Source organism: Rhodococcus sp. IEGM 1241, assembly GCF_033142365.1.
GTDB classification, from domain to species: domain Bacteria; phylum Actinomycetota; class Actinomycetes; order Mycobacteriales; family Mycobacteriaceae; genus Rhodococcus_F; species Rhodococcus_F erythropolis.
On the sequence record NZ_JAWLSE010000005.1, the window covers coordinates 113,962 to 171,632 of the forward strand.

Genomic DNA, 57,671 nt, shown 5'->3' on the forward strand with positions numbered 1-57,671 from the left:
GACTGTGACGGCCGAACGTGCTGGATCGAGAGGGTTTGTCACCGTCAGCGGGTCGGACGGTTTCGACTGGAGTGTCGAGGTTGTGACCGGCGCTTTTTGGTATGAGTCCATTCTGCATCAAACCGTTCAAAAGGTAAAGGTGATGGGTGGCACTACACTGATAGGCATGTCTGATCAGACTTATCAACCTTCCTTGTCACAGCTGCGTGCCTTTGTGTCGGTGGCCGAGTACCGGCACTTCGGTACTGCCGCAGCACGTTCCGGTGTGAGCCAACCCACACTGTCGCAGGCGCTGGCGGCTCTCGAGGCGGGACTAGGGGTCAAACTGATCGAACGTAGTACGCGGCGCGTGCTCGTGACCGCGGACGGACAGCGCTTGCTCGGTCAGGCGAAGCAAATCCTCGAGGCTGCCGACGGTTTCGTCGCGAGCGCGGCCGGCTCCGGCGACTCTCTGACCGGACCGCTACGCATCGGGTTGATCCCGACCGTTGCGCCGTACATTCTTCCGGGGTTGTTGCCGGAGCTGCGCGAGAAGCTACCGTCGTTGGCGCCGCAAATAGTCGAGGATCAAACGGCGCGCTTGCTTGATGCCCTGCGATCGGGAGCGCTCGACGTCGCGGTGTTGGCGCTTCCTGCCGGAACACCTGGCCTGGTGGAAGTTCCTGTGTACGAAGAGGATTTCGTGATGGTCGTGCCGAACGATCATTCCTTGGCCGGACGTGTCGATCTCACGGCGGACGTGCTCGACGCGCTGCCGTTGCTCTTGCTCGACGACGGCCACTGCCTGCGCGACCAGACGTTGGATCTGTGCCGTTCGGTAGACGCCCATCCGCTTGCCGGCGACACGCGGGCTACCTCTCTCGCGACAGTCGTGCAATGTGTGGCCGGGGGACTCGGGGTGACTTTGGTCCCGGAATCGGCTGTTGCCGTGGAGGTTCGACGCGGGGACTTGTCGACGGCGCATTTCGCCTCGCCGGCTCCAGGTCGCACGATCGGCGTCGTGTTCCGCTCGTCGAGTGGCCGAGCAGAAGGATTCCGTCAGCTGGCCGAGCTGGTCCGTTCGGTCAGCCCGACGGTTCCTCGATGACGTAACTCGTTCGACGTCGACGTGAAAGCTAGTCGAGAGAGCCTTCTTTCGCGGCAATGACGGCTCCGGGATTGAGAATTCCCAGCGGGTCGAGCGCATCCTTGACCTTGCGATTGAGGGCCATGACGTCTTCACCCAACTGTGACGGCAGCCAGTCGCGCTTGAGTCGACCGACCCCGTGTTCGCCGGTGATCGTGCCGCCGAGCGCGATGGCGAGATCCATCACCCGTCCGAATGCGATCTGTGCGCGTTCGGACATGTCCGGGTCTGCGGGGTCGAAGACGATGAGCGGGTGTGTGTTTCCGTCTCCGGCGTGCGCCACCGTGCAGATCAGGACGTCGAGGTCGTCGGCGATGGCTTCGACCCCGGTTACCAGCTGCGGGAGTGCGCGCATGGGAACGCCCACGTCTTCGAGAAGCAGACTTCCCATCGCGAGCACTGCCGGGAACACTGCCCGCCGTGCCGCCGCAAAAGCGTCACCTTCGGCCTGGTCATCGGTGGCGAATACTTCGGTGGCTCCGTTGTTTTCGCACGCCTGAACAATCGTCTCGATTTCCAGCACGCCTGCCGCGCCGGGTGCGTCGGACTGCGCGAGCAGCAGTGCGTGAGCCTTGCGGTTCAGACCCATGCGTACCGAATCCTCGACGGCATTGATGCTGGCATGATCCATGAACTCGAGCATCGCCGGACGCATGTTGCTGGTGATCGCCAAGACCGCGTCCGCAGCTTCTTGTACCGAGTCGAACGACGCGACGACGGTTGATGCGGGCGGCTGCGCGGGAATCAAACGCAACGTGATTTCCGTGATGATGCCGAGAGTTCCCTCACTGCCCACGAACAGTTTGGTGAGGGAGAGTCCGGCGACGTCCTTGAGAAGTGGACCTCCGAGGCTGACCGCTGTCCCGTCTGCCAGCACGACCCGGAGTCCGAGAACGTAGTCGGTGGTAACTCCGTACTTGACGCAGCAGAGTCCGCCGGCGTTGGTGGCTGCATTGCCGCCGATGGAACAGATCTCGAAGGACGACGGGTCAGGTGGGTACCAGAGTCCGTGCTCTGCGGCTGCTTTCTTGACCTCGGCATTCATCAAACCGGGCTGCGTAACCGCCACACGGGCGACCGGGTCGATCGTGATCTGTCGCATTCGCTCGGTGCTGACCACTATGCAACCGTCGACGGCGCTGGATCCACCGGAAAGGCCCGAGCCTGCACCTCTGGGAACCACCGGTACGCGGTTGGCGGTTGCCCAGCGCATCACTGTTTGGATGTCTTCGGTGCACGTTGCGCGAACCACGGCAGCGGGATGGCCGGCGGTCGGGTCGGCGGCCCAGTCCTGGCGGTAGCCCGCGGTCACATCCGGATCCAGCAGGACGGCTCCCTCGGGGAGTGCCGCTACAAGTTCGTCCAAGGCATACGAATTTTCGACCGTCATCACTCCATCATGCGTCCGGCAGCGCCGCTGAGGTCCTGACTTGGTCAGATTTGGGCGCGGCACCGTTGCCCTGGCCCCTACCGGGCCGCATCTTCTGGCCAGCCGGGGTAGTTGGGGAGGACGAGGGGTGGGGCGAAGTCGGTGCTCATCCGGAGTCGATTCCCGTCGTGACGCGATTTGAACCAGTCAGAGCAAGTCTCCTGTTGCACACGGTCGCTGGTGGAGCTGGTGAATTTGTCGACGATCCAGCCGCCGAAGACGTCCCCTTCCGGTGCATTGCGGGGCCCTTCGAATCGAGGGTAGGGGGTAGCCGTAGAAGCGGTGTTGTGCATCCAGATCTCGTAACTACTGCTCGGGAGTCGCGACGAATCCGGTTTGCGGCCGTCGTAATCGGTATCGTAGGCGTCGGAGCAGGCGTAAGCGACGACGGTCGAATCGCCAGGGTATCCGGCGGGAATTGTTTGAATACTCAAGATCCGGTTGATGCTGGTACCTCGGTAGACGCGTGGTGGTGTGTCTGCGGGTTCTCCGTAGCGGCGATCGCTCGAGACCGTTCCACGAGTGTTCGCAGTGATTCTCGAGAACCCGTGGTAGGCGTCGCTGCGATCGCCACTACTGTCAACGATGTAGTCGGATTCTATGAATGCTCGGATTATGGTGGCCTCTTCGCTGAAGAGGTCGATGCCGGGGTCTGCGAGCCATTGGTTGTGATAGTCGGTCATGTAGCTCGGTAGTACATAGACGTTTGACGCGGCGGGCGTGGTTGTGGCGCTGACGTTTTCGATTGAGTTGGGTGCCGCGCAACCCGCGATACATGATCCCATGCTGAATGCCAGTGCAAGAGCGGTTGCGGTGCGGTGGTTTCGCCTTGTAAACGCAGGAAATCTATCCGACATCGTCGAGTCCGTCTCTCATGTTGGTCATGAACGTATCGCGATTGAATCCCCGAAACGTCAAATAGTCCTGCAGCGTGCTGTCGAATTTGCCGTTTAGACCCAGGGTCTCCAGATCGACTGGTCTGAGGGATTCGCTCGGATCGCCATTGACTCGAAAACCGTTCAGTTGCTCGAAGTGTTCTCTTCCGTAGGCGTTGTCGAGTGCCTGAACCAATCGGTAATCGAGAAGGGTCGTCGAAGCCGAACGCTGGTCTGTGAAGTTGAGTTGTGCCGGAGGAACTTCGACCGGGGAGCCCAGGACGTGATCTTTGAGTTCGACTCCCAGCATGCTGACTGCAACGCTGGTCGGTGGTCCGAAGCCTGGGATCATGGCGGCACCACCGGAAAGCAGCCAACCGAGTTCGTCGTATGTTTTCCCACGTCTGCTGATGATGTCCTGTTGCGCCGCCGCAGCGTCACCGGTTCGGTTGAGGGCTTCTTCCTCCAGAGCGCCGTCCATCAGTGCCTGGACGCGTCCCGCATATATTGCATATTGCGAAGAACCCGCGGCGATGTCTCCGCTCATGCTGGTTTCGACGAAGGTCCCTTGGAGTTGGCCCGCGGCTCCGAGCATGTTCGCATTGAAACTTGCGGCTGCGTGGGGGTCGCTGTCGATGATCGCGATCACCGATTTTGCATTGGCGAATCTGTCGTCGTAGGCATCGAGATTTTCGAAACCGAGGGTACCGGTTTGATCGGGTTCCAATCCGACGAGATTCCCGATGTACGGGGTCACCGCACAACCAATGGATTGTGTCAACGCGGGATTCATTTCTCCGATGGATCTGTTGTCCAGGCCGGCGATGTCGAGGTAGGCACCTTTGTTGTCGGCGAGATTGTGGGCGAGCGCAAGGGCAGAGGCGCCGGCCCGTTCGGCAACAGCTGGGTTGGAGTTGGTGGCGTCGGGTCCGATCCAATCGGTGAGGCCGCTGACGGCTCGTCCGTCATCGTTCCATTCGCGGGTGAACAGATTCACCACGTCGTCCTGATGAGCAGGGGTGGTGAGGAAGTCGGCGTTCGAAGGTATGTCCCGAGTGGCAACGTCGAGGGCTTTGGTGAGGCTGGAGTCGAGCTCATCGTTGCTGACGGGCTGGCCGTCGTCGTCGAAGACCAATCGCATCGGGGCGCTCGATGAAGTTTGCGATTGGAGAGGGGCGAGATCTGCGCTGCGATCGAGCAGTGCAGAACTCAGAGCGCTGCCGGATTGTGTCGCCGGGTCTGCATTTCGAAGTATGTCCGTGAGTGCATTCGAATCGTCGAAATGGTTGACGTTCACGGTGGTGGAGTACCCACCGGGTTGGAGTTGCGAGCTGTACGCGGGGTCGCTGAAGATTCTGCGGACGTCTGGCGGAAGGTTGTCGAGGCTGCCCGCGTTGCCGTTGCCGTCGGTGACGTTGGGATTGGAGACGGTGAACATGCCCGAGGCGAGGGCGCTGGGGATTCGCGCGTCGGCGGGGACATTCGCATCGGGGAAGTTGACCGTGCGGAATCCTTCGGCTCCTGCACCGATATTCTTCAGCTCGTCGAGGTTGGTATCGGCGTAGAACTCACGTAGGTAGGCGAGTTGTTCCGGGTCGACGACCACGGGCCCGCCGGCAGCAAGTTGCGCTTGTTGTTCCGGAGTGAAAGTCGTCACGGCGATCAACCGTTGCTTGGCCGCCTCGCTCTCGGGTGTTTCGCCCGGGGACTGCGCGAGAATGTCGGAGTCGTGGGCTCCCTGACCATCGAACCGAACGTGATGTGAAGGGGTGGTCGACGCTGCATCGGGGATCCCGAAATCGGCCTTGCGGTCGATGAGCGAGGTGCCTGCGGCGGTGATCTCCGTGAGGATTCTGGCGGCGCTCGCGTCAGTCTCGTCGACGTCCGTGAGTGCCGTGCCGATGCGCCACGAGTGATATTCGAGGCGGGCTTCTACCCCGCGCGGATCTGTGCTCGCCAGAGTTGCGGGCGTCGCGGTGACGGAGCCGTCGTCAGAGACGGTGAAACCGTCGGCGCTCGCGTCGTCGACGCGGCTGACCAGTGTTTCGCGGGTGTACCGGAGGTTTGCCGATTGCGCTGCGACACAGCGCCCGGCGTCTCCGACTATCGCGACGGCGTCTCGCCCGAAGGCATGCTGCTGGGTTGCCGAATCCCATGCTGCGGTCGCCGCGCTGCCGCTCCAATCGCTGGTTGCGGTGTCCATGATGCGGTGCGCGATGTCGACGTTGCTGTCGAATACGTCATGTCCGCGGCCCAGGGAGCCGGCATAGTTGTCGAGGGCGTCCAGATTCCAGGATCGGATCTGCGAGATCGACAGTGTCATCGCACGTCTCCCGAATCCTCGATCCGTGCGCCGTTGGCGATGTCGACCCGGGCGAACACTCGTGCGGAGTTTTCCAGTTTCGTGCGGGTAGCAGTGATCCCCGCACCGATCGCGCGGCCGAGTTCGTCGACGGTGACGACGTTGTCGGCTATGGCTGCAGCGAACGCCGACCCGGCGGCTCCGGCCGATGCGGCGGTAGCGGCCTCCGAAGCCGAGAATCCACCGAGTTCCTCGGCAGATGCCGTCAGCCCCTCCGCAGCACTTGCCAATTCGGCTGGATCAGCTGAAAAAGTATCCACACCCATGAACGAATCCCCCCGAATTCATCTGCGAGATCACAGTGAATCGAGGATAGAGCATGCCAGATGACCCGACCTCGAGGGGTGCGTCATCGTCCTCGCGGTCGAGGGGGTTGTGTGAAAGCCCTAGCGGCCCTTCTGCTTTCCGGAGAACCGGCCACCCGAACTCTTGGTCCCACCGGACTTGCCGCTGCCTGATTTGCCGCCCGCCTTGGCCTTACCGGAACCGGCGTTGCGTCCGGATATGTTCTTTGCGGTGCCGGCGCCCTTAGCTTTCTGCCCGTTCTTGGCAGCTTCTGCGCGACGCTCGCGGGCCGCGATCTTGGCCTTGACGGAGCCCTTGATCTTCTCCGCCGGCTCACCGTTTCGGCCGCGGGAACTCTGCGCCGTTCGGCCCCGCACGATGCCGATAAGTTCCTCGACCAGATCTGTGGTCTTGGACTCCATCCATGCCAAAGCCACAGGAGCCTCGGGCGCACCGTCCACCGGACGGAAGGTCAGGTCCTTGCGATGGTGGAACCGCGCCAGCGAATGGGGAACCACGACAAGTCCGACGCCGGCGGCCACCAACTCGATGGCGTCGGCGATGGTCGCGGGTCGCTCGGCGGCGGTCTTTCCGGGACGGGTCGGCCAGTCGAGTCTGTCGTCGAGCGGATCGAGCACTATCTCGTCGGCCAGATCGTCGACGGAAATCTGATCGACAGTAGTGAACACGTGATCTTTCGGTACCACCACCACCGGGGTTTCCGCATACAGCGAGATGGCGCTGATGCCGGTCCGGTCGATCGGCAGGCGAACCAACCCTGCATCTGCTTCACCTGCGCGAAGTGCAGCTTCGAGTTCGAGAACCGGGAACTGAACAAGTTCCAGACGCACCTCGGGGAGCCGCTCGTGCCACACCCGGACCCACTTGGTGGGCGTCACCCCCGGGGCGTACGCGAGTCGAAAAATTGCCTGACTATCCGCGTCTGTCACCAGGCAAGGCTACCGCCTTGGTAAAAGCACCCGTATCGGCTGGTTACTCTTGTTGCATGACGTCGAACAAAACTCCCCAGACGATGAAGCCGACGACGGCTGCCAAGAAGCTGGGTGTGTACCTGGAAGCAACACCTGCGCAGTTCCAGGAAGGCGACGTGACTCGTGACGAGCTGACCGCTCTGCAGACCGATCCGCCGGAGTGGCTGCTGGAGCTGCGACGCACCGGACCGCACCCTCGCCCGGTCATCGCCGCCAAGCTGGGCGTATCGATCGCCGGCCTGGCCCGCGGTGGCGTCGAAGAAGCACTCACCACGGATCAGATCGCCGCACTCCTCGAAGAGAAGCCTGATTGGCTCGAAAAGGAACGCGCTGTTCAGGCCGACGTGCGGGCCGAAAACGTTCGCATCAAGGAAAAGCGCGCTGCGCGTCGTAACCAGCCGCGGAAGGCTCGAAGGGGCTGACGCCCCCTGTGCGCCTTTCCGGTAGCGATGACTACCGGAAAGGCGCACAGGCGCTAGCCTTCTACGACGCTCAGTTCGTCGAACACGATTTCACCCGCGGCATCCGATTCCGGGATGTCGACGACGGCAAGCAGCGCCCATCCGTGATCGCCCTCCGGATCCTCGAGCACCTGCCGCACCCGCCAGAACTCTCCGTCCTCAGTGACCTGGAAGAGCGCCGGACCGCGCGCCGACGGCCCGGTTCCGATGGTTGCGTACTCCTCGAAGTACGGCAGTAGTTGCTCTTCCCACTCGGCGGCCTCGATACCGTCCTCGAGGTTTTCCAGCTCGTTCCACTGTCGACGCGACGCGAGATCGATGCGTCGGAACATCGCATTGCGCACCATGACGCGGAATGCGCGCGGGTTCGCCGAGATGGGACGGGGAATGTCGGCGCCGAACGCAACCTCTTCCGTGTCTGCCTCGGCTCCGGGGTCGGTGAGTGACTCCCACTCGTCGAGCAGGCTCGAGTCGACCTGACGGATCAGCTCGCCCAACCACTCGATGATGTCTTCGAGTTCCTCGGTGCGCGCTTCGGTCGGGACGGTTTGCCTCAGCGCGCGGTAGGCGTCGGCGAGGTAGCGCAGGACGAGGCCCTCGGACCGGGTGAGTCCGTAATGGCTGATCAATTCGGCAAACGTCATGGCGCGTTCGATCATGTCGCGCACCACGGACTTGGGGGAGAGGGCGAACTCGGTGATCCACGGGTGGCCACCCCGGTACATTTCGAAAGCCGGGAACAGCAAGTCCGACAACGGTTTCGGCCAGGTGACCTCTTCGAGAAGCTCCATGCGCTCCTCGTACTCGATGCCGTCCGCCTTCATCTGCGCCACCGCTTCGCCGCGCGCGAAGTGCTGCTGCGCCATCAGAACCTGACGCGGATCGTCGAGCGTCGACTCGATGATCGAGACGACATCGAGTGCGTAACTGTCGGATTCGACGTCGAGAAGTTCGAATGCCGCCAAGGCGAACGGTGAGAGTGGCTGGTTCAAGGCGAAGTCGCGTTGCAGGTCCATCGTCAACCGAGCCATGCGGCCGTACTCGTCGGGTTCGTCGAGGCGTTCCACGATGCCGGCGCTGAGCAATCCGCGATACAGCGAGATCGCTTTGAGGATGTGCTTGCGTTGCGCCGGACGCGATTCGTGGTTGTCCTCCAACAGATGCCGCATCGCGTCGAAGCAGTTGCCCGGTCGGGCAATGACATTGAGCAGCATCGAGTTGCTGACCGAGAATCGCGATACCAACGGTTCGGGCGATGCCGCGACCAAGCGGTCGAACGTCGCTTCGCTCCAGGACACAAACCCCTCGGGAGCCTTCTTGCGTTGAATCTTCTTGATCTTCTTCGGATCGTCGCCGGCCTTGGCGACTGCCCGCAGATTCTCCACTTCGTGTTCCGGTGCCTGGACGACAACGGTGCCCATCGTGTCGTAGCCTGCGCGACCCGCGCGGCCGGCGATCTGATGGAACTCGCGGGCTTTCAGGTGCCGTGTGCGGACGCCGTCGTACTTGGCGAGACCGGTCAGCAGCACCGTGCGGATCGGGACGTTGATTCCGACGCCCAGAGTGTCGGTACCGCAGATCACCTTGAGAAGCCCGTCCTGCGCGAGAACTTCGATGAGCCGTCGGTACTTGGGCAACATGCCAGCATGGTGAACGCCAATGCCGTGCCGGACCAGGCGCGAGAGTGTCTTTCCGAACCCCGTGGTGAAGCGGAAACCGCCCAGCGCTTCGGCGATCGCTTCCTTCTCGGCCTTGGAACAGAAGTTGACGCTCGTCAGTGCCTGGGCGCGCTCGAGCGCGGCCGCCTGCGTGAAATGCACGATGTAGACAGGGGACTGGTTGGTGGTCACCAGATCTTCGATGGTTTCGCCGACCGGCGTGGTCGCGTACGAGAACATCAAAGGCACAGGGCGTTCCGTGCCGGAGACGACGGTGGTCGGCCTCCCGGTGCGACGCGTCAGATCCTCGGAGAAGAAGTCGACCTCACCGAGAGTTGCCGACATCAAGAGGAACTGCGCGTGCGGCAACTCGATGAGCGGAACCTGCCACGCCCAACCTCGATCGGGTTCGGAGTAGAAATGGAACTCGTCCATCACGACTTGGCCGATATCGGAGTTCGGGCCCTCTCGCAGTGCGAGATTCGCGACGATCTCTGCCGTCGCACAAATGATCGGCGCCGACGAGTTCACGGCGGCGTCGCCGGTCATCATGCCGACGTTCTCGGCACCGAAGACCTCACACAGCGCAAAGAACTTCTCACTCACCAAGGCCTTGATCGGCGCTGTGTAATAGGTGCGCTTGCCGAGCGACATCGCATAGAAATGCGCGCCGATCGCTACCATCGATTTGCCGGACCCGGTCGGCGTCGCAAGGATCACGTTTGCACCCGAGACCAACTCCATGACGGCCTCTTCCTGGGCAGGATAGAGCGTCAAACCTCGTTCGAGGGTCCACGAAGAGAAGGCGTCGAAAACGGAATCAGGATCCGCGTTGTCGGGGAGAAGTTCCGTCAGCAGCACTCGTACAGGCTAGCCGCAACCGCGGATCAGGTTGCGCTTCGCTCGTCCGAGCCCATGGCGTCGAGCACTGCCATGCGGGTGGACGACGTTCCGGTGATGGTGTTCTCGCCGACGCCGGAGATCAGCATGTGACGCCAGCGGGCCTCGTCGAAGACGAGTGGTGCGGTGCTGGAAAGAAAATCTTCGACGATCTGCAGGAAACGCATCGGATCGTCGCGGAACGGGAAGTGGCCCGAGCCGCGGAAGATTTCGAGACGTGAGTTCGGCATCGCCGCGTGCGCGAGGTGAGCGTGGGAGACGGGAATGACGGAGTCGTCGTCGCCCCAGATCAGTTGAACCGGCAGATTCTCGGTCAGATAACAGCGGTCGAGCATCGTGACGACCTGTCCGCGCCAGTCCACGACTGCCCGCAGCGTACGAAGGTAAGCCTCGTAGGCAGTGGGGTCGGGGAGATCAGCGAGCACTCGAATCAGGTCTGGCGTGTCGTGCAGCATGGTGCCGGGGCGCAGATTCGAACCGTGAACGACACCGGCAAGGTTTCCGGCCATCCGGACGAGCGGCATCGCGCCAGGTATCCGGAGCAGTTTGACGACCTCGTTGACCACCGGAACGGACATGAGGCGCAGCAGCGGGTGGACGTCCTTGGTGACGCCACCGGCCGAGACCAGCACGAGGCGATCCACCATGTGTGGGAATTGGTAGGAGAACTGCATCGCGACGCCGCCGCCGAGAGAATGCCCGATGACGGTGACGTGCTCGATGCCGAGTGTCGACAGGAGATCACGCATGCCGTTGGCGTACGCGGCTACCGAATAATCGGCGCGCGGCTTGTCGGAGCGGCCGTGACCCAACAGGTCAGGTGCGATGACCGTGTACTTCTTGGCGAGGTGGGGAATGATCTCGGTCCACGTCGACGAGTTGTCGCCGATTCCGTGCAGGAGCAGTACTGCCGGACCCTCGCCGGCTATCCGAAATGCGCGTCGGTAGCCGTGAATCGTCCGGAACATCATCCGCGGTTCCTCGTCGGGGACCGGTCGGAGCTGACGGTTCCGTGGTCTGCTCATGTCGCCTCCTGGCTCGGCGTGTGACTACGTTGACTGTCTGCTCCAGTTGTTGAGCCGTCAACGAAAATCACACAGAGTTTGAGGCTATCCGACGGATGTGTCCTGAACAACAGCCCAGGTAACGGAGGGGTTGCGGAATGCGCGCAATGTCGAATTATGCGCCCCGCCCGTCACATTTTCGTCAGTTGTCGCCTCGATCGAGGTCTCCAGCTGAGCCGAAGTCGTCATTTCCTGCCTGTTCGGCCAGGAACTTTTCGAACTCTGCGCCGATCTCGTCCCCGCTGGGAAGGTCGGCCTCGCCGGCCAGAAGGGACGACTGTTGTTCCTGAGCGGCGACAAAAGTGTCGTATTGACGCTCCAAAGCGTGGACTACAGTCTGAACTTCTTCGTTCCCGGCTATGTGCTCGTTAACCTGTTCCCGAACGCGCGCCGCGGCCTCACCCAGTGCAACCAAGGGCAATTCCAGATCCGAAACCTCGGAAACGTTTTCGAGCAAAGTTTCTGCGGCGCCCGGGTAGTCCGTTTGCGCGAGGTAGTGGGGGACATGCACCGAAAAGCCCATCGCCTCGTGCCCGTGCTGAGACATACGAAGCTCGAGGAGTGACGATGCGCTGCCGGGAACCTGCAATTCACCTGACCAACGCTGATGGTCCTGGATCAGGTCCTTGTTGGTCGAATGTGCTGTCACACCCAGCGGTCGGGTGTGCGGGATTGCCATCGGAATCGCGTTGAGCCCGATGGTTCGACGCACTCCCAGCTGTTCGGACAACAGACGAACGGCCGTGGTGAACCGCTCCCACTTGAGGTCCGGTTCCATCCCTGCGAGCAGCAGGAACGGCGTGCCGGCCGTATCGCGCAGTGCGTACAGATTGAGCGCCGGAGCGTCGTAATCGGAGAAATGATCGGCCTTGAACGTCATCGTTGGTCGACGTGAGCGGTAGTCGATCAGCTCGTCGACAGCAAACGACGCGACAAGCTCGGTTTCCAGGCTTTCGCGCAGATGCGTCGTCGCCAACTTCACGGCGTGACCGGCGTCGGAGTAACCCTCGAGTCCGTGAATCAGGATCGGTCCCTGGCCGTCGGCAGCCGCCAACTGGGGCGCCGGAAATTCCAGCTCGTACATCCTCGACTGTTCGTCCATCGCAGTCCCCTTCGCTCTTCGGTCTTGATCTCAAGTGTCCACTATCGGCGCACGCTCGACAGCATCGGAGTCAGGTGCCCGACAGCACTGGATCAGACGTTCATCGGTAAGAACACCGAGTCGGTGACCGATCATTCCCGATCCGACGAGACGGACGTTCGCCGAGAGCGAAGCCGAGCGGTATCTTTCGACACTTGGCCTGGGCGTTCGCTAGATGTCGGGTGCGCGGCTTCGGACATGGCAGAGTGGAAGACAAGGTCGGCACGGCCGATTTGTCCGAAATGCATTGGTCGATTGTCGGGATCGGTCGAGGTCGAGTGCGGAGGCTTACATGCGGGTGTGTCCACGATCGTCCAGGCGAGTGGCCGCATGCTCCCTTGCTGCGGTGGCCGCCGTTGCACTACTCGCGGGCTGCTCCGGGTCGGTCCAAGGTGCACCCGTTCCGGACTCCGCGCCGGCGACTGCCGGTGCGACCGACAGCGGCTCAGCGGCGCCGAGTACGACGACTGCACCCAAATCCTCGACGCCGAAATCCACCTCTCCGAAAACGGCGGCACCGTTGTCCGAACTGCTGCTGACTCCCGAGGAATTTCCCGAGCCCTTCGGCGCTGTTGTGCTGCCCCCGCAGGCCGTTCCGATGGCAGCGCCGGATCTAGTCGGCGTCCCACGCGGTGCCACCGTCGATCCATCCGAATGTGAGCCACCGGAACAGGATTACGGTCCGAACGGGACCGTGATGGCGGTCGGGACCGACAATGCGACGAGGGCAACGATTTCGGTCGAACTCACGAAGGTCGATGCACCACTGGACGAGTTGGAAGCGCAAACGCGCCAGTGCCCATCCATGACGGTCACTGCGAACGGCGTCACCACTACAGTGACGACGGAAATTCTTCCGCCGTCGCCGATCGATGCCGACAAGACGATGTCACTTCGCCGCACCGTCGTGTCCCCCAAAGCCGCAGCCGGCGATCAGACGATGCTGACATTGATCGCGCAGGTCGGCGACGTACGGGTAGCAACAACACTGATGACGTTCGGTTCTGCGACGCCCTCGACGGCACCTCTGGATCAAGCGTTCACCGCAGCCGTACAGAAGGTCAAAGCAGGCAAGTGATTTCGCAGCACACGGGTCCGACACAGAGCGGACCTTTTCGGTGCGGCGCGATCATTCGTCCCCAACTGACTCGATAATCCACAGACGAATTCGACGTCGCTGTTTTCCCTGGTCGAGCGGATGGCGGCATCGGGGCGATCGGCGAGGGTCTGTGCATGACCACATCACCTCTTCCAGGAGAATTCGAATTCTCCGACGACGACCTGGCCCTTTTCGGACGCGTTGAACGTGTTTCCGATCCAGGCGAATTAATCGCGGCAATACCCGCCCTCCTGGGATTCCATCCGTCCAACTCCGTCGTTGCGCTGTCTCTGATGGGCGCCTCCGCCTCGACGCTCGGCCCGGTAATGCGACACGACTACTTTCCCAGCGTCAAGGGAAAGCCTGCGAGGCAGATGAGCGCGGCGCTGCGCCAGTTCGCCGCCGTGTGTGACGGGGAACGAGCGCGTGCGGTCGTTCTCGTGGTGATCACCAATTGCTCGACAGCTGAAACTCTCATCGACGAAACCATCGAGCTGGCCGAGGTATTCGAAGACATGCTCGGCGGAACCTGCGTCGAGCTGGCTGACGTATTGTGCACGGCCGCAATAGAATCTGACCAGCCGTGGACGAGCGTCACGCGTTCGATTCACCGCGGCGCCCTGCCAGACCCGGCATCTTCGTCGGTCGCGGCGGCGCAGGTGTTGGGCGGGAGGGTCATTCGCCGTTCGCGCGAGGAACTGGTCCGGTGGGTACACGGTGCCGCTCGCAATCACGATGCTATTGCCCGACTGATCGCGAGCCGCCGAGAATCGAGTGAGTACAGCGGAGGATCAAGCCGTGATGCAGCAGTTCAGCGCCGGGTCGATCTGGTATTGGAACAAGTCCGCCGTGTGGAGGCGGGCACTTACTACCCTGACCCGCAGGAATGCGCCGATCTGGTGGTCGCTTTGACGGACGTTCACGTGCGCGACGTGGTGTTGGGTCTGGCGATCACGTCGGTTGCCGCACATGCCGAGCAATTGTGGCTCGTACTTACCCATGAAGTACCGTCTCCCGAACGAGCTTGGCCGGCAACACTTCTCGGGTTCTTTGCATACGTGCGCGGCGACGGGCCCCTGGCAGGTGTTGCGCTGTCTGCCGCTCTGTCGGCCGATTCGGAACATACCTTGGCCGGATTGCTGGATTTATCGCTCCAATCCGGTGTGCACCCCGATGGGATCCGTGACCTTGCGGCCGTCGGATTGTCCATCGGGGAATCGCTCGGAATTGCCGGCTTGCCGCCGGCGCTGCCGAGTGGAAGCTAGCGAGCAGCGTGTGAGCGGTCGCCCAGATCCTGGAGGAACTGCCATGCATCGGCGACTATGACGTCGAGATCGGTACGCGTGGGCGTCCAACCCAACTCGGCAATCGCCTTGTCGCTCGATGCGATCAGTACGGCCGGATCACCCAGCCGTCGTGACGCGTCTTCGACGTTGATCGGCAGGCCGGTGACCCGCGCACAGGCAGCGATCACCTCGCGCACGCTGAAGCCGGCACCACTTCCGAGGTTGTAGATGCGGTGCTCGCCGGGAACCGAGGATTCGAGCGCCAGCAGATGCGCTTCGGCGAGGTCAAGCACGTGGATGTAGTCGCGTACCGCGGTGCCGTCCGGCGTGGGCCAGTCGGTTCCGAATACCGAGATCTTGTCTCGCTGCTCGAGTGCGACCTGAAGGACGAGCGGAATCAGGTGGGTTTCGATCACCCGGTTCTCACCGGCGGACTTGTACGCACCTGCGACGTTGAAGTAGCGCAAGCTGGTCGCACCGAGGCCGTGAGCGATCGAGTACGAGGTGATCGCATGATCGATCGCGAGCTTGGTCGCGCCGTACGGATTCGTAGGGCGGGTCGGAGCGGTTTCCACGATGGGGGACTGCTCCGGCTCGCCGTACGTTGCGGCGGTGGAAGAGAACACGAGCCGGGGAGTGCCGGAGACACGAATCGCCTCGAGCAGCTCGATGGTCGTGACGACGTTTCCGCGCCAGTACTTTTCGGGGTGCAGCACGGATTCGCCGACCAGCGACTGCGCAGCGAAGTGAAGTACGCCGTCGAAAACCGGAGAACCCGCATTGCCGAGGATGTCGGCGGCCAGCGCCCCCACATCCCCTTCGATGAACTCGGCACCGGCAGGCACCGCGTCGGCATTTCCGGTGGAGAGGTCGTCGATGACGACAACTTCGTGTCCACGCTCGAGCAACACAGTGCTGCACACACTGCCGACGTAACCGGCGCCGCCGGTGACCAGGAGTTTCATCTAGTTCCTCAGACCTGCTTGACCTGAACGGCGTGAGCCATTTCCTCGGACAGGTCGAACCCGCTGTGACCCGGCACGATGATAGTCACCGAGCCCGGACGGGTTTCGACCGTCACCCTGGCGTCGGGAACGACGCCGGCGTCACGCAGCTGCGCGATCACCTCGGGATCGGACTGCACGTGCTCGGCGAGTCGCCGAACGACCACAGCTGTCTGTGCGCCGTGCGGAATATCGGTCAGGCGCACCAACGTTTCGGTGGTGGCAACCGGGCCGTCGAGTCCCAACTGGTCCAAGCCCGGAATCGGGTTGCCGTATGGCGACGTCGTGGGGTTGTTCAGAACGACGACGAGCCGACGCTCGACCTCCTCGCTCATCACGTGCTCCCAACGGCATGCCTCGGCATGTACGTCTTCCCATTTGAGACCGATGACGTCCACCAGTAGGCGCTCTGCCAACCGGTGCTTACGCATGACAGAGATCGCGAGATCGCGACCCTTGTCGGTGAGTTCCAGATGTCGATCGCCGGCGACCATCAGCAAGCCGTCGCGCTCCATACGCGCAACTGTCTGGCTGACGGTGGGTCCGCTCTGTTCGAGCCGTTCGGCGATCCGCGCCCGGAGTGGGACTACGCCCTCTTCTTCCAAGTCGTAGATCGTCCGGAGATACATCTCCGTGGTGTCGACTAGATCCTTCACACTCAACCCCTTCGTCAGTTGATCATTCTACCGTTCAGTTCGTGGTTCCGGTGCCGCCTCCACTGCGGCGAGTCCAGCGCGTGTCCGAATTGGATTCGTGTCACTCGATCTCGGTCTCCGAAGCGGGCCGCGAGTGTGGTGTGCGGCACGAAACGAGAAGGAAGTAGCGTGATCCCATGACCGCGTCGATCAGATCTGACGGGGACCCCGCGGCGTCTCGAGCGAATCGAGTCGTGGTGTGGAGTCCGGAGTACCTGAGCTATCGGTGGAGCGCCGATCACCCGATGAATCCCACTCGCCTCGATCTCACGATGGCACTCTCGCGAAGCCTCGGACTTCTCGAGGGCATCGAATTTCTCGAACCGAGCGCCGCGTCCGATGCCGACCTCCTCAGAATCCACACACCGGCATATCTTGCAGCGGTCAAAGACGCGGGTAACTCTGCGAACAACGGTGTGAGCGGCCAGGATGTTCCCCACGGGCTCGGTACCGAGGACAACCCGGTCTTCCCGCACATGCACGAAGCAAGTGCGATCCTCGCCGGCGGCTCGCTGGCCGCAGCGCAGGAAATCGCTTCGGGACGTACGCGACGCGCGGTCAGCATCGGCGGCGGCATGCACCACGCGATGGCGGATTGGGCTTCGGGATTCTGCGTCTACAACGATGCGGCTGTGGCGATTTCGTGGCTGCTCGACAACGGCTACGACCGCATCGCCTACATCGACGTCGACGCTCATCACGGCGACGGAGTGCAACATGCGTTCCTCGGGGACCCCCGGGTGCTCACGGTCTCGCTGCATCAGCACCCGGCAACCTTGTGGCCGAACACCGGATGGTCGAGCGAGGTCGGCGACGGGGCCGCTGAAGGCACTGCAGTGAACATCCCGGTGCTTCCCGGGACCGTCGACGCGTTGTGGCTGCGCGCATTTCACGCCGTCGTCCCGGGAGCCATTGCAGCCTTCCGCCCGCAGATCATCATCAGCCAGTGCGGAGTCGACTCGCACCGCGAGGACCCGCTCGCGGACCTCGCTCTGACCGTCGACGGCCAGCGAGCAGCGTTCCTGGCAATGCGCGATCTTGCCGACCGCTACTCCGAGGGCCGGTGGCTGGCAGTCGGCGGCGGCGGATACGGACTGGTTCGCGTCGTGCCGAGGGCATGGACTCACCTGATCGCTGCCGCGCTCGATCGCGAGGTCGACGTCGACACAGCTGTGCCTGACGAGTGGAAGGAATCGACGAAGCTGCGAGCGCCGAGCGTCGACCTCCCGCCGACCATGGGCGACGGCGGAGATGTCGCCTACACCCCGTGGGACGGCCCGGGTGGTACACCGGAGACAGGTGTCGCCTCGGTAGATCGTGCACTCACCCGAATCGACTCGGCGATCATCGCCACACGCCGCGCTTCGTTCCCGCTACTCGGACTCGACCCGGAGGATCCCCGTGACTGAACAGTCCGATACCGATGCCGGCGGCGCGAGCGACCAGGCGCCGAAGACCGACCCGGCTCACACCTATCCCCATTCGTGGGTAGTCGATGTTCTCGCCTCCGACGGCGGCGCGGTGGCGTTGCGACCCATCGTTCCCGAGGACGCGGACAAGCTCGTCGAATTCCACGGCAAACTCTCCGAGCGCACTCGGTACCTGCGCTACTTCGGCCCGTACCCCACGATGTCGGCGCGCGACGTGAAGAATTTCACGACGGTCGACCACCACAACCGCGTCGCCTTCGTGATGATGCTCGGCGACGAGATCATCGCGGTGGGTCGCTACGAGCGACTCCTCGACGTCGGTGACGGAAAGTCTGCCGAGGTCGCCTTCGTCGTTGCCGACGCACACCAGGGGCGCGGCCTCGGCCCGATCCTGCTCGAATACCTGGCAGCAGCAGCGGCCGAGAACGGCCTGACGATGTTCGTCGCCGAGGTCCTGTCCGAGAACCGCAACATGGTGACGGTGTTCCGTGAGGCGGGGTATCAGGTGAGCCGCTCGTTCGACGGTGGCGTGCTGCGCCTCGAATTCGCGATCGACCCGACGGAAGCGCTTGTTTCAGTACGTAATTCGCGTGAGCGGGCAGCTGAGGCCCGCAGCATGGGAAACGTGCTGAGTCCACGATCGGTGGCAGTGATCGGCGCATCAGCGGACCCCGCCAAGGTGGGTAACGCGGTGTTGACCAACCTGCTGCGCGGCGGATTCACCGGACCGGTCTACCCCGTCAACGCGGAGCATCGTTCGGTTCACGGGGTGCGGGCGTACCCAACTGTTCGCGACATTCCTGACGACGTCGATCTCGCCGTCGTGGCTGTACCTGCAGAATCGATCAATTCGGTACTCGACGACTGCCTCGACAAGGGCGTCAAAGCGCTGGTGGTGGTCTCGTCGGGCTTCAGCGAGAGCGGTCCGGACGGACGCTCGTCCGAACGCAAACTGGTCCATGCAGCACGCGCTCACGGAATGCGCCTCATCGGTCCGAATGCGCTGGGTGTCGCGAACAACGACCCCGCGATCTCGTTGAATGCGACTCTCGCGCCGGTCTTGCCGGTGGCAGGCAACGTGGGTTTCTTCTGTCAGTCCGGCGCGCTCGGTATCGCCATTCTCGACGAAGCCGCGCGCAGCCGAATCGGGTTGTCCGCCTTCGTTTCTGCCGGCAACCGTGCGGACGTCTCGGGCAACGACCTTCTGCAGTACTGGGATTCCGACCAGTCCACCGAAGTGGTCCTTCTCTACCTGGAGAGCTTCGGCAACCCGCGAAAGTTCTCCCGGATCGCCCGCCGAGTTGCGCGGAAGAAGCCGATCGTCGCGGTCAAGAGCGGTCGGCACGCGGTTCCGCCGGTTCTCGCCGCCACCGGAGTCGAGATCGACGATTCGATCGTCCGCGCCCTCTTCGAACAGGCGGGCGTCATCCAGGTCGGCTCCATTTCACAATTGTTCGACTGTGCCTTGCTCTTCGGATACCAGCCGTTGCCGGCGGGTCCGCGGCTTGCTGTCATCGGCAACTCGACCGCGCTCGGTGTCCTTGCCGCGGACGCCGCCCGCAGTGAAGGTTTGCAGGTCAGCGACCCGGTCGACCTTGGTGCCCAGGCGAGTCCGGAACTGTTCGCCGCTGCCGTGCGCGACGCGTTGGCGTCGTTCGACGTCGATGCCGTCATCGCCGTCTTCGTTCCTCCGGTTGCCATTCCGGTCGAGCCGTTCGCGAAAGCACTCAAAGACGCCGTCGCCGGCTCGGACAAGCCGATTCTCACGACGTTCCTCGCAGCCGAGGGTGTGCCGGACGTCCTGGCGGTCCGCGACGAAGTCGGAAACCCGACCCGCGGTTCGGTGCCGTCCTACCCAGGGCCGGAGCGCGCCGCACTGGCGTTGGCGAGGGCCTGGCGTTACGCGGAGTGGCGCAGCAAGCCTGCGTCGAAGGTTGTTCGCCCCGCGGGGATCGACTCCGAACGAGCCCAGAAGATGGTGGCCGCCTGGCTTGAAAACTCGCCTGGCCGTTGGCTTTCGGACGTCGAAGCAGCAGCTCTTCTCGAGTGCTACGGGGTTGCAGTCGTCGAATTCCGTTCGGTCCTGAGCGAAGACGAAGCTGTAGAGGCAGCGGATGCTGTCGGCTACCCGGTCGCGGTCAAGGCAACCGGCGAAATGTGGCGCCACCGACCGGATCTGGGCGGCGTCAGGCTGGATCTGAGTGGACCTGAATCGGTGCGCCTCGCTTACCGAGATCTTGCGGCCGCGTCGGGTGAACCGCTGCTGCACGTGCAGAAAATGGCAACCAAGGGCATCGGGTGTGTGGTTGGTGTCCAAGACGACCCGTCGTTCGGTTCGCTGATCTCATTCGGTCTCGCCGGTGTGATCTCCGATCTCCTCGGGGACCGTGCCTATCGCGTACTGCCGCTCACGGAAGACGCTGCTACGGAGTTGATCGACGCACCCAAGGCAGCGCCGCTGCTCTCCGGATATCGCAACGCCGTCCCGGTCAACAAGGGTGCCTTGGTCGATCTGGTCCAGCGGATCTCGGCGCTGGCCGACGACATTCCGGAAGTCCGCGAACTGGCCTGTGAGCCGGTACTTGCTTCGGCTACCGGCGCGGAGATCACCGATTCGCGAGTACGCATCGGGCCCGAGCCGAGCGCAATCGACCTGGGCCCCAGGCGTCTGCGGTAGATACAGCGTCTGCGGTAGGCGCTGCGGTTGCGGTAGACACAGCGAACAACACCGGCCATCGCACATTCCCGAGGGGGAGGGAATAAGCGGTGGCCGGTGCTTTGTGCGGTGCGTCAGCGCGAGTGGTGTGGCGCGCTGACGCACGTGCTGTGTTGTTTGATCAGCTCGCGTAGGAACGCAGTTTCTCGGCGCGATCGCCGACGCGGAGCTTGCCCATGACCTCACGCTCGATCTGACGAACCCGCTCACGCGAGAGGCCGAAGAGCTTGCCGATCTGATCGAGGGTGCGAGGCTGGCCGTCGTCGAGACCGTAGCGAAGTCGGATGACCTGCTGCTCGCGCTCGTCGAGCGTCCCGAGCACGCTGCGCACATCGCTGTGCAGCAGACCGGCGATGACGGCGTTCTCCGCCGAAGTCGCCTCGGAATCTTCGATGAAGTCGCCCAAGGGAGCTTCTTCGTCGTTGCCGACTGGCATGTCCAGGCTTACCGGGTCGCGACTGTGGTCGAGCAGGTCCGCGATCTTGTGGGCGGGAATGCCCGACTCTTCGGCCAACTCGTCGTCCGTCGCTTCGCGCCCGAGCTGCTGGTGCAGTTCGCGCTTGATGCGGGCGAGCTTGTTGACCTGCTCCACGAGGTGGACTGGGAGCCGGATGGTGCGGCTCTGATCAGCCATTCCGCGGGTGATCGCCTGACGGATCCACCAGGTGGCGTACGTCGAGAACTTGAAGCCCTTGGCGTAGTCGAACTTCTCCATGGCACGGATGAGTCCGAGGTTGCCTTCTTGAATGAGATCGAGGAGCGGCATTCCGCGGCCGGTGTAGCGCTTGGCCAGCGACACGACGAGTCGCAGGTTCGCTTCCAGGAGGTGGCTACGCGCCGACTGTCCCTCGCGAACGATCGTTGCGAGATCCCTCTTCTTGGCGACTGTCAGGCGCTTTCCCGTGGCAAGGACGTGGCTGGCGTACAGCCCCGCTTCGATTCGCTTCGCCAGTTCGACCTCGTCTGCTGCTGTCAGCAGTGCAGTACGACCGATCCCGTTCAGGTAGACGCGGACCAGGTCTGCGGCCGGGCTCTGGGCGTCCAGATCTGCGGCGCTCGGACGAATGCGAGTAGTGGTGCTGGGGCTTGTCATGACTTGCCTCCCTATCGGCGGTCTCTCACACAGTTCAACGTGTGAGAGTTCCGGGAAAGTTCCCGCGCCGATTTCCGCTAAAACGCCGTGACCTGCAGTTATTTCCCAGTCGTCCTGAGAAGTTGCTGAGAACACAAAAATCTGCAACTCACCGGGAACTCAGTTCGTGACGGGAAGCACCAACCCGTGCCGGACAAGCGAGACCAGCAATGTGACGACGGCCTCACGTAGCTGGTCCGGGTCTTCGCCGTTCGCCGCGGCAAGAAGTTCGACCAGTTCGTCGACCACCAGTCCGTCCGCTCGGAGCCCGGCCAGCAGCGCAGCACCGAGCTCGTCGATCTCGTGCTGCCAGTGCGGTCCGTTGCCGCGGTGCACACGCGTGACCACTTGCTGCCATCCCTCGTCGCCGGGGAGGTAGACGCGTTCGAGAGCCGTGTCCGGATCGAGGACGAATCGCTCCTCGAGGACGTCGTGTTCACGCAACCAGGCAAGACGGTCGAAGTAAGCAAGCGCCTCGGCCCCGAGCGGGTCCGAGAAGCCGTGCATGAGGTCCTCGGCCATCAGGTCGGTGGGGGAGTCGGTGCGGCGAAGGAACACGAAACCGAAGCCGACGCCCTCGACATCGGCTTCTTCGAGGTGATCCAGCCAGGCGTTTGCTCTCGATGCCGATTCCGGATCTCGCGGATCCTGCCCGCCGTCCTTGAGCCACGTGCCGACGTACAGAGCTGGGTCCGCCACGTCGCGCTGCACCACCCAGGCGTCGACGCCGTGCGCCGGCAGCCACGACGCGATCCGCGAACGCCAGTCCTGTCCTTCGATGTGCACCCACGAGGCCAACAGTGCTGCCGTGCCGCCGGGGTTCAGATAGTCGATCGAGCGCGAGATCATCAATTCGCTCGCACCGTCGAGATCGAGGCCGGAATCGCGGTACGTGTGATGGACGCGTGCCTCGCCGACGACAAACGGGGGATTGGCGACCACCTGGTCGAAGGTTCGACCCTCGACGGGTTCGAACCAGGACCCTTGAAGCAGTTCGACGTCCAGTCCGTTGAGCGCCATGGTTGCGGCCGTGAGGTCGACGGCGCGTTGGTTGATGTCGGTTGCGGTGACCGAATCGGCGTACGTGTTTGCGTGCAGGGCTTGGATGCCGCATCCCGTACCGAGGTCGAGCACGCTGCCGACCTTCGCGGTGGGCGTGGCCTGCAGCAAGGACAGTGACGCATGTCCGACGCCCAGCACGTGATCGGCCGTGGCCTTCTTGGGACGGATTCCGCCGTCGAGATCCGAGATCACCCAACGGTCGCCGTCGCCGACGTCTATGGGGCGAAGATCGACCGCGGCCCGCACGAGCGGATTCTCACTGTCGAAGTTTTCACCTTCGAGCAGGCCGGCGTCGACGCACTGCGCAATTGTCAGCGGAGTCAACGCCGCGGCGACGTCGCCTGCCGGGCAATCATCGGCGAGAAGGAACAGTCTGATGAGAACGCCCAGGTCCCCGAGTTCTCGGGTGGCGCGGCGCACGGGCACCGGCTCACTTCGGCCGAGAGCGGCGTGAACTTCGGGACCCAATGCCTCGAGCATGGTTCCCGTGTCGAATCGATTGCGAAGCAGAGCCTCACGCAGCGCAGGGGTGATGGACAGGAGCGTTTCGCTTCTCACCCCGTCATTCTCGCAGGCGGAACTTGTCAGCCTTCGATGGTGTGGTGCGTCGCGGATTCGATCTCGCCTGCGGTCTTCTTTCGTCCGTCGTATCGGCTCGGTTCGTCCTTGGTGCGCGGTGGTCGGTCGTTGGCGATCAGGACGGCGATCCAGGGAAGCGGAATGGATGCACCGATGATGAGCATCGAGATCCAGGCGTTGGCCCAGATGCCGTACGCGATCGCCGCGAGGATCAACGCCGGGAACCGGAAGGACATGATGATCATGTACTTGCGCACTCGGGCTTTGTGCTGTTCTTCGACGGACTTCTGCGCTTCGGTGATCAGTACGGGATTATCGGGAGTCCCGGCCTCGTCGGACCTGCCGAACGCGCCATTTCGTGCCATGACTCCACTGTTCCACTCTCGGCCGACAATTGCACACGACCCGTGGGTCGCACCGCTGTGACGGAGACGGCATTATTGGAGGGGTGAGCACTCAAACCAAGGAACGTCCCGACGTCTCCACCGACGAAACGACCGACGACGACACCCCGAAGTTCTTCCACTACGTGAAGAAGAACAAGATCGCCGAGAGCGCCGTCATGGGAACCCATGTCGTCGCGCTGTGCGGCGAGGTGTTTCCCGTGACGAAGTCCGCCAAGCCGGGATCACCGGTGTGCCCGGACTGCAAGAAGATTTACGAAGGGCTCCGCAAGGGCGACTGACCTCGGGTCACGCGCGCGGGAGTACTTCCGGAGCTCGGCGGATCGACAGCCTCGACGCAGTCGGCCGCCGGGCTCTTCGCGTCTGCCTGCGGTTCATCGCAGGGATCTTGGTCGGCGCACGAGTTCTGGCGCGACTCCGTTTGTCTGCTGCGGGGCCGCCCGTACGACGGGACCGTGGCCGGATCCGCTTTGTCGCCCGAGATGCGGATCGGGCTGGTGGCCAGGTGCCAGGTCAGGTTGGTGACCGGACCGGTCTCGTCGTCGGTGTTCTGAGCCGCAAGCCACTCTCGCATCTGCTCCATCCGAGTGGCACGAGCCGGCCAGAACTCCTGAACCGTCGCGTTGAACTCGGCGCCGAGGACGACGGCGAAACCGAGGAAGAACGTGAAGAGCAGAAATGCGATCGGCGTTGCCAGTGCGCCGTACGTGTAGCCGGTGCTGGTGACGAATCCCAGGTACCAGCGCAATCCGGTGCTGGCGGCCATGAAGAACACACCGGCGACCAGCGCGCCCGCGAGCAGCCGATGCCACGGCAGCGACTTCGGCAGAGCGACCTTGTAGAGCGTCGTGAGGCCGATGATCACCAGCAGACCGACAGCGGGGTAGTAGAACGTGTCGACCAGATTCGATCCGACCACGTACCAGGAGGCCGGCAGTGCTCGCCCGACGAGAGTCGGTCCGAGAGCTACCAGCGGCAGGATGAATACCGCCATCACCAGGAACATCACGTAGAGCAGCAGGGCGAAGATGCGCTGCCAGATGGGATTGCGCGCATCCTGCTGACCGTGTGCTTCCACGATCGAGTCGACGAACGTACTGATCGCCGATGATCCCGCCCACAGGGAGAGCAGGAAGCCCACCGAGATTATCTCCGGTCGTCCGCGCTGAAGGACGTCCGTCACCGTCGGGCGGATGATCTGGTCGACGACGCTTTCGCTGAAGATCGTTCCGCTGAACGTGACGATCTTGGATTCGATGATCTCGACGGTGTTGGGTCCGAACCACCCACCGATGTATCCGATCATTCCGAGAAGGCCCAGCAGCAGGGGAGCCAGTGACAGCGTTTGCCAGAACGCGGCCGTAGCCGCCTTTCCGAAGATGGAATCGTCCCAGGCCTTGCTCAGTGTGCGACCGATCAACTGCCCGGTGCGGCGTAGCGGATGCCATCTGCGGTGGTGCAGATCACTTCCGCTCGACTTCTCGCCTCGCGCTTCACTCATGATGTCTCCAGCATCCCTGACGACACACCCGGTTGCCCAACCATGGCGCCGACGTGTCGCACATTTCTGAGACAATTCGCGTGCAGGTCGGCAGGATGCGAGAGCAGCGAAACCTCGCCGGCCGAAGTGAGAACGGCCATGAGTACGCGCTTCGAGTGCGGCTTTCGTCGGTGGCGGCGGCTAGGCTCGTCGCCGGACATTGATGAAAATTCGAGGAGCGCGAGACAACAGTGCGATTCCAGTGGAGGCGCGGCCTATGACGTCTGAGACCGTGGCAGCCGAGTTCGGCAATTCGCCCGAACCCGCCGGAGCTCAATCCGCGGGAACCCAACCTGGCGCCCCTACCGGTTCCCTTCGTGCATGGCAGCGCCGTGCACTGACCAAGTACCTTTCCAGCAGTCCGCGTGACTTTCTGGCGGTCGCAACGCCGGGAGCAGGTAAGACCACCTTCGCTTTGCGGGTAGCTTCGGAATTGCTCCGTGACCGGACGGTCGACCAGATAACCGTCGTGGCGCCGACCGAGCACCTCAAGCACCAGTGGGCGGAGTCCGCTCAGCGATCCGGCCTGGCATTGGACTCGCGGTTCTCCAACTCGACCGGCCAGACCTCGAGTGACTATCACGGCGTCGTGCTGACCTACGCCCAGGTTGCCTCGCACCCGTCGAAGCACCGTGTGCGCACCGAGGGCCGCAAGACGCTGGTCATCCTCGACGAGATCCACCACGGCGGCGACGCCAAGAGCTGGGGCGACGCCATTCGTGAGGCGTTCGGCGACGCGACCAGGCGTCTCGCACTGACCGGAACTCCGTTCCGCAGTGACGACAGTGCCATTCCTTTTGTCGAGTACGAGCCGGACAAGGAAGGTCTGCTCCGCTCGAAAGCCGATCACTCCTACGGATACTCGGATGCCCTCAAGGACGGCGTGGTTCGCCCCGTCGTGTTTCTCGCCTACTCGGGCGAGGCGCGGTGGCGAAACAACGCCGGCGAGGAATTCACCGCTCGGCTCGGCGAGCCGCTGAGCGCCGAGCAGACGACTCGGGCATGGCGTACGGCCTTGGACCCTGCCGGCGACTGGATTCCTGCCGTGCTGCAAGCAGCAGACACCCGTTTGGCGCAGCTGCGCAGTACGGGTATGCCCGATGCCGGCGGACTTGTCATCGCGACGGACCAGACGGTGGCCCGCGAGTACGCGAAGGCGTTGACAGCGATCACCGGCGAACAGCCGGCCGTCGTGCTGTCCGACGACCCCACCGCGTCCAAGCGAATCGCCGAATTCGGTGCGAGCGACCAGAAATGGATGGTCGCGGTGCGCATGGTGTCCGAGGGCGTCGACGTTCCCCGTCTGGCGGTCGGTGTGTACGCGACAAGCGCGTCGACCCCGCTGTACTTCGCTCAGGCGATCGGGCGCTTCGTGCGTTCGCGTCGTAAGGGCGAAACTGCCAGCGTCTTCCTGCCGTCGGTGCCGGTGCTTCTCGACCTTGCTGCACAGCTCGAGGCTCAGCGTGACCACGTACTCGGCAAGCCGCATCGTGAGAAGGACGGCCTCGAAGACGACCTGCTCGCCGATGCGAACAAGCAGAAGGACGAGCTGGGCGAGGAGGAGAAGGCGTTCACGTCCCTGGGCGCCGATGCCGAACTCGACCAGGTGATCTACGACGGATCGTCCTTCGGTACCGCGACATTCGCCGGAAGTGACGAGGAAGCCGACTACCTCGGTCTGCCAGGCCTACTCGACGCCGATCAGATGCGGGCATTGCTGCGTCAACGCCAGCAGACACAGGTCGAGGCCAACTCGGCCAAGGCCGCCGCACCGCAACCCACGGCGGCAGTGGTATCCGATCGAGCGGCCACGGCAGATCAGCTCGGAGCGCTCCGCAAGGAGCTGAACGGGTTGGTGGCGATGAACGTTCACCGCACCGGCAAACCACACGGCATCATTCACGCGGAACTTCGCCGAGTGTGCGGAGGCCCGCCGACGGCCATCGCGACTGTCGATCAGCTGACCGAGCGCATCGCGATCCTACGCAGCTGGTAGCAGCCGATACCGGTCCCGCACGCTTCGCGTGTTTGCGGCCCCGGAACGGCAGAACGGGCGATCACAGTGAATGTGATCGCCCGTTCTGGCGTTCATGGCGCGCCTCGTGAAGAGGCCACCCCCGGCTGACAGGTCAGATTGCGGGTTCGCTTTCGGAGACGACGGCATTCATCTCGCGAAGTCGATCCGCGTGTTCGGTTGCGTGGTGTCCGCAGAAGAGAAGCTCGCCGCCGGTGGGAAGCACGGCGCGTACGCGTGCTCCGGCACCGCACCGGTCGCACCGGTCGGCAGCGGTCAACTGTGGGCTGGTCAGTGTTCCGGGCATGACTCCTCCGTACTGGCTTTGCGGCATTCGGGCCGCGTGCCTGGGGCCTGGTCCGCCGCGTCGGAATGGCGCGGTAGATCCACTCTTACAGACGTTTGGGGTTTACGGGTTGTTCCCGAAGGCGTTTCTTAGTGTTGTGTCTCACTGGAAATGCGCTGGGCAGGCATTCTCGGGTGAAGATTGTTCGCTGACAGCTGATTCGAATCGCCGACCTCAGCCCGATATTCTGGGCGGATGAACCCGGGACGCGAACCACTTGTCGACGAGAGCGTCGAGTTGCTCCACATGTGCACGCGCGAGGAATGGGCGCGGGCACAACAGCACGGCGAACGTATCCCCGACGGATTCGAGGCGGAGGGATTTGTTCACATGTCGACTCCGGCGCAAGTTCATCTCCCGGCGAATCGGATCTTCGCCGGCCGCGAAGACATAGTCCTTCTCGCCATCGATCCGGCCCTGCTCGGTGGTCAGGTCAAGTACGAACCGGGTGTCCCTTCTGACCCGGAATCGATGCGATTCCCGCATCTGTACGCCCCGATTCCGGTCGCAGCCGTCACCGCTGTCGTCGAGTATCTTCCGGACGAGAACGGCGTGTTTTCGCCGGTTCGGTAGGTCGCCGGTTCGCTCGCCGCGAAGTGCTCCCGGCGGATTGTGGCCCTCACGCGATGCAGGTCGCCGATCGGCGCTACCGTTGGTATATGAACGTAGAAGTCACCCCACTACCGGGGATCGGGACGCGCAAGGATTTTGTTCTGTCTTCCGGTCGTCGCGTGGGTGTCGTCACCCATCGGGACGGTCATACCGACCTCATCGTGTCCAAGGCAGACGACCCTGACGCGTGTGCTGCCTCGCTGCCTCTGACCACAGAGGAAGCGGCAGCGCTCAGCAATCTCCTGGGTGCCCCACAGCTCGTTGCGCAGCTCGAAGAAGAGCACCGTGACCTTCCGGGCATTCGAACCAAACAGCTCTACATCAAGGACGGTTCGCGCTACGACGGGCAGACCCTCGGGGACACAGGCATGCGCACGCGTACCGGAGTCTCCATCGTCGCCGTCATGCGTGCCGGACAGGTCAGCCCGTCCCCGAACCCCGACTTCACCTTCACCGGGGGAGATCTTCTCGTAGCAGTCGGAACGCCGGACGGTTTGGCCGCAGCGGCAAAAATCTTGGCCAACGGCTGACTGGCGCGTGGACACAACCACCCTCGCACTGATCGAACTCGGCGCGGTCTTCTTCGCGCTCGGACTGCTCGGACGACTCGCTGCTCGCGTGGGGATGTCGCCGATCCCGTTCTACCTGATCGGCGGCCTGTGCTTCGGACAGGGCGGTTTCATCCAACTCGGAGACATCGGCGAGTTCTCCCATCTGGCAAGTGAGATCGGGATCGTCCTGCTCTTGTTGCTGTTGGGGCTCGAATACACCGCGGCCGAGCTCGTGACCGGTCTCAAACGCTCACGCGTAGCGGGCATCGTCGACATCGTCCTCAACGCGACTCCCGGCGCGGTGGTCGGCTTGATTCTCGGCTGGGGCGTCGTGGGGGCGACGGTCATGGCCGGCGTCACCTACATCTCGTCTTCGGGAATCATCGCCAAGGTGCTCAGCGACCTGGGGCGCCTCGGTAACCGCGAAACACCGGTCGTGCTGTCGATTCTGGTGTTCGAAGACCTGGCGATGGCGCTGTATCTGCCGATTCTGACCGCGATGCTTGCGGGCGTCAGCTTCATGGGCGGGCTCGAAGCGGTCGGGATCTCGTTGTTGGTCATCACCGTGGTTCTTGTTGTGGCCCTGCGATACGGGCGGTACGTCTCCGCGCTCCTCGACAGTCCCGACAGCGAGACGCTCCTGCTCAAGCTGCTCGGTGCCGCACTGTTGGTTGCCGGCATCAGTTCGGCGATGCAGGTGTCGGCGGCTGTGGGCGCGTTCCTCCTCGGGATCGCGATCTCGGGGTCGACGGCGCACAATGCCAGTCGCGTGCTCGAGCCCCTTCGAGATCTGTTCGCTGCAATGTTCTTCGTGGTCTTCGGTCTCAACACCGATCCCAGTTCCATTCCGCCCGTCCTCGGGTGGGCTGCGATCCTGGCCGTCGTCACCGCGATCACGAAGCTGATCACCGGCGCCTGGGCGGCCAGACGTCAGGGTGTCGCGCGAATGGGTCAAGCGCGCGCCGGTGCCGCCCTGATCGCCCGCGGTGAGTTCTCCATCATCATCGCCGGGCTGGCGGTGTCCGCGGGTGCGGTCGACGCCGAACTGGCGGCATTGGCAACGGCTTACGTGCTCCTGATGGCGGTCATCGGTCCAGTGGCGGCAAGAGTTATCGAACCGGTTGCCTCGTTGTACATCAAGGTTCGTACGAAGTCCTGATTGCGGCCCTATTCTGTCCGGATGTCGAACAGAATCGCCCGTCCCGCCGCGACAGTCCTGTGCGCGGTGATCCTCTCGTGCGGTCCGGTGCCGGCGCTCGCCGGGGGAATACCCGCGCTCGAACAAGCCGGACCTGCAGCTGCGCAGGTTGCCGCAGACCGATCGCTGCATCTCGAGGGTGCGTCGAACGCGCGTGACATCGGCGGTTACGTCACCGAGGAGGGGCGGACCGTTCGGTGGGGGAAGGTGTTTCGCTCGAATGCCCTCGACAAGCTGACGCCGTCGGATCTCGCGTCGTTGAGCGAACGCGGAGTGGAATCGGTGGACGACTTCCGCACGGTCGTCGAACGGACGCTCTCGCAGGACCGCATTCCGAACGGGGCACGAACCAACTGGTTCGACGTCATCGGAACCAACCCCGCCAACCTCCCGGCTCTGGTGGACATGCCCACGATGTACGCGTTGATGGCGACCGATCCGGGGGCGAGCCGCGCATTCCACGATGCTCTGGTGAACGTCGCGAACACCGAGGGTGCAGTCCTCTACCACTGCTCGGCGGGCAAGGACCGTACCGGCTGGATGACTGCGGTTCTTCTGACCCTCCTCGGCGTGAGCCGCGCCGACGTGAACGCCGACTACATGCTCAGCAACCAGTACCTCACCGGACCTCGCACCGGGAGTGCGTTCATCGACGGCGTCGAACAGTCGTGGCTGGACACGTCTTTCGCCACGGTGGATCGGGTGTACGGCAACTTCGACAACTACGTCCGGGACGGCCTGCAGTTGAGCGACGGGGACATCGCACAACTCCGGGACACACTCTTGGCCTGAGGCGGCAAACGAAGAAGAGCCGCTCTCCGGAAATCCGGAGAGCGGCTCTTCTTCGCGTAGCTGGTGTGACTAGTCGAGGTAGTCGCGCAGAACCTGCGAACGCGACGGGTGGCGCAGCTTCGACATCGTCTTCGATTCGATCTGACGGATACGCTCACGCGTGACGCCGTAGACCTGTCCGATTTCGTCTAAAGTCCTCGGCTGGCCGTCGGTGAGGCCGAAGCGGAGGCGAACCACGCCGGCTTCGCGCTCGGACAGCGTCTCGAGTACCGACTGCAGCTGATCCTGCAGCAAAGTGAACGAGACGGCGTCGACTGCGACAACAGCTTCGGAGTCCTCGATGAAGTCACCGAGTTGGCTGTCGCCCTCGTCGCCGATGGTCTGGTCGAGAGAGATCGGCTCACGCGCGTACTGCTGGATTTCCAGCACCTTCTCCGGCGTGATGTCCATTTCCTTGGCAAGCTCTTCCGGCGTGGGCTCACGGCCCAGGTCCTGGAGCAGCTCACGCTGGATACGGCCGAGCTTGTTGATGACCTCGACCATGTGCACCGGGATGCGGATGGTGCGAGCCTGGTCGGCCATTGCGCGGGTGATGGCCTGACGGATCCACCACGTGGCGTAGGTCGAGAACTTGTAACCCTTGGTGTAGTCGAACTTCTCGACTGCACGGATCAGACCGAGGTTGCCTTCCTGGATGAGGTCCAGGAACGCCATGCCGCGGCCCGTGTAGCGCTTGGCCAGCGAGACGACCAGGCGAAGGTTGGCCTCGAGGAGGTGGTTCTTGGCGCGGTTGCCGTCGCGGCAGATCCAGCTCATGTCGCGTCGCTGAGCTGCAGGCAACTTCTCGCCCTTGTCAGCAAGATCCTGCATGATCTGCACGGCGTAGAGGCCGGCCTCGATGCGCTTGGCCAGTTCGACTTCCTCTTCGGCGTTGAGGAGTGCGACCTTGCCGATCTGCTTGAGGTAAGCGCGAACCGAGTCGGCGGACGCCGTCAGTTCGGCGTCCTTGCGTGCCTGGCGAAGAGCCTCGGACTCTTCCTCGTCCCAGACGAAGTCGCCGGAAGCCTTGTCCTTTTCGGACGGCTCTGCAGCGGTCTCTTCGTCTTCGCCGACTGCTACGACCTCGACGACATCGGACTCGACCTCGGCAAGGTCGCCGTCCGTGATGTCGATGTCTTCCAACTCGACATCGCCGTCTTCGGCATCAGGATCGCCGGCCTTCTTGGGGCTGGCCTTCTTAGCTGCTGCCTTCTTGGCCGGAGCTTTCTTGGCCGGAGCCTTCTTTGCTGCTGCCTTCTTGGCGGGAGCCTTTTTCGCCGGAGCCTTCTTGGCTGCCGGAGCGGTGACGGTGGCCGCCTCCACGGCTGGAGATTGTGGCTCTGACTCTGATGGAGAATCAGCAGTCTGACGTGTATCGGTGGCTGCCACGTACGCCCTTTCGTGACGGTGTCGTGCGGCGTCACGCCAGAGTGGTGATCCGGCGGAGAGGTCAATGGTTGTTGGCCGGCGCGCAGCCGGACTTCACCATTGTAACGACTCTCAGGAAACTCTTACGTCACGGCGGGCCGTAACAGGTAGATTTTCCGCTTTTCACGTGCAGGTTTTCTCATCCGGCGACGGGGGCCGGCCTGGTCAGTCCGACCGACGCGAGCGCAGCTCCGGCGATTCCCGCGGTGTTGAGGAGGGTGGCGGGGACGACCTTCGTGCGGTTGGTCAGGTGCGGAATCCACTTCTCGTGCTTGCGGCTGATTCCGCCTCCGGCGATGAAGAGATCAGGCCACAGCAGGTTCTCGAAGGTGGTTAGAACTCGGGAGACCTCGACCGCCCACTCCTTGTAGCTCCAGTCCTTTTTTTCCTTCACCGACGACGCCGCTCGATGCTCGGCTTCCTTGCCGTCGACCTCGAGGTGGCCGAACTCGGTGTTGGGCAACAGAACTCCGTTGTGCAACACGGCAGATCCGATTCCGGTGCCGAAGGTCAAGAGGATCACGACGCCGGAGGTGTCCTTGCCCGCGCCGAACGAGTCCTCGGCAATTCCGGCGGCGTCGGCGTCGTTGAGGACGGTGACTTCGCGCCCGCCCAGGGCCTTGCCGAAGAGCGCGGCCGCGTCGGTGTCGATCCAGGACTTGTCGATGTTCGCGGCGCTGCGCGCGACGCCGCCGGTCACGACAGCGGGCAACGTGATGCCGACCGGACCGGTCCACTTGGCTTGCTCGACGATCTCGGCCACAGTGCCCGCGATCGCATCGGGAGTGGACGGCTGCGGGGTCAGGATCTTGATGCGGTCACCGATCATTTCCCCGGTGCTCAGGTCGATCGTGCCGCCCTTGACGCCGCTGCCGCCGACGTCGATCCCGAAACCTGTGGTTGTCATCGTCCTGCGCTCCTGAGTGTCGAATTCGAGGTCACGATCTACCGTTGCAAACACTAACCCGAACGAGGACTCGGGCGCGTGCGACTCCAGGCGTTCGAGTGGTGCCCCTCGGTAGAGATGTGTTGCGATGGTCCGGTGCGCCCTTCAGAAAGAACATTGCCCGACTTTTCCGCCGATTCTCTGGACCCCGCACAATTGCGGGCAGTTGCCGTAGCCGTCGCCGAACGCGCAGCCGAACACGTCCGCGTGCGTCGGCCCGAGGTATTCGGCCTGGTGGGTTCCGGTGCCTCCGAGGGTGGTTCGGTTGCTGCGAAGAGCACGCCGACCGATCCCGTCACGGTGGTCGATACCGAAACCGAACAGGTGATTCGCGACCTTCTGGCGCAATTGCGCCCTGCAGATTCGATCTTGGGTGAGGAAGGTGGCGGAGACACCGACGATTCCGCGGGAGTTCGATGGGTTGTCGATCCCATCGACGGCACGGTGAATTTTCTCTACGGAATCCCCGCGTTCGCCATTTCGGTGGCCGTACAGATCGACGGGATCTCAGTGGCCGGGGCTGTCGTCGACGTGTCGCTGGAAACAACGTATTCCGCGCACCGGGGCGGCGGCGCAACCATGGCCACGGCCGACGGCGTCGTCAGCGAACTGCACGCCAATGAGGTGACCGAACTGTCAATGGCTCTGTTGGCCACCGGTTTCGGCTACGGAGCGGATCGCCGAAAGGTGCAGGGCACCTTGATCGGGCAGATCCTGCCGCAGGTTCGCGACATCCGACGCATAGGTTCGGCAGCTTTGGATCTGTGCATGGTTGCCACCGGCCGGGTCGACGCTCACTTCGAGCACGGGCTGAGTCCGTGGGACTGGGCCGCGGGCTCCCTGATCGCTTCCGAAGCGGGCGCCGTGATCAACGTCCCGGCGCCCAATTCCACGTCGGCCGACGGAGATGTCGTCTATGCGGTGGCTCCGGCGATCGCCGAGCAGTTCGCGCACATGCTCAGTTCGATCGGCGCAGATCAGCCGATTCCGAGCTGAGGCCGAACCGGGTTTGTCAGCAGCGCGCCGTGCGCGCTGCTTTGAGCAGTGCGATGTCCATCGGAGCGACTTCGGCGTTTGCGGGCTGCTCGGCCAGAGCATGCAGGATCGCGGTGGCGTCGGTGTTGGGGGTCAGGGCGCCCTTGTTGTAGGTGCCGAGAGCCAGGTCGACGGTGTCGTCGCCGCGGCCGTCCTGGACCAGTTCGGCGCAGGGGGCGACCAGCCAGACGGAACTGGCGGCGGCGAGGCCGTTCGCTCCGAAGCGGATCTGACCCTGGCACTCCATGTTCTGGTCGACGTAGACGGGGTCGTTTCCGACCTGGACGTCCGGCGCGCTGGAGAAGCCGAACTCGCTCAGTTGCGCTGCCACCTGGGCGGCCTGACCGTGTTCGCCGTTGGCGTTGAACACACGAACCTTGGTGGCCGCCAGGGGAGCGGGATCCACGTCGAGCAGCTTCGAACGGTCGACGACGGTTCCCAGCGGTAGTGGCGCCGCTGCCGAGGGATCGGAGGAAGGCTGCGGGAGGTTGCAGGCGACGGTGTCACTGACTTCTGCCTCGGCGCTCAGGATGCGGACCCACAAGACACTGCCGATCAATGCGAGTACCGCGAACACGGCGATCACCGGCCACGCGCGCCGACGGCGGAACGGACGTCCCTGGTCATCGGTAGAGCTGCCTTCGGTGATCAGAGAAACCACGGTATCCCTCGACTTTCTTGACGAAACTTCTACTTCGCCATCGGGCCGAGCGGCGCCGGCATGACGTTCGGTGCCTACCTTAGAGGGCTTGTGTGACGACACAGCCGAAGCGCGGCTCGACGCGTCGGGCCGCTGGCGATCGCCCGACGGTAGTTGGGCAACTAGCGGGCAGTTTCTACCCGGATCCGGTCTGAAAATGTCGCCGAAAGGTCACAGCTTGCTCTTGCCTTGGTGACAATTCGCAGTCATTTTTCGGAAATTTCCGATTCGGTTACTACTTTCGTGCTCACGTCGGCTACTGTCTGGCGGCCCAGGTCGTTCAACTGGGCATCGGCCGGACGCCGAAATGACAACCAAATGAGGCGCAGATCACGTTCTCGGAAGGAACTTCCGGGCACTAATTCCAGTCCTGCAGCGTTATGCAGCGACAGGGAATGATCTGGATGCCACGGCGGTTTCCATGCGCATCAAGGATCTACCGGATTCTCGGCGCACACGGGACCGGGATACACGAAGAGGATGGGGTAGACGAGATGGCAACTGACTACGACGCACCGAGGCGTACAGAGTCCGACGAGGTTTCGGAGGACTCTCTCGAGGAGCTGAAGGCGCGACGCAACGAAGCGCAGTCAGCCGTCGTCGACATCGACGAGACGGACACCGCGGAGTCCTTCGAGCTGCCGGGTGCCGACCTTTCCGGCGAGGAACTCTCGGTTCGAGTTGTTCCGAAGCAGGCAGACGAGTTCACGTGTTCGAGCTGCTTCCTGGTTCATCACCGCAGCCGCCTGGCCAGTGATGCCAACGGACAGCTCGTATGCATGGACTGCGCTGCCTGATCTCCCTTCCCGGTGGTCGACCCGTCAGCTCGCGGGTCGACCAAGGGTCGGGAAGTACTGCTTTGCTGTGACCGCGCTGGTCAGCGATCCAGCGCAGCCAGCAGATCGGCGGGACGACGTGTGCTCACCAGCCAGTACGGCGTGGGATCCTCCGGGTCGTCGAGCACGATCAACACCATTGTCTTGACCCATGGGCGATGTTGGACGAACGCCGACGGATCGAGTTGGCGCCCCATCGCCGCACTCTTTGCGGAAGCCGGCACTGCTGCCGCCCGCGAAATCAGTTCGACCGGCAGGTGGGCTCGACCCACGTGCAGTTCTTTCACCCCTGCTGTCTCCACCACCTCGACGCGCATCCGGCTGAGCCAGAATGCCGCCCAGATCGGGATGGGGAGCAGCACGACGTACGCCAGGTACGAGAGAAGCCCCGGGCGGCCCATGTGGACCTCGGCCGCGAGGAGTCCGGCTACGGCCAGCCCGGCGATCCACCACCAGATCGGCACCCACAGGCGCTCGGAGAACAGCGTCGTGGATGGGGGCGTTGTGGTGGCGACGTCAGGTCGAGATGTTTCGGGCACCTGTCAAGGATAGTCCGTCGCTACGAGTAGTCTTGGCCCACGTGAGCGACCATCTCTCCATCGCCTTGAAGCGACTGGATCCAGACCTGCCCGTTCCACAGCGTGCGCATCCCGGAGATGCGGGTGTGGATCTGTGCTCCACCAGCGATGTCACCATCGAACCCGGCCACCGAACACTGGTCGGAACGGGGATCGCGATCGCTTTGCCGGTGGGCACCGTCGGGTTGATCCATCCGCGTTCCGGACTTGCCGCAAAATCGGGACTGTCGATCGTGAACGCGCCCGGAACCGTGGACGCGGGATACCGGGGCGAACTCAAGGTCTGCTTGATCAATCTCGATCCGGCCACAGCCATCGACATCCGCCGCGGTGACCGAATCGCTCAGCTCGTGGTTCAACGAGTCGAACTTCCGGTTTTCGAGGAAGTCGAGTCGCTGGACGACACGACCAGAGGAACCGGAGGCTACGGTTCCAGCGGCGGTCACGCGATACTCGATACCGATGCGCCTGGCGCGGTCGTCGGAGAGGGAGTCTGAATCATGTTCGGACGCAAGAAGAAGACAGACGTCGACGAGGAACCCACCAGCTTCTTCGGTGACGAGAACGACGAGTCGGTGGAGATCGACGAGGTCGAAGACGATCTCGACGTCGCCGGCGACGAGTTCGGTGACGAATCGGAAGGCCCTTACGACATCACGGAGATCGATTCCGACGATCCGACGGCAGGCCGTGACGGTCAGCGCCTGGATCTCGGTTCCGTTCTGGTGCCGATGCCGACCGGCGGACAGTTGCAGGTCGAGATGGCACCCAACGGTTCGCCGCAGGCCGTGCACCTGGTCACCGAACATGGCCGCATCACGGTTGCTGCATACGCCGCCCCGAAATCACCCGGTCAGTGGCGTGAGGTCGTTGCCGAACTCGCGCAGTCGCTTCGCGACGACAATTCTGCGGTGAGCGTCGAGAACGGCCCTTGGGGCCGGGAACTGGCTGCCGTGACGGCCAACATGGACCTGCGGTTCATCGGCGTCGACGGTCCGCGGTGGATGGTGCGCTGCGTGGTAGCGGGTCCGAGCGGATCCACCGCCGCGAACACCCCTTTGGTGGCAATCGCACGCGACATCCTGCGAGACACCGTCGTCAACCGAGGATCGGAGCCGCATCCGGTGCGGACACCGCTGCCCGTCGTGCTCCCGCAGGTACTCGCCGAGCAGTTGGCGGCCGCACACGAGCAGCAGTTGGCGACAGCGCAGCAGCAACAGGTCGCCGCCCAGCAGCAACAGCAGTCAGCTCCGCCCGCTCCGCCGGCACCTCCAGCGCGACCGACCCCGCCGCCGCGTAGCGGCGAATCCGGTTCTGCCATGCAGCAATTGGGTCAGTAGCAGGGTTTCTTTCAGGCGCTCGCGGTGGTATCGGATTCGATCGCCGCGAGCGCTTTGATGCAGGTGGCCCCGAGAACCGCGGGGTCGCGCCCGATCATGTCGAGCGTCGTCGTGGCGACTGCGCCGCGGGGGAGTGCATTCGCCCAGGCCTGCGCCACTGCCGCGGGATGAACCGGATCGTCCACCGCCGAAGCGATGCCGACCGGAATGCCCACCGCCTGTAACGCGCTCTCGCTGAGCGAGTGGTACGACGCCGCCTCGTCGAGCGCGGCCGGGAGATCGGGCCATTGAGAGCGCCAGGAGCGCTCGAGTTCGGCTCCGAGCCACGCCGGACTCGACGCGAGCATCGCTGCGATCACCGCCTCCAACCCTTCGGAGCGCAGTTGTGCTGCGGTGAACCTCGCGCTCGCTGCAGCGGGTGCGTCGTCCGCCGACCCGATCCAGGCCGGAAGTGCTGCCAACACACTCACGGTTCGATCGGGGTTCTCGGCGGCCCACTGGAGCGCCACGGCGGCCCCGATCGAGACGCCTCCGACGATGATTCGGCCGTGCGTGTCCGCGGCTCGGTCCATCGCGTCCAGATAGCCGTCCACGACACGCCGAGGGTCCGGTTCAATTGCGACGATGCGCACACCCAGAGCCGCTAGCGGCGCCCGGAATGCGCGATCTGCGAAGTGGGCGTCAGAGCCTGTACCTGGGAGAACGACGGCAACGGTCGCCGATTCTGAGTTCTGCATCTTTTGATCTTGCCCGGTGCCCCCGAGACGCGGACTGACCGGTGTGGTTACACGCTCGCAATGGGTCTACAGTGGCGATCACACAGCCCTTCACGTGACGCGAAACCCTTGCGTCACACATGTTCGCAGGAGCGCGCAATGGCACCCGCCGCCGCAGGATATTTTCGTCGACTGACCCAGCGTCTGACCGAGGACGTCGACCAGTTGGACGCCCAGGAGATGGCCGAGTCCAACAAGGCTTCCGGAGGTCAGAAGGCCTGCGATTGTCGTCGCGGTGAAGAAGTCACGATGGTGGGCCGACTCCGCAGCGTCGACGCGTGTCCCAAGTCGGGAAATGCCAGCATCGAGGCCGAGTTCTTCGACGGCACCGAGGTGATCAATCTCGTCTGGATCGGGCGTCGCCGGATCCCGGGAATCGAGACCGGTAAGACCCTGCTGATCCGCGGTCGTGTGGGCGAGCGTGACGGTCGCAAGGCGATCTTCAACCCTTACTACGAACTGCGCGGCGAATAGGCGCGTTTCCCGCATTTACCGTGCAACTCGGTGACTGTGGCACCCTCGACAGGTGACTGAAACACAACAGCGATCGGTAATCGACCAACTCGGCGGGCTGAGTGGTCTGATCTATTCGTCTTTGCCGATTCTGATTTTTGTCCCGGTCAACAGCATCTGGAACCTCACCGCGGCAATCTGGGCCGCATTGGGCGTCGCTGTCGCTATCGCGGCCTGGCGCCTTTTCCGCAAGGATTCCCTCCAACCCGCAATTTCCGGGTTTCTCGGAGTCGGAGTTTCCGCGTTCATCGCCTATCGCACCGGCGATGCCAAAGGATATTTCCTCTTCGGTATCTACACGAGCCTCGCCTACGGTGCGGTCTTCCTGATTTCCATCCTCGTGCGCTGGCCCCTCGTCGGAATCATCTGGGGTTATCTCAACGGGCACGGCAATCTTTGGCGCAAGCACAGCTCCGCCGTCCGGCTCTACGACGTCGCGACGGCGGCGTGGGCGCTGGTCTTCGGTGCACGGTATCTCGTTCAGTCACAGCTCTACGACACCGACCACACTGGATGGCTCGCAGTCGCGCGTATCGGCATGGGTTGGCCGTTGACCGGTTTGGTGCTGCTCGTGACGGTCTGGGCTGTGCGGAAGGCCGATCGCATCGTCGAGCCGGAACCGGTTGTGGAGCCCGAAAGCAGCGAGCCCACCGCAACGGACGCAGGGTCCGAAGAGGTGGGCTCGGTGAATCTGACGAAGCCGCGCGAAGACCGCGATCTCAGCTGATCAGGTCCTGGTACTCGGGGTGCTTGTCGAGAAACTTCACGACGTACGGGCAGACCGGGTGAACCTTGAGGCCACGGGCGCGTAGGTCGTCCAGAGCCTGGCGGACCAGAATCGCGGCCAGCCCGAAACCTTCGAAGGCCGGGTAGATCTCGGTGTGGTTGAACGAGACGACGTCACCGGACGTGGTGTAGTCCTCGATGCCGGCGAGGTCGCCGTCTGCATGGATCTCGTACCGGCTCTGGGCTGGATTGTCGGTGACTACGGTGTTTTCGGGTGCTTGTGCCATGTGATTCCCTTTCGTCGTCAGTGTGTTCGTCGGTCAATTCTCCAGGCGGAGTGCAACGCGCAACTGATCCTCGGCGTCGACGGCCGCGACGAACAGGAGTTCGTCTCCACCTTCGATGGGATCGTCCATCTGCGGGACGATCACACGCCCACCCCGCAGAATGGTGACCAGTGCGCAGTCCCGCGGAAGTTCGAGCTTCTTGACGGCTTTTCCGGCAAGAGGTGTGTTGTCGGGCAACGTGATCTCGACGAGATTGGCCTGCCCCTGCCGCAGTGTCATCAGTTTGACCAGGTCACCGACGGAGACGGCTTCTTCGACGAGCGAAGCGAGCATCCGCGGTGTCGAGACGGCGACGTCGACGCCCCACGACTCGTCGAAGAGCCATTCGTTGCGGGGATCATTGACGCGGGCGACAACTCGGCGAACGCCGAACTCGGTTTTCGCGAGCAGACTGAGGACCAGGTTGGCCTTGTCGTCTCCGGTTGCGGCGATCACGACCTCGTAGGACTCCATCGACGCGTCCTCGAGGCGGCTGAGTTCGCACGCGTCCGCGTGTACCCACTTCGCCTCGGGCACCGACTCCGGTTCGATGTGATCGAGTTTGCGCTCGATCAGCATGACGTCGTGTGAGCTTCGAATCAGCTCTCGCGCAATGGAGCGGCCTACGGCGCCGGCTCCGGCGATGGCGACCTTCATCGAGAACTTCCAATCACGTTGTAGTGCAACACAGTCGCAGGCTTGTTGTGAGGGGCGGCGTTCGGATCAGTCATCTGCGGCCTCCGTCAGTCGTCACTCGGCGGCGGGTTGCCGGCCAGTGCGATCGCTTCGGCGACAGTTCCCGATACCGCGGCGATGTAGACCTGGTCGTCGGCCTGGATGACGGTCTTGCGATCGGGGAGCACGCCGGTTCCGAATCGGATGATGAAGGCGACTCTCGAACTGGTCGCGCTCTCGAGTAGTGCGATCGGCTTGCCGGCCCAATCCTCGTGCAGGGCAAGTTCGGTAATCGCAACAGTGCCCGAAGGATCGCGCCACTTCGCGGTCTGACTTTCCTTGGTCAGCGTGTGAAGGAAGCGATCCGTCGACCACGGCACGGTCGCGACGGTGGGGATGCCGAGGCGCTCGTAAACAGCGGCACGCTTGGCGTCGTAAATACGCGCGACGACGCGTTCGACGCCGAAAGTCTCGCGTGCGACTCGCGCTGCGATGATGTTGGAGTTGTCTCCCGATGACACCGCAGCGAAGGCGTCGGCCCGCTCGATGCCCGCCCGGACCAGCACGTCACGGTCGAACCCCATTCCCAGAACCTTGGTTCCCGGGAAGTCGAGATCGAGACGCAGAAACGCACTCTGATCGCGGTCGATGACGGCGACCTCATGTCCGATCCTGGTCAGAGACGCGGCGAGGGAAGAACCCACTCGACCGCACCCCATGATGACGACATACACGCCCTACTCCGTTCATGGACCCTCATGGCGCGATTGCACGCCGAATCGAACGGTACAGCCCCTCACGGGAAGAGCAAGTACAACGGTCGCCTGCGTGCCGGGTGTCACGACAAAAGGTGAAGTTGGGGCTCTGATGACTCCGAATCGGGCGAGACGGCTTACGCTTTGCACGTGTCTAAGCTCTCGACCGCTACCAAGCGGCTCCTGCTCGGTCGGCCGTTCCGAAGCGACAAACTCGGGCACACGCTGCTACCCAAGCGAATTGCACTACCGGTCTTCGCGTCCGACGCGATGTCGTCCGTCGCGTATGCCCCCGAAGAAATCTTCCTGGTTCTCTCCGTCGCGGGTATTTCCGCGTATGCGTACACGCCCTGGATCGGATTGTCCGTCGCCATCGTCATGGCTGTGGTGGTGGCGAGCTACCGCCAGAACGTCCATGCATACCCGTCGGGTGGCGGCGACTACGAGGTTGCAACGGTCAACCTCGGCCCGACCGCCGGTCTGACCGTCGGTAGTGCGCTGATGGTCGACTACGTGCTGACGGTCGCCGTGTCGATCTCGTCGGCGGCGTCGAACATCGGCTCGGCTCTGCCGTTCGTCGCGCAGCACAAGGTGTTGTTCGCGGTTGCGGCGATCGTGTTGCTGACCGCGGTCAACCTTCGCGGTATCCGTGAATCCGGTACCGCGTTCGCAATTCCGACCTACGCATTCATCGTCGGCATGTTCCTGATGCTCGGGTGGGGGTTCTTCCGGATCTACGTCCTCGGCGAGGACGTGCACGCGGAATCGTCGTCGTTCACGCTCAACGCCGAGGATTCGCATCTGTACGGAATTGCCTTCGCGTTCCTGATCGCGCGCGCCTTCTCCTCGGGCTGTGCTGCATTGACCGGCGTCGAGGCCATCAGTAACGGCGTACCGGCGTTCCAGAAGCCGAAATCACGCAACGCGGCCACGACCTTGCTGCTGCTCGGGTCGATCGCCATCGTCCTGTTGATGGGCATCATCATCCTGGCTCAGAAGATCGGCATCGTCTACGCACACAATCCGCAGGAACAGCTGGTCGGTGCGCCGGAGGGTTATCACCAGAAGACCTTGATCGCGCAGATCGCCGAAGCCGTGTTCAGTGGTTTCCCGATCGGATTCTTCTTCATGGCGATCGTCACGGCACTGATCTTGGTTCTGGCCGCGAACACCGCGTTCAACGGATTCCCGGTACTCGGATCGATCCTGGCGCAGGATCGGTACCTACCGCGTCAGCTGCACACGCGCGGCGACCGACTCGCATTCAGCAACGGAATCCTCTTCCTCTCCGGTGCTGCTATCGCATTCGTCGTGGTGTTCGGCGCCGAGGTCACCAAGCTCATCCAGCTGTACATCGTCGGCGTCTTCGTCTCGTTCGTGCTCAGCCAGACGGGCATGATCAAGCACTGGACTCGGCATCTGAAGTCCGAGACCGACAAGGCACAGCGGGCCCGGATGCAGCGCTCGCGAGTGATCAATTCGATCGGTCTCGCAATGACCGCCACCGTCCTGATCATCGTTCTGATCACCAAGTTCGCTGCCGGCGCCTGGATCGCCATCGTCGCGATGGTCGCGATCTTCATCGTGATGAAGATGATCCGCAAGCACTACGACAGCGTCGCAGCCGAGCTCGAGGAGCAGGAGTGGGACGGCGTACTGCCCAGCCGCACGCACTCGATCGTGCTCGTCTCGAAGTTGCACATGCCGACCATGCGAGCTCTCGCCTACGCGCGAGCCACGCGACCGGACACTCTCGAAGCCATCACGGTCAACGTCGACGAGCCCGACACCCGTGCACTCGTGCGTGAGTGGGAGAAGAGCGACGTGACGGTTCCGCTCAAGGTGATCGAGTCGCCGTACCGCGAAATCACCAAGCCGGTTCTCGATTACGTCAAGCGTGTACGACGCGATGCTCCGCGTGATGTCGTCACCGTCTTCATTCCCGAGTACGTCGTCGGACACTGGTGGGAGCAGATCCTGCACAATCAGAGCGCGCTTCGTCTGAAGAGTCGTCTGCTCTTCCAGCCCGGCGTGATGGTGACCAGCGTTCCGTGGCAGCTGAGTTCGTCGGCAAAGGCGAAGCCGCTGGACATCGAGAAGACCGCAGGCGCCACGCGTCGCGGTTACGACACCGGCGAGAAATGATCACCGGCGAAAAATGATCGGCAACATCGAAATGGCAGGCGTAGTTCGTTGAGTGAGAATTGGACCGGGCAGACCTTCGAGGTCGATCTGGGCAACCCCGGTCACGGCGGGTTCGTCGTCGCCCGGCACGAGGGACGGGTCGTGTTCGTCCGTCACGGTTTGCCGGGGGAGCGGGCGCTGGTCCGGGTGACGGAGGACAAGGGCGGATCGTTCTGCCGCGCCGACGCGATCACAGTTCTCGACGCATCTCCGCATCGCATCGATCCGACATGCCCGATCTCCGGCCCGGGCGGGGCGGGCTGCTGCGACTACTCGCATGCGGATCTGAGTGTCCAACGTGAGATGAAGACCTCGGTCGTGCGTGAGCAGCTTCTGCGACTCGCTAGTGTCGAATCGGACGTCGCGGTAGAGGAACTACCTGGAACCGGAGACGGAACGGGTTGGCGCACGCGAGTCCGGTTGGCGGTGGACGGGCACGGGGTCGCGGGATACCACGCGTACCGGAGCAACCGGATCGTCACGGACCTGCGCTGCACCCAGATTGATCAGAGCGCGTACGACGGTCTCGGCGGTGCGCAATGGGCGCCAGGGAGCGAGCTGCAGGTCGTTCTCGACGCTGCCGGTCAGCGGCACGTCGTGGAAATTGCCGCACCCGCGGTGTCCAAGACGGGACGGCGGACTCCGGGGCGTCGCGGCGCGATGGCACGCCGAGCGGCGAGCGGCGGCCCGCGAAAGACCCGAGTGGCCATCGGATCGGACACAGTGATCGAGCGCGTCGGCAATCGAGAATGGGCGCTGGCCGCGACCGGTTTCTGGCAGGCACATCGCGGCGCTGCGAACGCGTACTCACAGGTGGTCGGGGAGTGGGCCGGAGCCGCTACCGCGGACACGGCGTGGGATCTCTACGGCGGAGTCGGGGTTTTCGCAGCCGTGCTCGCCGACCTTGTCGGGCCGTCCGGCGTGGTGGAGTCCGTCGAATCTTCGGCGCGCGCAGTCGCGGACGGGCGGGCAGCTCTGTCCGATCTCGGTCAGGTGCGCTTCCACAGCGCCCGCGTGGAGAACGTCATCGCGGATCTGGAGCGTTCGCCTGCCGTCGTCGTGCTCGACCCGCCACGTGCGGGAGCCGGCCGTCCGGTCGTGGAAGCTCTCGCCGCAACGGGCGCCGAACGGATCGTGCACATCGGGTGCGACCCGGCGTCGTTCGGCCGCGATATCGGTCTCTACCTGGAGCAGGGCTTCAGAATCGGCGGACTCCGGGCGTTCGACGCCTTCCCTCAGACACACCACATGGAGTGCATCGCGCTCCTCGAACGCTGACGCGTCCCGAAATCTTTCCCTGAAACGGTGTGACGCTTCTCGCGTTCAGAACAGTTGCTTGCATTACGCAACTAATCGTATAGTTTCGTTCTGCAAGTAGTTTTCCGTTTTCAAGTCACGGCTCGTTCGGGCCACTCGAATTCAGGGGTAGGCAATGTCGGTACAGCCGGAGACGGCCCAGGCGCTCGTCGACACGATCTTCATGTTCGGCAGATCGCTGCGAGCCGCGGTCACCACCGGTGCAGACAGCCTGCTGCCGCCTGCGCTGGTCAGTGTGTTGTTCATGCTGGCGGCGCGTGGGGAGTGCCGACAGAACGAATTGGCCGTCGATCTATGTGTCAGTCAGTCGTCGCTCAGCCGGCAAATGTCGGATCTGGTCGACGCGGGGTATGTCGAGAGAAATCCCGATCCGGCTGACAAGCGGGCGTTCCGCATCCGAGTATCGGAAGAGGGACACGACGTTTTACGGAGAACCACGCAGCGGCGTGCGGCGCGTTTGCGCAACATGCTCGAAGACTGGAGCCAGGAAGAGGCCATGGCCGCAGTGACATCGCTGCAACGTCTCAATGAGACGTTCGGCGCATCGAATCGGCAGGCCTCACCGGCAGTTCCGCACACGGGCGTAGAAAGTATTGGGAGATAAGGCACATGGCAGCAACAGTAGGAGAAACCCGGGCAAGTACCGGAGGTGACGGATCGGCTCGCGAAGCGGGCGCGATGACTCACCGCGAAATTCTCGAAGCACTCACCGGACTCATCGCAGCGCTGTTCACCGCGCTGCTGAGTAGCACCATCGTTTCGACAGCGCTTCCCACGATCATCGGTGAACTGCACGGAACTCAGACGCAGTACGCGTGGATCATCACCACGGCACTGCTCGCCACCGCGGCATCGACGCCGATCTGGGGCAAACTGGCCGACCTTTACAACAAGAAGGTCCTGGTCCAGACCGCGATCGTCATCTTCGTGATCGGCTCGGTCATCGCCGGCGCGGCGCACAATGTTCCGTTGCTGCTCGGTGCACGTGTCATCCAGGGCATCGGCATGGGCGGCCTGACCGCTCTCGTCGTAGCCATCATCGGCACGATCATCCCGCCGCGAGATCGCGGTCGCTACTCCGGATACATGGGTGCGGCAATGGCCGTCTCGATGTCCGGTGGACCGATCCTCGGTGGCGTCCTCGTGGACACTGCCGGCTGGCGCTGGTGCTTCTACGTGTGTGTTCCGCTGGCAGTCATCGCGCTGTTCCTGCTTCAGCGCACACTGCACGTCGAGACCGTGAAGAAGGACAACGTCTCCATCGACTGGATGGGCGCCACCTTGCTCACCGCCGGTGTCAGCGTCCTGCTGATCTGGGTTTCGTTTGCCGGTCAGGACGACTACTACGCCTGGTTCTCGAAGGAGTCGGCCTTCTTCGTCATCGGTGGTCTGGCCCTGCTCGGCCTGACGATGTTCGTCGAATCCAAGGTCAAGGATCCGATCCTGCCGATCAAGATCATCACCGAGCGCACAACTGCTCTCGCGATCATCGCCTCGATCGCAGTCGGTGTCGGCCTCTTCGGCGCGACGACCTTCCTGACGCAGTACTTCCAGACCGCACGCGGATTCGATCCCACCGAAGCCGGATTGCTCACCATTCCGATGGTCGCAGGCATGCTCGTCGCCTCCGTCGGCTCGGGACAGCTGATCACCAAGTTCGGTCAGTGGAAGCCCTTCATCGTCGCCGGCGCAGTTCTGCTGCTGGTCGGTTTCGGGCTGCTGTCGACGATCGACCACGCCACCAGCCTCTGGACCATCGGAATCTTCATCGCCATCGTCGGTCTGGGTACCGGCATGTTGATGCAGAACATCGTGCTCGCGGTGCAGAACACGGTCAGCGTCGAGAACATCGGTGCGGCCAGCAGTATCGTGGCGTTCTTCCGCACGTTCGGCGGCGCGATCGGCGTGTCGGTGCTCGGTTCGATTCTTGCGACCCGCGTCAAGACACTGACAGTCGATTCGGTCTCCACCTTGCCGCCCGAGCAGCAGGCAGTAGCTGGAAAGAGCCTCCAGGACGGCCTCGACCTGAGCAATATGCCTGACTTCGTCTCGCAGATCGTTCGGTTCGCCTACGGCGACGCGACAGGACGGATCTTCCTGGTCGCAGCCGTCGTCGCTGTGGTCACGCTCGTGTCGGTCATCTTCATCCCGAACCGTCCGCTGCGCACCACGATCGACATCGCGACTCCTGACGCCGAGCAGAAGTACGAAGAAGAGCGCGAAGAGAAGAACGAAGAGAAGAACCTCACTCGCTGATCCGCATGCCCGGCTGGTCTACCGCCGGCCGCGTCTTCTGAACAGTTCTCTCACGCCATAGCCCATCGAACGCGGACAGAGATCGATTCTTCGATCTCTCCGCGTTCGACGGCTATCGGGGCCGAATCCGCTTTCATCGCCGCGACACGTCCGCGCATCGGCACGATCTGGTCGAAGTCCTCGAGCACCTCGAGAACTTCGACCAGATCTTTGTCTGCCAGGTCTGCGAACTGTCTGGCTTTCGATTCGGCTGCCGTCCATGCCAATTCGCGTGCTTTTGTCGCCAGATCGCTGCGGTCGTCGAGGTCGAACTCGAGCCCGTCGAGCCGAATCGCGTCGCCGCCCACCGATACACACGCCGCGATGACGGCGGCGGGGGAGTTCGCCGCTTCCGGCTCCAGCTCTCGCAGTACGACTCGGAAAGTTGTCGATGCGGTGAATCCTGTTGTCTCCTGGCGGCCTCCGTCACTCCAGTGAGTCTGCGGATGGACGCTCAGCCCGGCGGTGGTGAGGTCCGCTCCGCGCACACCGCGCGCGTGCAGGGTCTCGGTCAGAGCAGTGGACAGACGCGCGACCGCGTCGAATGCGTCGGAAACGGCCGTCTGCGTCACCGATACTCCGATCGTCAGCCGCACGATGTCGGGAACAGCTGTTGCAGTGGCAGTTCCGGTCACCGTGACAGTGGACGGCTCCGAGGTGAGGGCGGTGGTCGGCATGTGTACTTCCTATCCGATTCGTCCGGCGGATATGACACTCCGCAACATCAGGTCCAATTGCTCGTAGGCTCCCGCAGCCAGTCGTTCGAGCAGCGCAAGTTTCAACTCGGGTGCCTGCGCGGTCAGTTCTGCATATCGCTCCGGAGTCAGCACGGCCACGGTGACCGTGGAATCGGCGCGGATGTCGTTGAGGAACGGAGTGTCGAGGAACATCGTCATCTCGCCGAACGTCATTCCGGCGGAGAGCGTCGTGATGCGGTGCTCGACCCCGTGCGCGTCGGTAAACATGGTGCTGACCTGGCCACTGAGAATCAGGTAGAAGCCAGACGCCGATTCACCTCGGCGGGCGATCTTCTCGCCGCGGGCATAGGTACGAGTCTCCAACTCTGCCGAGAATCCCTCGATCTGTGCCGCTGACAGAGCATCGAGAACTGGGTGGTCCTCGATCGAGATCGTCGACGCCTGCCGTTCGGCCTCACAATGCACCGCAAGCAACGTGTCTTCGCACCACTGCATGGCGGAATCGAGATCCGCAAAAACCCGACCACTTCTTCTGGCGGGGTCGATGCTCGAACTTCGTTGTCCCAGCAGTCCTTGCGGATCGACGACGGCCACCGCACAAGCCTGCTCGGCCAGTTGAACCTGCAGCGCAGTGATCATGCGTACTGCGACGTCGCTGGCGTCGTCGACACGGCGGACGTCGATGACGACAACTTCGAGGCCCTCGTCCACCGAGCCGATTTCGCGGACCGCCGATTCGGCACCGGTGAAGAGGAGATCGCCGTGCAGTTCGTAGACCCGGCTGCGCTTGCCGACGTCGTCGAGCACAGCCTGTTCGGTCGGGGTGCGTCGTACTCGCGACGGTGCTTCGATGACGCTGTATCTGGCCCGGATCGACGAGCGTGACGCCCGCGTCACGTGGAGGAAGTGCAGTTCGAGTTCCTTCGACAGTGCACGGGCAGACGCAACTCCGCGAACGCTGTTTCCGTGAACGTCGAGCCTGGGGGAGTACACCGCGATGCCGATCTGGCCAGGCAGAACCGCCAGGACTCCGCCGCCGACGCCGCTCTTGGCCGGCAATCCGACCTCCACCAGCCACTTGCCGGCGCCGTCGTACATTCCGCACGTAGCCATGACGCTGAGGACCTGTTCGACGCCCGCGGGAGCCAGCGCGCGCTCGTGGGTGAGCGGATTGACACCGTTGTTCGCCATCGTCGCAGCCATCAGACTCAGGTCGCGGCAGGTCACGTCGATCGAGCATTGACGGAAATACAGGTCGACGGCCTCGTCGGGATTGCCGGTGATGACGTCGAAGGATCGCAGCATGTGTCCGATCGCGCGGTTGCGGTGACCGGTGCGCGCCTCGGAGGTGTAGACCGACTCGTTGAATGCCAGTTCGCGGCCCGCGTACCTCGAGTACGCCGAGCGGATGCGCTCGAAGCGGGCCTCGGGATTCGGGCCGGCGACCAGTGATGCAGCGGTGATCGCCCCGGCATTGATCATGGGGTTTCGTGGCCGTTCGGTGAGCGGGTCGAGGCTGATTTCGTTGAACGGCTCGCCGGATGGTTCGACGTCGATTTTCGCGGCAACCGCCTCGCTTCCCCGATCGGCGAGAGCCAAGGCGTAGGTGAAGGGTTTCGAGATCGACTGAATGGTGAACGGGATTCGCGAGTCACCGATCTCGTAGACGTAACCGTCGACGGTGGCGATGCAGATTCCGAACGAATCGGGGGCGACCGCCGCGAGTTCGGGGATGTAGTCGGCCAACTCGCCCTCGTCGAGTGATCGGACTTCGTCGAACACTCGCGTTATCAGGTCTTCGACCACAGTTCCCATATGTCGACCTTAAGCCGACATGGCGGTCGTTTTGTGGAACAAGAGTTGTCGAGTCGATTGCGACGGATCCCATTTGTCTGTGATTGCGATCACGAGCGATCCGTGGGATTTCGCTGTTACGCGAAGTCACACCGGATTCGGGCCGAGTCCGCGTGTCGGTTCGCCGGAACGCTCCGTAGACTGGCAGCACTGTCGCGAAGACAGCCGCGGCGCGCACCGGTGCAGCTGTGAAGCACGGAGGGAGCGATCTCGTTGGGTGTTCTTGCCCGCATTCAGGGTCCTGACGATCTACGTCAGTTGAGCCACGCCGAGATGACGGAGTTGGCCGACGAGATTCGTGAGTTCCTCGTGCTGAAGGTCGCTGCGACCGGTGGTCACCTCGGGCCCAACTTGGGCGTCGTGGAGTTGACTCTCGCATTGCACCGAATTTTCGACTCGCCGCAGGACGCGATCATCTTCGACACGGGCCATCAGGCCTATGTGCACAAGATCCTCACCGGTCGTCAGGATCAGTTCGACACTCTGCGTAAGCAGGGTGGACTGTCCGGGTATCCGTGCCGCGCCGAGAGCGAACACGACTGGGTCGAGTCTTCTCACGCTTCCGCCGCGTTGTCCTATGCCGACGGCCTCGCGAAGGCCTTCGCGCTCACGGGTCAGAATCGCCACGTTGTCGCCGTCGTCGGTGACGGCGCCCTGACCGGCGGAATGTGTTGGGAAGCCCTCAACAACATCGCAGCCGGAAAAGACCGTTCGGTGGTGATCGTCGTCAACGACAACGGCCGCTCGTACGCGCCGACCATCGGCGGCCTTGCCGACCATCTTTCGGCACTGCGCACCGCACCGAGTTACGAGCGCGCCCTCGACAGTGGCCGACGCATGGTCAAGAGACTGCCCTGGGTGGGGCGCACCGCGTACTCCGTCCTGCACGGAATGAAGGCGGGTCTCAAGGACGCTGTCAGCCCTCAGGTCATGTTCACCGATCTGGGTATCAAGTACCTCGGACCGGTGGACGGTCACGACGAAGCCGCCATGGAATCGGCGTTGCGCCGGGCGAAGGCCTACGGCGGACCGGTCATCGTGCATGCCGTCACTCGTAAGGGCAACGGTTACGCACACGCCGAGAACGACGTGGCCGACCAGATGCATGCCACCGGCGTCATCGATCCCGTCACCGGTCGCGGCACCAAGTCGTCCGCGCCGGACTGGACGTCGGTCTTCTCGGCCGCATTGATCGAGCAGGCTTCGCGTCGTGAGGACATCGTCGCCATCACCGCGGCGATGGCCGGGCCCACCGGCCTCGCGGCCTTCGGGGAGAAGTTCCCCGATCGGATTTTCGACGTCGGTATCGCCGAGCAGCATGCGATGACCTCGGCCGCCGGTCTTGCACTTGGCGGACTTCACCCCGTCGTTGCTATCTACTCGACCTTCCTCAATCGGGCTTTCGACCAGTTGTTGATGGACGTCGCACTGCTCAAACAACCGGTGACAGTCGTGCTCGACCGCGCCGGGGTCACCGGAGTCGACGGCGCCAGCCACAACGGCGTCTGGGATCTTTCGCTGCTCGGAATCATCCCGGGGATTCGCGTCGCGGCACCGCGTGATGCAGACACACTGCGGGAAGAACTGGACGAGGCGCTTCTCGTCGACGACGGCCCAACGGTCGTACGGTTCCCGAAGGGTGCTGTACCCGAAGCGATTCCGGCAGTGAAGCGACTCGACGGAATGGTCGACGTTCTCAAGGCCAGCGAGGGTGAGCGCGGCGACGTGCTCCTCGTCGCGGTGGGCCCGTTTGCATCCTTGGCGCTCGAGATTGCCGAGCGGCTCGACAAGCAGGGCATCTCGGTTGCCGTCGTTGATCCGCGATGGGTTCTGCCGGTCGCGGATTCGCTGGTGAAGATGGCGGACAAGTACGCCCTCGTGGTCACCATCGAAGACGGCGGTCTGCACGGCGGCATCGGTTCGACGGTCTCGGCCGCGATGCGTGCCGCCGGAGTGCACACGTCGTGCCGCGACATGGGCGTTCCCCAGCAGTTCCTCGATCACGCCAGCCGCGAAGCCATTCACAAGGAACTCGGACTCACGGCTCAGGACCTCTCCCGCAAGATCACCGGCTGGGTGGCGGGGATGGGCAGCGTCGGCGTCCACGTCCAGGAAGACGCGTCGTCGGCTTCGGCTCAGGGCGAAGTCGCGCAAGGCTGACGGCTCGTCTCACGATAATCTCGAAAAGCGGTGGCCCGCGGATCAATCCGAGGGCCACCGCTTTTCGGTGTGAAACAGTGAGATCTCGCTACTGGACGGATTCGAGTGTGCTGCCTCGCGTTTCCTTCACGAATCGCAGGACGACGAACAGTGACAACGCTGCCATGACGGCGTAGCCGGCGTAGGTGTACGACAGATTCCAATCGGCCAGTGCCGGGAACGTCCAGGAGACCAGGAAGTTCGCGACCCAGTTGGTGGCGGTCGCAATTCCTACTGCTGCAGCACGCACGCGATTGGGGAACATTTCGGAGATCAACACCCAGACCACCGGGCCCCAGGACAGAGCGAAGAAGAACACGAATGCGTTCGCACCGATAAGTGCGATAGTCGCGTTGGCTCCGGTCAGCGTGGCCACAGATTCGCCGATCTCGTTCTTGGTCACTGTTGCCGAATGGAAACAGAATGCCGCGGTGCCCAGTGAGATGGCCATACCGGCGGAACCGACCAACAACAGCGGTTTTCGACCGACCCGGTCGATGACGGCGATGGCGACAAACGTACCGACGATGTTGACCAAGGCGCTCACGACGCTGATCAGAAGGGAGCGGTCGGCGCCGAATCCCACTGCCTGCCACAGGGTGCTGGAGTAGTAGAAGATCACATTGATACCGACCAGCTGCTGCAGTGCGGCCAACGCGATACCGACCCACACGAGGTGGGAGACGCCGAGCCGCTTCGAGAAGAGTTGGCGGACCGTGGTTTTGGCTTGCTTCTCGCTGAGCGAGTCGCGGATCTCGTTCATCCGCTCGGTGACGGCGTCGTGATCGCCGCCTTCCAGGTCGGAGATGATCTTGCGAGCGCGATCGTCCTTGCCCTGCGCTACGAGGAATCGCGGCGACTCGGGAATCGTGGTCGTCATGATCAGATACAGAACTGCGGGAACGGCTTCGAGCATCAACATCCACTGCCAGGCCTCGAGGCCCGCGATCTGATTGCGATCGCCACCGGCCGCGGCCTGGAGTGCGTAGTTGACCAACTGCGACACGGCGATTCCGAGAACGATCGCCAATTGGTACATCGAACCGAGACGGCCGCGAATCGCAGCGGGAGAGATCTCCGCGATGTACGCCGGAGCGATGACCGATGCGAAACCGACGGCCAGGCCGCCGACCACGCGCCAGAACGTGAGGTCGTAGACGCTGAACGGAACTGCGGAACCGACGGCGCCGATTATGAACAACACCGCGGCTATTTGCATGACGCGGATGCGGCCGAGGCGATCTGCGAGTGTGCCTGCGATCCAGGCGCCGAGTGCTGCGCCGAGCAGAGTCAGTGAGACCGTGAGCCCGGTGCCCGAGGCGCCGATGTCGTACTTGTCTCGGATCGCACCGACTGCCCCGTTGATGACAGCGGTGTCGTATCCGAACAGAAAACCGCCGAGCGCGGCGGCGCCGGCGAAGAGCACTGCATGTCCGACGTCGGCGCGAGTAGCGCCGGATCCACCGCCGGAGGCGGTTCCGCTGAATGCCATTCCTGCCCCCTCAAAGGCCCTACGGTCGACACCCCGATGCGTCGATCCATCCGCGAGCACTCTGCACGCTACGCCCACCGGACGAGATTTGGCGGGGACTCACGCGCCGTTATCCAGCTGAGTCCATTCCCAGGTCGAAACAACCGGACGCAGAGACAAAGTATTGATTGCAGTCATTATGCACACAATAATGTCGGTGCAGGTGAGGGCGGTTTACTTACCCGCGAGACTCTCGGCTTTGCTGCGATGTCCTCGAGATCCTTTGCCATGAATTTCCGGTCACCCGCGCGCCCAATCGACCGAATACCGCTGTGAAGATCTTCGAGATACGTGAAGTGGATTCGGATTCCCCGGAGAAGTACATCTCGAGGATCGTGCCTGTGGCGTCAGGCTTCAGAGTGAACCCGCTCGTGTAGTTCATGCCGTGGGAGTTGGCTTTGAGGGTGTCGTGAAAATCCCGTTTCTAGGCGGTCGCGCGCTTTGCGGCTTCACTCAACGTCGGTGTGATCTGGCCGAGGACCCAAGGCGTGCTCAGGACGTTGACGTTGCTCAGTCCGCCGATGACGCGGGTGTCGCTGAGGAATGCGGTGGATCCGCGTTTGACCGCGTCGAGTCCACCGACTGCGGGTATGCCGGACGGATCACCGGAGCCGTCGGTGAAGCCGACGATCACGTCGGCGTCGATGTCGGCGATGTTCTCGTAGGAGATCGTCTTGAAGAACGATCCACCTGCATTGTCCGCGGCGAGCTTCTCGACGCCCGGCGCGTTGACGAATCCGAGTTCCGTCAGCACCTGGACCCGCGGGTCGGTGGGCAGATAGACGTTGATGTTGCTCGAATCGGTATCGAAGTTGACCACTGCCAATGTCTTTCCGGCGAACTCCGGGTGGGCTGCGGCGGTATCGGCGAGAGTCGCGTCGAGGCCGTCGACGAGCTTCTCGGCCTCTTCGCTCTTGCCGACTGCCTTGCCGACGATGCGGGTCTGGTCCTGCCAGGACGTCTGCCACGCTGCGCCGGGATAAGCGGCCGTCGGTGCGATCTTGCTCAGTTGGTTGTAGACGGATTCCTCGAAGCCCTCGTACGGCGCCAGGATGACGTCGGGGGTCAACGACGCGATGGACTCGATCGGCGGTTCTCCGCTGGCCGGCATGTCGAAGAGCGTTGTCTTGTCCGCGTCGAAGTAGTCCTGGGCCCAGGGCATGACGCCGTTGTCGTCCGCACCGTAGGTGTACTTGGGCTGTCCGACCGGAGTCAGATCGAGTGCGTACAGGATGTCCTGCGCGTTCCATCCGAGGGTGACGAGGCGCTCGGGCTTCGAGTCGATGGTCGTGGTGCCGAAGGTGTTCTCGATGCTGACGGGGAATCCGTCCGTACCTTGGGATGTCGTGGATGTGCCTGAATCCGAGGAGCACGAGACAAGTGCGGTGACCGCGATTGCAGCCGCACCGAGGGCAGTGAAGCCCCGAAGAGAAGTTTTCATGAAGGGCAGCCTAACCTACTGTATTTCGGCAGCCAAACGAAACCGATTGTGCCGTTTATGCAGGTGGGGGTCGGATCTGGACCGCGTTTCTCAGGGCGCCGTTTCGGTGGGCGATACTTTCCTCGTGCGATCTCAGCAGAAGATTCTCGGCGCCGCCCTCGGACTGATCGAAGGTGGCGGATTCGAGGCTGTGAACATTGCCGCAGTTGCCACCGCGGCCGGTGTCTCGCGCCAGACGGTGTACTCGATTTTCGGCACACGTGAAGAGGTCGTCTCCCAGGCGATGGGCGGTCTCGCTGTCGAGGTTCTCGGGGAGATCACGGCACAGGTGGAGTCGGTCGACACGGCGTACGACTACGTCGTCGAATTCATCGTTGCCGCGCGAACTGCCGTGCGTGCTCACCCGGTGCTCGCGACTCTGCTCCTCGCCGAGCGGGGAAACCCTGTCTTCGATCTCGAAATGATGAGTCGAGCAATACCTTTCGCTGGTCAGATGCTCGCCCCTATGGTCGAACGTGGCCTCGCCACGGAGGCGGAGTTGGATGAGATAGTGGAAATTGCCGTGCGACTGGGGCTTTCGGTTGTTGCATTCGACAGTGACCTCGTCCATTCCGATGATTCCTTGCGGGCCTTTCTCTCGAGGTGGCTCGGGCCCGCAATCCGGTCGACCTCGTAGTTCCTCGCCTGCTCCGCCAAAACCTTGACACTCGAGCGTCAGAGTGTCTAGTTTTGGCGTGCCCGGAATTCTCTGGCGACATTCTTCGAGGGAGCACCAGTCATGTCCGGAGTGAAACGTAGATCGTTCTTGGCCGGTACGGCCGCCGTGGGAGTCGCGATGATGGCGCCACGCACTGCCAAGGCTGCAACAGGGATTCCGCTGACACGTGAAGTGCACCGTGTCGTGGTTATCGGTTCGGGGTTCGGTGGAGGGGTGACGGCACTTCGCTTGGCCGAGGCCGGGGTTCCGGTCACCCTGCTGGAGAGAGGGATTCGGTGGCAGACCGGGCCGAATGCCGAAACTTTTCCGCATCCCGCCAGTCCGGACAAGCGTATCCTCTGGCATCAGTCCAACCCGACTCTGTTCGGCAGGCCGGCGATCTTCGAGCCGTACGCGGGTTTGTTGGAGACGGTGACCGGTGAGAACATGACCGCGATCTGCGCAGCCGGTGTGGGCGGCGGATCGCTTGTGTATCAAGGGATGACGCTGCAACCGGAAGAAGCGGTCTTCAACACGCACTTTCCGGAGGAGCTCGATTACGCACGAATGGACCGCGTCCATTACCCGCGGGTGGCGCGGATGTTGCAAGTGGAAACTGCACCCGACGAACTGATTTCCAGCCCGAACTACGAGGCGGCACGTGTATTCGCGCGTAACGCAACGCGTTCCGGTCTACCGGTGTCGAAAATTCCGATGCCGATCGACTGGAACTACGCGTTGGCCGAACTGCGGGGTGAGATGAAGCCGTCGTACACCAACGGTGACGGCGCGCTCGGTGTCAACAACGGGGGCAAGCATTCGGTGGATGTCACCTACATTGCGGCTGCGGAAGCGACCGGATTGGTGAATGTGGAGACTCTGCACCAGGTCACCGATGTCGAGCGGGCGGCCGACGGACGGTGGCGTGTGTACGTGGACCGGACCGACATTTCCGGCAAGATTCTCGAGAACAAGATTTTGACGACGGATGCGCTCGTGATGGCTGCCGGCAGCATGAACACCACCAAACTCCTGGTCCGCGCCGCGGCAACGGGGCGGATCACGGATCTGCCCGACGAACTCGGCGCGGGGTGGGGGACCAATGCCGACCGGATCTACATCTGGTCGGATCTCGCGGAGAATTTCGGTGCGACACAGGGCGGGCCGGTCGTCTACGGCAGCCGGAACTGGGACGACCCGCATAACGCGTTCACCGTCATTCAGGCGTCGTTCCCGCCGGTGGCGTTCGACGCTCACAGCACGGTGATGGTCGGATTCGGGGTCAGCAGCGACCGAGGTCGGTTCGTGTACGACTCAGCGCGAGGCGAGGCGGTGCTCCGTTGGCCGAGGGATGGCGACTCTGCGATCCAGCAAGGCCACATCGGACCTGCGGCCCAGCGGATCGCGGCAGGAGGACTGCTCACCGACACCAACGCGTTACTGCCGTCCACCTGGCATCCCCTTGGCGGTGCCTGCATGAACTCGGTGTGCGATCTTGATGGTCGGGTTCTGGGCCAGCGGGGGTTGTACGTGCTCGACGGAGCTCTGTTGCCGGGGAACTCCGCTGCGTGCAATCCGTCGATGACTATCGCCGCCGTCGCGGAGCGTGCGCTCGAGAACATCGTGAAAGACGATGTGGGAACCCTATTCTGAACCTGCGCAAACGCCACGGACGGCGTACCCGACGGCACGCCGTCCGTGACGGGTCGATCGACTGACTCAGACGCTGGCAACACCAGGCGCGAGGAAGCGCTTGCCGTTGACAGCCTCGGAGGTACCGGTCCGGTCCAGGTACGGCGTGATGCCGCCGTTCCAGAATCCGAACCCGCCGCCGAGCAGCAGGCAGAGGTCGATGTCCTCGGCTGCCGCTACGACGCCCTCGTCGAGCATGATCTGAATTTCCTCGGCAAACGCACGACGTGTGCGCTCGAGGACCTCTTCCGAAGTGGACACCTTGTCACCCTGCGGCCACAGTGCGGCGACCTCGGGATCGACGGCCTGACCGTTCTCGCCCCAGGTCCACACGCCG

53 protein-coding genes (1 of these 53 running past the window's edge) are annotated in these 57,671 nt (G+C 63.2%); 25 read left to right on the forward strand and 28 right to left on the reverse strand.

The features are described from left to right. Positions 1 to 166: 166 nt before the first annotated feature. A complete protein-coding gene (locus R4P70_RS21875; RefSeq protein ID WP_020907545.1) occupies positions 167 to 1,087 on the forward strand; it encodes a hydrogen peroxide-inducible genes activator in 921 nt (306 codons plus the stop codon). 28 nt (positions 1,088 to 1,115) lie between these two features. Here R4P70_RS21875 and R4P70_RS21880 read toward each other — a convergent pair whose 3' ends face one another. The 5 genes from R4P70_RS21880 to R4P70_RS21900 form a co-directional block, all read right to left on the reverse strand. Next, entirely contained in the window at positions 1,116 to 2,516 is a 1,401-nt protein-coding gene (locus R4P70_RS21880) for an FAD-binding oxidoreductase (RefSeq protein ID WP_029538056.1), read from the reverse strand. A 77-nt stretch (positions 2,517 to 2,593) separates the two neighbouring features. After that, positions 2,594 to 3,238, reverse strand: coding sequence for a hypothetical protein (locus R4P70_RS21885; protein ID WP_019748224.1), 645 nt, complete (start codon positions 3,236 to 3,238; stop codon positions 2,594 to 2,596). 163 nt (positions 3,239 to 3,401) lie between these two features. Beyond that, complete coding sequence (locus R4P70_RS21890; protein WP_317831762.1) at positions 3,402 to 5,753, reverse strand: hypothetical protein; 2,352 nt, start codon at positions 5,751 to 5,753, stop codon at positions 3,402 to 3,404. Further along, positions 5,750 to 6,058 carry a type VII secretion target gene (locus tag R4P70_RS21895; protein ID WP_021334291.1) on the reverse strand — a complete coding sequence of 103 codons (309 nt, stop codon included), beginning with the start codon at positions 6,056 to 6,058 and terminating at the stop codon, positions 5,750 to 5,752. The genes R4P70_RS21890 and R4P70_RS21895 overlap by 4 nt, the downstream gene beginning before the upstream one ends. 120 nt (positions 6,059 to 6,178) lie before the next feature. Then, the gene (locus R4P70_RS21900; RefSeq protein ID WP_317831765.1) at positions 6,179 to 7,027 is read right to left on the reverse strand and encodes a LysR substrate-binding domain-containing protein; all 849 of its coding nucleotides are present in this window, start codon (positions 7,025 to 7,027) and stop codon (positions 6,179 to 6,181) included. Between the two features lie 56 nt (positions 7,028 to 7,083). Between R4P70_RS21900 and R4P70_RS21905 the strand changes: the two genes are divergently transcribed. After that, a complete protein-coding gene (locus R4P70_RS21905) occupies positions 7,084 to 7,491 on the forward strand; it encodes a DUF5997 family protein (RefSeq protein ID WP_019748228.1) in 408 nt (135 codons plus the stop codon). A 53-nt stretch (positions 7,492 to 7,544) separates the two neighbouring features. Here the strand turns inward: R4P70_RS21905 and R4P70_RS21910 are convergent, their stop codons facing one another. The 3 genes from R4P70_RS21910 to R4P70_RS21920 form a co-directional block, all read right to left on the reverse strand. Further along, positions 7,545 to 10,049 carry a DEAD/DEAH box helicase gene (locus R4P70_RS21910; RefSeq protein ID WP_317831769.1) on the reverse strand — a complete coding sequence of 835 codons (2,505 nt, stop codon included), beginning with the start codon at positions 10,047 to 10,049 and terminating at the stop codon, positions 7,545 to 7,547. Positions 10,050 to 10,075: 26 nt separating this feature from the next. Further along, on the reverse strand, positions 10,076 to 11,113 hold the full coding sequence (locus R4P70_RS21915; protein ID WP_019748230.1) for an alpha/beta fold hydrolase: 1,038 nt from the start codon (positions 11,111 to 11,113) through the stop codon (positions 10,076 to 10,078). 181 nt (positions 11,114 to 11,294) lie between these two features. Next, the gene (locus R4P70_RS21920) at positions 11,295 to 12,254 is read right to left on the reverse strand and encodes a proteasome assembly chaperone family protein (protein ID WP_003942198.1); all 960 of its coding nucleotides are present in this window, start codon (positions 12,252 to 12,254) and stop codon (positions 11,295 to 11,297) included. Positions 12,255 to 12,615: 361 nt separating this feature from the next. On the opposite strand from R4P70_RS21920, the gene R4P70_RS21925 reads away from it, so the two are divergent. Then, complete coding sequence (locus tag R4P70_RS21925; protein ID WP_029255254.1) at positions 12,616 to 13,371, forward strand: sensor domain-containing protein; 756 nt, start codon at positions 12,616 to 12,618, stop codon at positions 13,369 to 13,371. 155 nt (positions 13,372 to 13,526) lie between these two features. Next, positions 13,527 to 14,657 (forward strand): DUF4192 domain-containing protein, encoded by a 1,131-nt coding sequence (locus R4P70_RS21930; protein ID WP_317831772.1) that lies wholly within the window; start codon positions 13,527 to 13,529, stop codon positions 14,655 to 14,657. Here the strand turns inward: R4P70_RS21930 and galE are convergent. Together galE and R4P70_RS21940 are read right to left on the reverse strand one after the other, a co-directional pair. After that, on the reverse strand, positions 14,654 to 15,643 hold the full coding sequence (gene galE / locus R4P70_RS21935; protein ID WP_019748233.1) for a UDP-glucose 4-epimerase GalE: 990 nt from the start codon (positions 15,641 to 15,643) through the stop codon (positions 14,654 to 14,656). The genes R4P70_RS21930 and galE overlap by 4 nt on opposite strands. A gap of 8 nt (positions 15,644 to 15,651) precedes the next feature. Next, positions 15,652 to 16,338 (reverse strand): metal-dependent transcriptional regulator, encoded by a 687-nt coding sequence (locus R4P70_RS21940; protein WP_003942150.1) that lies wholly within the window; start codon positions 16,336 to 16,338, stop codon positions 15,652 to 15,654. Between the two features lie 176 nt (positions 16,339 to 16,514). Between R4P70_RS21940 and R4P70_RS21945 the strand changes: the two genes are divergently transcribed. Next, positions 16,515 to 17,786, forward strand: coding sequence for an acetoin utilization protein AcuC (locus R4P70_RS21945; protein ID WP_019748234.1), 1,272 nt, complete (start codon positions 16,515 to 16,517; stop codon positions 17,784 to 17,786). Next, positions 17,779 to 20,484 (forward strand): bifunctional GNAT family N-acetyltransferase/acetate--CoA ligase family protein, encoded by a 2,706-nt coding sequence (locus R4P70_RS21950; RefSeq protein WP_020969494.1) that lies wholly within the window; start codon positions 17,779 to 17,781, stop codon positions 20,482 to 20,484. Before R4P70_RS21945 ends, R4P70_RS21950 begins: the two co-directional genes overlap by 8 nt. A gap of 160 nt (positions 20,485 to 20,644) precedes the next feature. Here the strand turns inward: R4P70_RS21950 and R4P70_RS21955 are convergent, their stop codons facing one another. From R4P70_RS21955 to R4P70_RS21965, 3 genes are all read right to left on the reverse strand, one after another. Continuing rightward, a complete protein-coding gene (locus tag R4P70_RS21955) occupies positions 20,645 to 21,616 on the reverse strand; it encodes a sigma-70 family RNA polymerase sigma factor (RefSeq protein WP_003942639.1) in 972 nt (323 codons plus the stop codon). A gap of 159 nt (positions 21,617 to 21,775) precedes the next feature. Next, entirely contained in the window at positions 21,776 to 23,275 is a 1,500-nt protein-coding gene (locus R4P70_RS21960; RefSeq protein WP_019748236.1) for a methyltransferase, read from the reverse strand. Positions 23,276 to 23,301: 26 nt separating this feature from the next. Next, positions 23,302 to 23,661 carry a DUF3099 domain-containing protein gene (locus R4P70_RS21965; protein ID WP_019748237.1) on the reverse strand — a complete coding sequence of 120 codons (360 nt, stop codon included), beginning with the start codon at positions 23,659 to 23,661 and terminating at the stop codon, positions 23,302 to 23,304. A gap of 83 nt (positions 23,662 to 23,744) precedes the next feature. On the opposite strand from R4P70_RS21965, the gene R4P70_RS21970 reads away from it, so the two are divergent. Continuing rightward, positions 23,745 to 23,981 carry a DUF3039 domain-containing protein gene (locus R4P70_RS21970; RefSeq protein ID WP_003942602.1) on the forward strand — a complete coding sequence of 79 codons (237 nt, stop codon included), beginning with the start codon at positions 23,745 to 23,747 and terminating at the stop codon, positions 23,979 to 23,981. Here R4P70_RS21970 and R4P70_RS21975 read toward each other — a convergent pair. Further along, positions 23,954 to 25,201, reverse strand: coding sequence for a YihY/virulence factor BrkB family protein (locus R4P70_RS21975; RefSeq protein WP_020907556.1), 1,248 nt, complete (start codon positions 25,199 to 25,201; stop codon positions 23,954 to 23,956). The genes R4P70_RS21970 and R4P70_RS21975 overlap by 28 nt on opposite strands. A 256-nt stretch (positions 25,202 to 25,457) precedes the next feature. Between R4P70_RS21975 and R4P70_RS21980 the strand changes: the two genes are divergently transcribed. Further along, positions 25,458 to 27,236, forward strand: coding sequence for a DEAD/DEAH box helicase (locus R4P70_RS21980; RefSeq protein WP_020907558.1), 1,779 nt, complete (start codon positions 25,458 to 25,460; stop codon positions 27,234 to 27,236). 133 nt (positions 27,237 to 27,369) lie between these two features. On the opposite strand, the gene R4P70_RS21985 is transcribed toward R4P70_RS21980, so the two are convergent. Beyond that, positions 27,370 to 27,561, reverse strand: a complete 192-nt coding sequence (locus tag R4P70_RS21985; RefSeq protein WP_003942643.1) for a hypothetical protein — start codon at positions 27,559 to 27,561, stop codon at positions 27,370 to 27,372. A 234-nt stretch (positions 27,562 to 27,795) separates the two neighbouring features. Between R4P70_RS21985 and R4P70_RS21990 the strand changes: the two genes are divergently transcribed. From R4P70_RS21990 to R4P70_RS22005, 4 genes are all read left to right on the forward strand, one after another. Next, positions 27,796 to 28,173: a DUF952 domain-containing protein gene (locus R4P70_RS21990; protein ID WP_019748242.1), complete on the forward strand. Its 378-nt coding sequence runs from the start codon at positions 27,796 to 27,798 to the stop codon at positions 28,171 to 28,173. An 86-nt stretch (positions 28,174 to 28,259) separates the two neighbouring features. Beyond that, positions 28,260 to 28,742, forward strand: coding sequence for a cation:proton antiporter regulatory subunit (locus R4P70_RS21995; protein WP_021344116.1), 483 nt, complete (start codon positions 28,260 to 28,262; stop codon positions 28,740 to 28,742). A gap of 7 nt (positions 28,743 to 28,749) precedes the next feature. After that, entirely contained in the window at positions 28,750 to 29,922 is a 1,173-nt protein-coding gene (locus R4P70_RS22000; RefSeq protein WP_003943778.1) for a cation:proton antiporter, read from the forward strand. A 21-nt stretch (positions 29,923 to 29,943) separates the two neighbouring features. Continuing rightward, complete coding sequence (locus tag R4P70_RS22005; RefSeq protein WP_047888402.1) at positions 29,944 to 30,753, forward strand: tyrosine-protein phosphatase; 810 nt, start codon at positions 29,944 to 29,946, stop codon at positions 30,751 to 30,753. 69 nt (positions 30,754 to 30,822) lie between these two features. On the opposite strand, the gene R4P70_RS22010 is transcribed toward R4P70_RS22005, so the two are convergent. Beyond that, a complete protein-coding gene (locus tag R4P70_RS22010) occupies positions 30,823 to 32,247 on the reverse strand; it encodes an RNA polymerase sigma factor (RefSeq protein WP_370333980.1) in 1,425 nt (474 codons plus the stop codon). Positions 32,248 to 32,359: 112 nt separating this feature from the next. Next, positions 32,360 to 33,127 (reverse strand): polyphosphate--glucose phosphotransferase, encoded by a 768-nt coding sequence (gene ppgK, locus R4P70_RS22015; protein WP_007732834.1) that lies wholly within the window; start codon positions 33,125 to 33,127, stop codon positions 32,360 to 32,362. A 156-nt stretch (positions 33,128 to 33,283) separates the two neighbouring features. Here ppgK and R4P70_RS22020 point away from each other — a divergent pair, with 156 nt between their 5' ends. Further along, a complete protein-coding gene (locus tag R4P70_RS22020) occupies positions 33,284 to 34,162 on the forward strand; it encodes an inositol monophosphatase family protein (protein ID WP_021344118.1) in 879 nt (292 codons plus the stop codon). Positions 34,163 to 34,178: 16 nt separating this feature from the next. On the opposite strand, the gene cei is transcribed toward R4P70_RS22020, so the two are convergent. Beyond that, positions 34,179 to 34,862, reverse strand: coding sequence for an envelope integrity protein Cei (cei, locus tag R4P70_RS22025; RefSeq protein WP_003942618.1), 684 nt, complete (start codon positions 34,860 to 34,862; stop codon positions 34,179 to 34,181). A 533-nt stretch (positions 34,863 to 35,395) separates the two neighbouring features. Here cei and R4P70_RS22030 point away from each other — a divergent pair. Further along, on the forward strand, positions 35,396 to 35,698 hold the full coding sequence (locus tag R4P70_RS22030; protein WP_003942593.1) for a DUF4193 domain-containing protein: 303 nt from the start codon (positions 35,396 to 35,398) through the stop codon (positions 35,696 to 35,698). Positions 35,699 to 35,778: 80 nt separating this feature from the next. On the opposite strand, the gene R4P70_RS22035 is transcribed toward R4P70_RS22030, so the two are convergent. Further along, the gene (locus R4P70_RS22035) at positions 35,779 to 36,276 is read right to left on the reverse strand and encodes a DUF3093 domain-containing protein (protein ID WP_019748248.1); all 498 of its coding nucleotides are present in this window, start codon (positions 36,274 to 36,276) and stop codon (positions 35,779 to 35,781) included. 41 nt (positions 36,277 to 36,317) lie between these two features. Between R4P70_RS22035 and dut the strand changes: the two genes are divergently transcribed. Then, on the forward strand, positions 36,318 to 36,812 hold the full coding sequence (gene dut, locus R4P70_RS22040) for a dUTP diphosphatase (RefSeq protein ID WP_003942635.1): 495 nt from the start codon (positions 36,318 to 36,320) through the stop codon (positions 36,810 to 36,812). Positions 36,813 to 36,815: 3 nt separating this feature from the next. Further along, a complete protein-coding gene (locus R4P70_RS22045; RefSeq protein ID WP_070385148.1) occupies positions 36,816 to 37,655 on the forward strand; it encodes a DUF3710 domain-containing protein in 840 nt (279 codons plus the stop codon). An 11-nt stretch (positions 37,656 to 37,666) separates the two neighbouring features. Here the strand turns inward: R4P70_RS22045 and R4P70_RS22050 are convergent, their stop codons facing one another. Then, entirely contained in the window at positions 37,667 to 38,392 is a 726-nt protein-coding gene (locus R4P70_RS22050) for an alpha/beta fold hydrolase (RefSeq protein WP_019748250.1), read from the reverse strand. A 138-nt stretch (positions 38,393 to 38,530) separates the two neighbouring features. Between R4P70_RS22050 and R4P70_RS22055 the strand changes: the two genes are divergently transcribed. Together R4P70_RS22055 and R4P70_RS22060 are read left to right on the forward strand one after the other, a co-directional pair. After that, on the forward strand, positions 38,531 to 38,905 hold the full coding sequence (locus tag R4P70_RS22055; protein ID WP_003942613.1) for an OB-fold nucleic acid binding domain-containing protein: 375 nt from the start codon (positions 38,531 to 38,533) through the stop codon (positions 38,903 to 38,905). Positions 38,906 to 38,957: 52 nt separating this feature from the next. Beyond that, complete coding sequence (locus R4P70_RS22060; protein WP_003942611.1) at positions 38,958 to 39,671, forward strand: DUF3159 domain-containing protein; 714 nt, start codon at positions 38,958 to 38,960, stop codon at positions 39,669 to 39,671. On the opposite strand, the gene R4P70_RS22065 is transcribed toward R4P70_RS22060, so the two are convergent. From R4P70_RS22065 to R4P70_RS22075, 3 genes are all read right to left on the reverse strand, one after another. Continuing rightward, entirely contained in the window at positions 39,664 to 39,957 is a 294-nt protein-coding gene (locus tag R4P70_RS22065; protein WP_019748253.1) for a GNAT family N-acetyltransferase, read from the reverse strand. The genes R4P70_RS22060 and R4P70_RS22065 overlap by 8 nt on opposite strands. Before the next feature lie 33 nt (positions 39,958 to 39,990). Further along, positions 39,991 to 40,653, reverse strand: a complete 663-nt coding sequence (locus R4P70_RS22070) for a potassium channel family protein (RefSeq protein WP_003942632.1) — start codon at positions 40,651 to 40,653, stop codon at positions 39,991 to 39,993. Between the two features lie 86 nt (positions 40,654 to 40,739). After that, positions 40,740 to 41,405 (reverse strand): potassium channel family protein, encoded by a 666-nt coding sequence (locus R4P70_RS22075; protein ID WP_019748254.1) that lies wholly within the window; start codon positions 41,403 to 41,405, stop codon positions 40,740 to 40,742. Between the two features lie 171 nt (positions 41,406 to 41,576). Between R4P70_RS22075 and R4P70_RS22080 the strand changes: the two genes are divergently transcribed. The 4 genes from R4P70_RS22080 to R4P70_RS22095 all read left to right on the forward strand — a co-directional run bounded on the left by R4P70_RS22080 (position 41,577) and on the right by R4P70_RS22095 (position 47,183). Then, entirely contained in the window at positions 41,577 to 43,571 is a 1,995-nt protein-coding gene (locus R4P70_RS22080; protein ID WP_007732857.1) for an APC family permease, read from the forward strand. A 48-nt stretch (positions 43,572 to 43,619) separates the two neighbouring features. Then, the gene (locus tag R4P70_RS22085) at positions 43,620 to 44,888 is read left to right on the forward strand and encodes a class I SAM-dependent RNA methyltransferase (protein WP_047888398.1); all 1,269 of its coding nucleotides are present in this window, start codon (positions 43,620 to 43,622) and stop codon (positions 44,886 to 44,888) included. 154 nt (positions 44,889 to 45,042) lie between these two features. After that, positions 45,043 to 45,531, forward strand: a complete 489-nt coding sequence (locus R4P70_RS22090) for a MarR family winged helix-turn-helix transcriptional regulator (RefSeq protein WP_003942624.1) — start codon at positions 45,043 to 45,045, stop codon at positions 45,529 to 45,531. A 5-nt stretch (positions 45,532 to 45,536) separates the two neighbouring features. Continuing rightward, positions 45,537 to 47,183, forward strand: coding sequence for an MDR family MFS transporter (locus R4P70_RS22095; protein WP_019748256.1), 1,647 nt, complete (start codon positions 45,537 to 45,539; stop codon positions 47,181 to 47,183). A 50-nt stretch (positions 47,184 to 47,233) separates the two neighbouring features. On the opposite strand, the gene R4P70_RS22100 is transcribed toward R4P70_RS22095, so the two are convergent. Further along, entirely contained in the window at positions 47,234 to 47,899 is a 666-nt protein-coding gene (locus R4P70_RS22100; RefSeq protein WP_019748257.1) for an SIMPL domain-containing protein, read from the reverse strand. A gap of 9 nt (positions 47,900 to 47,908) precedes the next feature. Next, complete coding sequence (gene glsA / locus R4P70_RS22105; RefSeq protein ID WP_019748258.1) at positions 47,909 to 49,735, reverse strand: glutaminase A; 1,827 nt, start codon at positions 49,733 to 49,735, stop codon at positions 47,909 to 47,911. Positions 49,736 to 49,987: 252 nt separating this feature from the next. Between glsA and dxs the strand changes: the two genes are divergently transcribed. After that, on the forward strand, positions 49,988 to 51,934 hold the full coding sequence (dxs, locus tag R4P70_RS22110; protein ID WP_019748259.1) for a 1-deoxy-D-xylulose-5-phosphate synthase: 1,947 nt from the start codon (positions 49,988 to 49,990) through the stop codon (positions 51,932 to 51,934). A gap of 88 nt (positions 51,935 to 52,022) precedes the next feature. Here the strand turns inward: dxs and R4P70_RS22115 are convergent, their stop codons facing one another. Continuing rightward, complete coding sequence (locus R4P70_RS22115) at positions 52,023 to 53,465, reverse strand: sugar porter family MFS transporter (protein WP_020907569.1); 1,443 nt, start codon at positions 53,463 to 53,465, stop codon at positions 52,023 to 52,025. Positions 53,466 to 53,928: 463 nt separating this feature from the next. After that, positions 53,929 to 54,945 (reverse strand): iron-siderophore ABC transporter substrate-binding protein, encoded by a 1,017-nt coding sequence (locus R4P70_RS22120; protein WP_046378494.1) that lies wholly within the window; start codon positions 54,943 to 54,945, stop codon positions 53,929 to 53,931. Between the two features lie 124 nt (positions 54,946 to 55,069). Here R4P70_RS22120 and R4P70_RS22125 point away from each other — a divergent pair, with 124 nt between their 5' ends. Both R4P70_RS22125 and R4P70_RS22130 read left to right on the forward strand, forming a co-directional pair. Continuing rightward, entirely contained in the window at positions 55,070 to 55,621 is a 552-nt protein-coding gene (locus R4P70_RS22125; protein ID WP_317831794.1) for a TetR/AcrR family transcriptional regulator, read from the forward strand. A 102-nt stretch (positions 55,622 to 55,723) separates the two neighbouring features. Continuing rightward, positions 55,724 to 57,295, forward strand: coding sequence for a GMC oxidoreductase (locus R4P70_RS22130; RefSeq protein WP_080910839.1), 1,572 nt, complete (start codon positions 55,724 to 55,726; stop codon positions 57,293 to 57,295). Between the two features lie 66 nt (positions 57,296 to 57,361). Here the strand turns inward: R4P70_RS22130 and R4P70_RS22135 are convergent, their stop codons facing one another. Then, positions 57,362 to 57,671 carry the final stretch of a 3-hydroxyacyl-CoA dehydrogenase NAD-binding domain-containing protein gene (locus R4P70_RS22135; RefSeq protein WP_007732875.1) on the reverse strand. 1,796 nt of this gene lie beyond the right edge of the window, so the window shows 310 of its 2,106 coding nt (coding positions 1,797–2,106); its start codon lies beyond the right edge, outside the window; the stop codon is at positions 57,362 to 57,364.

Bases quoted from the DNA above. Each gene is read 5' to 3' on its own strand.
- R4P70_RS21875 (WP_020907545.1), top strand. From the start codon at position 167: ATGTCTGATCAGACTTATCAACCTTCCTTGTCACAGCTGCGTGCCTTT.
- R4P70_RS21880 (WP_029538056.1), bottom strand. From the start codon at position 2,516: ATGACGGTCGAAAATTCGTATGCCTTGGACGAACTTGTAGCGGCACTC.
- R4P70_RS21885 (WP_019748224.1), bottom strand. From the start codon at position 3,238: ATGACCGACTATCACAACCAATGGCTCGCAGACCCCGGCATCGACCTC.
- R4P70_RS21890 (WP_317831762.1), bottom strand. From the start codon at position 5,753: ATGACACTGTCGATCTCGCAGATCCGATCCTGGAATCTGGACGCCCTC.
- R4P70_RS21895 (WP_021334291.1), bottom strand. From the start codon at position 6,058: ATGGGTGTGGATACTTTTTCAGCTGATCCAGCCGAATTGGCAAGTGCT.
- R4P70_RS21905 (WP_019748228.1), top strand. From the start codon at position 7,084: ATGACGTCGAACAAAACTCCCCAGACGATGAAGCCGACGACGGCTGCC.
- R4P70_RS21915 (WP_019748230.1), bottom strand. From the start codon at position 11,113: ATGAGCAGACCACGGAACCGTCAGCTCCGACCGGTCCCCGACGAGGAA.
- R4P70_RS21920 (WP_003942198.1), bottom strand. From the start codon at position 12,254: ATGGACGAACAGTCGAGGATGTACGAGCTGGAATTTCCGGCGCCCCAG.
- R4P70_RS21930 (WP_317831772.1), top strand. From the start codon at position 13,527: ATGACCACATCACCTCTTCCAGGAGAATTCGAATTCTCCGACGACGAC.
- galE (WP_019748233.1), bottom strand. From the start codon at position 15,643: ATGAAACTCCTGGTCACCGGCGGCGCCGGTTACGTCGGCAGTGTGTGC.
- R4P70_RS21945 (WP_019748234.1), top strand. From the start codon at position 16,515: ATGACCGCGTCGATCAGATCTGACGGGGACCCCGCGGCGTCTCGAGCG.
- R4P70_RS21955 (WP_003942639.1), bottom strand. From the start codon at position 21,616: ATGACAAGCCCCAGCACCACTACTCGCATTCGTCCGAGCGCCGCAGAT.
- R4P70_RS21965 (WP_019748237.1), bottom strand. From the start codon at position 23,661: ATGGCACGAAATGGCGCGTTCGGCAGGTCCGACGAGGCCGGGACTCCC.
- R4P70_RS21975 (WP_020907556.1), bottom strand. From the start codon at position 25,201: ATGAGTGAAGCGCGAGGCGAGAAGTCGAGCGGAAGTGATCTGCACCAC.
- R4P70_RS21980 (WP_020907558.1), top strand. From the start codon at position 25,458: ATGACGTCTGAGACCGTGGCAGCCGAGTTCGGCAATTCGCCCGAACCC.
- R4P70_RS21985 (WP_003942643.1), bottom strand. From the start codon at position 27,561: ATGCCCGGAACACTGACCAGCCCACAGTTGACCGCTGCCGACCGGTGC.
- R4P70_RS21990 (WP_019748242.1), top strand. From the start codon at position 27,796: ATGAACCCGGGACGCGAACCACTTGTCGACGAGAGCGTCGAGTTGCTC.
- R4P70_RS21995 (WP_021344116.1), top strand. From the start codon at position 28,260: ATGAACGTAGAAGTCACCCCACTACCGGGGATCGGGACGCGCAAGGAT.
- R4P70_RS22005 (WP_047888402.1), top strand. From the start codon at position 29,944: ATGTCGAACAGAATCGCCCGTCCCGCCGCGACAGTCCTGTGCGCGGTG.
- ppgK (WP_007732834.1), bottom strand. From the start codon at position 33,127: ATGACAACCACAGGTTTCGGGATCGACGTCGGCGGCAGCGGCGTCAAG.
- R4P70_RS22030 (WP_003942593.1), top strand. From the start codon at position 35,396: ATGGCAACTGACTACGACGCACCGAGGCGTACAGAGTCCGACGAGGTT.
- R4P70_RS22045 (WP_070385148.1), top strand. From the start codon at position 36,816: ATGTTCGGACGCAAGAAGAAGACAGACGTCGACGAGGAACCCACCAGC.
- R4P70_RS22050 (WP_019748250.1), bottom strand. From the start codon at position 38,392: ATGCAGAACTCAGAATCGGCGACCGTTGCCGTCGTTCTCCCAGGTACA.
- R4P70_RS22055 (WP_003942613.1), top strand. From the start codon at position 38,531: ATGGCACCCGCCGCCGCAGGATATTTTCGTCGACTGACCCAGCGTCTG.
- R4P70_RS22065 (WP_019748253.1), bottom strand. From the start codon at position 39,957: ATGGCACAAGCACCCGAAAACACCGTAGTCACCGACAATCCAGCCCAG.
- R4P70_RS22070 (WP_003942632.1), bottom strand. From the start codon at position 40,653: ATGAAGGTCGCCATCGCCGGAGCCGGCGCCGTAGGCCGCTCCATTGCG.
- R4P70_RS22090 (WP_003942624.1), top strand. From the start codon at position 45,043: ATGTCGGTACAGCCGGAGACGGCCCAGGCGCTCGTCGACACGATCTTC.
- R4P70_RS22095 (WP_019748256.1), top strand. From the start codon at position 45,537: ATGGCAGCAACAGTAGGAGAAACCCGGGCAAGTACCGGAGGTGACGGA.
- R4P70_RS22100 (WP_019748257.1), bottom strand. From the start codon at position 47,899: ATGCCGACCACCGCCCTCACCTCGGAGCCGTCCACTGTCACGGTGACC.
- glsA (WP_019748258.1), bottom strand. From the start codon at position 49,735: ATGGGAACTGTGGTCGAAGACCTGATAACGCGAGTGTTCGACGAAGTC.
- R4P70_RS22115 (WP_020907569.1), bottom strand. From the start codon at position 53,465: ATGGCATTCAGCGGAACCGCCTCCGGCGGTGGATCCGGCGCTACTCGC.
- R4P70_RS22120 (WP_046378494.1), bottom strand. From the start codon at position 54,945: ATGAAAACTTCTCTTCGGGGCTTCACTGCCCTCGGTGCGGCTGCAATC.
- R4P70_RS22130 (WP_080910839.1), top strand. From the start codon at position 55,724: ATGTCCGGAGTGAAACGTAGATCGTTCTTGGCCGGTACGGCCGCCGTG.